Origin of the sequence: Kribbella sp. DT2, assembly GCF_049844575.1 — a bacterium.
Taxonomy (GTDB): Bacteria; Actinomycetota; Actinomycetes; order Propionibacteriales; family Kribbellaceae; genus Kribbella.
Window position 1 is genome coordinate 898,201 of the sequence record NZ_JBNCLH010000002.1, and the last position, 56,739, is coordinate 954,939.

Genomic DNA, 56,739 nt, shown 5'->3' on the forward strand with positions numbered 1-56,739 from the left:
TTGCGGCGGTGGCGCGCGGCTCGCGACGGGCGCGGTCGACTCGACGAGCTGCACCGGCAGCTTCCTCACCGCTGGTGCTGATCGCGATTGCCGGGCGCGCCGGCGGTCTGTCGACGAGCTGCTTGCGGCGACACGGGCCCCGGGGCGTCAGTCGCGGAGGTACTCGGCTCGCCAGCGGTACGACGTGGGGTCGCTCGGGCTGGGGGCTCGGTCGAGCTGGATCAGGCGGAGGTCGTCCTTGGCGAAGGCGTCGATGGAGGCCCGGGTCAGCGGCCAGGGCGGGCCTTCGACCTCGTCGTCGGGGACGTCGTCCTCGCGGGCGGCGGCGATGACGATCAGCGTGCCGCCGGCGCGGACCTGTTCGCTGACCTGGCGGGTGGCGGTCGGCTGGATCGGGATCGGGAGGGCCTGCACGGTGAAGATCTCGATGACCAGATCGAACGCCCGGTGCCAGTCTGTCGGCGGGTTGAGCAGATCGGCGACCTGGTACTGGGCCTTGGAATCGGGATGGGCCTGCTGCGCGGCCTCGACGGCGGTCGGCGAGATGTCGAAGGCGATCGTGTCGTAGCCCAGGTCGGCGATCAGCTCGGCGTCCCAGCCGGTGCCCGCGCCGACGACGAGCGCGCGCTTGCCGGCACCCTCGGGCTGAGCGGTCGAGACCCAGTCGGCGAGCAGCGGGTGCGCCATCCCGCGGTCCCACGGTACGACGGCGCGGCCATCTGCGGCTGCGGAGTACAGCTCCTCGAACCACCCGGTCGGGTCGTCCGCCTCCAAGGACTTGTGAGCCAGATGACGGGTGGCGGCGTCCGGATCCTGAGCCCCGGCGTCGGACGACTCGCGCCCCGCAGGGTCCGGCTCCTGGTTCCCCGCGCTGGTGCTGGGCGAGCCAACCCCCGCCGCAGCGTCAGGCAAACCGTTCCCGGCGCCGGTGTCGGGCGAGTCCTGCGCGGCGTACTGGTCTGTCATGAAGCCTCGTCTGGTTGGTGGATGGCTTGCAGGGTCTGCACAGTGTCGGCCTCGGCGGGGGTCTTGTCGTCGCGGTACCGCAGGACGCGGGCGAAGCGCAGCGCCATGCCGGCCGGGTACCGCGGTGACGTCTGGACGCCGTCGAAGGCGATCTCCACCACGATCTCGGGGCGCAGATACACCGTGTAGCTGTCGCGACTGGTCTCGATCTCCTGGAAGCGCTCGGTCTGCCAGCGCAGCAGCTCGTCGGTCAGGCCCTTGAACGTCTTGCCCATCATCACGAACTCGCCGGTCGTCTCGTCCCGCGCGCCGAGGTGCAGGTTCGACAACCACCCCGTACGCCGGCCGTGCCCCCACTCGGCGGCCAGGACGACCAGGTCGAGCGTGTGGGTCTGCTTCACCTTCACCCAGCCCGAACCACGCCGGCCGGCCTCGTACGGGACCGAGAGCGACTTCACCATCACGCCCTCGTGCCCGCGCTTCACCGCGTCGGCGAAGAACGCCTGCCCCGCCTCGGCGTCGTCGGTCACCAGCCGGGGGATCCGCCGGTGCTCGGGGACGAGCTTGCTCAGCCACTCGTGCCGCTCGGCGCCGCCGAGGCCGAGCAGGTCCTGGCCGTCGAGGTGCAGGATGTCGAAGAAGTACGGCGTCAGCGGCACGGTGTCGGGACCGGTCGCCGCGCGCGTCGCCGTACGGGATCCGGTCACCTGGAAGGCTTCCGGGCGGCCGTCCGGTCGGAGGGCGATCAGCTCGCCGTCGAGCACGACCTGGTCGGCCTTGAGCTCCAGGGTGGCGGTGACGACCTCGGGGACGCGGCTGGTGATGTCGTCGAGCGTGCGGGTGTAGACGATGACGTCCGGGCCGTCGCGGTGGACCTGGATGCGGATGCCGTCGAGCTTCCACTCGAGCGCTGCCGGTGAGCCGGTCTTGGCCATCGCCTCGGCGACGCTGGTCGCGGACTGCGCGAGCATCGGCTGCACGCCACGACCGACCTCGAGCCCGAACTGCGCGAGACCGGCCTCGCCTTCGGTCAGTACGGCGACCGCCACCGGCGCCGCCGCGCCTCGGAGCATCGTCGCTGCCCGGATCTTGTCGAGAGGGATCCCGGTCGCCTTCGCCACCGCGTCGGCCATCACACCGTCGAGGGCACCCTGCCGCAGCTCGCCTGCGACCAGCAGCCGGAGGAACTGCTGCTCGGCCTCGGTCGCGCGCCCGAACAGCACGTCCACCGCCGCACGCTTCCGCGCCTGCGAGCCGGCGCCGGCGATCTCGGACAGATCGGCAAAGGCTCGGTCGACCTCCTCCACCGTCAGCGTCGGCTCGGGCGCGGGGTCGGGGACCTCGGCGAGCGTCCGCCAGCCCACGCCCGTACGCCGCTGCCGCAGCTCGCCGGACAGGTAGGTGACGACAACCTCGGTCTCCACCGGGTCGGTCACAGCCGAGAGCAGCTCCGCGATGAACCCAGCCTTCGCCAGACGCGACCGCGTCCCGCTCAGAGCGGCAGAGGTAGCAACGACATCGGCGAGCAACATGGTCCCAGTCTCACTCATACCACCGACAGATTTCGGGAGCTCCAACCGCAGGCACGCGGAGATGCGGCCGGGCAGGTCGCTTGTGGCTGGAGCGGTTGCGGCCGGGAAGAGATTAGAGCCTGACCGGCGCGGGGCTGGTGGCCCGCGCCACGCGGGCGCGATGCCGCCGCGGGCGCCGTGCCGATGGACGTGCGTGCGCCGTGTCGATGGGTGTGCGGGCGCCGTGCTGGTGTGCGCGCCGTGCCGGGTGGGGGTTAGGGAAGTTTGGGGAGGTCGTCCAAAAAAGCTGCTGCGGGGGTGAAGAAGAGGGTTCCTGTGACGGCGGTGGAGAAGTCGAGGATCTGGTCGTGGTTGCCGGGTGGGTTGCCGAGGAACATGTTGCGGAGCATGAGTTCGGTGACGGCGGGGTCTTTGGCGTAGCCGATGAAGTACGTGCCGAACTGTTCTTCGCCGATCGAGCCGAAGGGCATGTTGTCGCGGAGGATCTTGAGCTCGTTGCCGTCTTCGTCCTCGATGACGGTGAGGGCGATGTGGGAGTTGGTGGGTTTGGTGTCGTCGTCGAGCTCGATGTCCTCCAGCTTGGTGCGGCCGATCACCAGTTGCTGCTGCTCGACGGTGAGGGCGTTCCAGGCCTTCAGGTCGTGGAGGTACTTCTGGACGATCACGTAGCTGCCGCCGGCGAAGTCCGGGTCCTCGGGGCCGACGACGACGGCGTCCTCGGCGTCGCGGCCGGCTGGGTTCTCGGTGCCGTCGACGAAGCCGAGCAGGTCGCGCATCTCGAAGTACTTGAAGCCGTGCACCTCGTCGACGACGGTGGCGGCGCCGTCCAGGACCTTCATGATCTGCTGGGCCAGCTCGAAGCACTGGTCCAGCTGGGCGGCGCGGATGTGGAAGAGCAGGTCGCCCGGGGTCGACACGGCCTTGTGCTTGCCGCCGTCGAGCTCGACGAACGGGTGCAGCGCGCGCGGCCGCGGTCCGCTGAAGAGGCGGTCCCACGCGTCGGAGCCGATGCTGGTGACGCAGGACAGGTTGCCCGCCGGTACGCGGAAGCCGACCGAGCGGATCAGGCCGCTCACCCGCTCCAGCAGGTCGCGCGCCGTCTCCTCGCCGCCGGGCTCGATGCGGACCACGAGAAAGATCGCCGAACCGGTCAACGGCATCAGCACCGACTGCGGCAGCGCGCGCGTCGACGCGGTCGGACCAGGCGTCGGATCGGTCACCATCAGAGGCTCCTCCAGTTCGTACGACGTACAGCCGCCAGCATGCAGGAAAGGTCGGCCGGACCGGCGCATCGGGTCGGCGAGAAGTTGTCAGGCCGGGCGCATCAGCCGGTCCAGGAACGCGATGAGCAGGGCTTCACGCAGCGGTGGGGGAGCGACGTCGAGGAGGGCGTTCACCGGTCCCATCCGTTCCGGGAGGCTGCCGCCCGCCGCGTCACCGAGGCCGGCGATGCTCAGGAGCCCGTCGAAAGCGGCGTCGTCCAAGGTGGACGGGTCGATCGCCGAGGCCGCGGCGGCGAGCTCGGGGGCTATCTGCACCGGGCCGGACTTCTGGGCGGCCTGAGTCGCTGTGGTGAGGGCGTCGACGAGCTCGTCCAGGCGGGTGGCGGTGGCCGCACTGACGGTGAGGTGCAGGGACGGCGGCTGGCCGCGGTAGCTCAGCTGTGGTTGGACGAACCAGCCGACGGCGGCCATCTCGTCGGCGATGGTGAAGATGTCGGTCCGGGCGTCGGAGCGCAGGGCGACCAGGGTCGTCGCCGGGGCGGCGACCACGCTGAGGCCGTCGATCTCGGCTGCTCTACGAGCCAGTTCCAGGGTTGCCGTATGGGCGGCGCGGGCGAGTTGGCGGTAGCCGGAGTCGCCGATGTGCTGGACGACGGCCCACGCGGCCGCGATCGGGGCGCCGGATTTCGTGGACTGCATGGTCGAGTTGAGCATCGTGTAGCCGGGCCAGTCGGCGCTGGCGAAGAACTGCGCCTTCCGCAGGGAGGCGTCCCGGTGCAGCAGGATCGACGCGCCCTTGGGCGTGTAGGCGTACTTGTGGAGGTCCACCGAGATGCTCGTGACGCCCGGTACGGCGAAGTCGAAGTCCGGTACGGCGATGCCGTCGAGGCGCAGGTAGGGAAGGATCCAGCCGCCGATGCAGGCGTCGACGTGGCAGCGGACACCGCGGTCGGCGGCGACGGCCGCGATCTCGCGGACGGGGTCGACGACGCCGTGCGCGTACGACGGAGCGCTGGCGACGACCAGGACCGTGCTGTCGTCGATGGCCGCGGCCATAGCTGCGGGGTCGGGCGTGAAGGTCACCGGATCGACGTCGACGACGATCGCGCGGACACCGAAGTAGTGGGCGGCCTTGTGGAACGCGGCGTGCGCCGTCGCGGGGATGACCATGGTGGGGGAGGACACAGGCCGAGGCGAAGACGTCGGCGAGGCCGCGCGGCCCGCGTCGCGGGCTGCCTGGACTGCCAGCAGCACCGACTCGGTCCCGCCCGACGTGACCGTACCGACCGCGGACGACCCGTTCAGCAGCCGCGCCGCCCAGCCGACCAGGTCGTTCTCCAGCGTCCGCAGGCTCGGGAACACCGTCGGATCGAGCCCGTTCGTCGCGCCGTACTGGGCGAGCGCCGCGCGCCCGATCTCGTCGGCCTCGGCCAGACCGGAGTCGTACACGTACGCCAGCGTGCTCCCGCCGTGCGTCGGCAGGTCGCCCTCCTGCAGTTCGCGCAACCGGGCCAGGACGTCGTTCATCGTGCCTCCAGGACTTCATCGGCCGTCAGCTTGTAGCGGGTCAACGAGAAGAAGCTCAGTGCGATCAGTACGGCGGGCACCAGCGACAGTCCGATGACGATCGCGGTCACCGCGGACTCAGGCTGTACGGCGGACCGATCGGTCGACGACACGTACCCACCGAGCGCGAGCACCACCGCGTACAGCCCAGGACCAAGCGCCAGCCCGAGAGTCTCGCCGGCCGTCCACACCCCGGTGAAGACGCCGGCCCTGCGGACTCCGCTCCGCGCGGAATCGACCGCGGCGACATCGGGCAGCATCGCGAGCGGGAACACCTGCGCACCCGTGAACCCGATCCCGACGATCCCGGTCGCGACGTACACGCACCAGGTCGGCACGTGCTGAGCCGACGACAACGCGAGAGCGCCCACCCCGAGCACGCCCGACGCGGCCAGGAACCCGGTCCGCTTGCCGAAGCGCTGACCGAAGGCCAACCACAACGGACTGACCAGCAGCGCCGGCCCGACCACGCAGACGAACCCGATCGTCGCGGCGGCAGGATCGTCCAGCACGTAACGCGCGAGGTAGTCGATCCCCGCGAGCATCGACCCGATCGCGAGGGCCTGGAGCATGAGCGTGATGAGAAGCCAGCGGAAGTCCCCGACGGCAGCGACGAGCCGGAGCTGGTCGCGCAGCGTTCCGGTGGTCTCCTGCGGGCGGCCGATCGGCGCGCGCCGCGTCCCGACGTACGCGCCGATCGTGCCGAGGGCGAGCAGGACGGCGATGGTCAGGCCCATCACGCGGTACCCGTCGCGGCCGCCGATCGCGTCGCGGATCGCGGGGGAGGCGCCGCCGCTGACCAGGATCGCCAGCGTCAGGAACGCGACCCGCCACGACATCAGGCGGGTACGTTCAGCGTAGTCGTCGGTGATCTCGGCGGGCATCGCGACGTACGGGACCTGGAAGAACGCGTACGACGTCGCGCACGCGAGGAAGGCGAGCAGCACCCAGGTCGCGTTCAGCGTCCTCGAGCCGAGGTCGGGAGCGGCGAAGAGCAGGGCGAAGCAGATCGCCAGCCCGAGGCCGCCGCGCAGCAGGAACGGGCGCCGCGGGCCGAGCGGCGACTGGTGGTGGTCGCTGATCCGGCCGGCCACCGGGTTGAGCAGGACGTCGAGCGCCTTCGGCAGCAGCACGATCGCGCCGGCCGCTCCGGCGGCGATGCCGAGGGTGTCGGTGAGGTAGGGGAGCAGCAGCAGACCGGGAACCGTGCCGAAGGAGCCGGTCGCGACCGAGCCCAGGGCGTAGCCGATCCGCACCCGGCGCTGCTGGTCGACTGACATGGCGGAAGCATGCCAAAAGATCGCCCAGGTGTGTCGAGCTTCATCCACAGGGCCGGGACTTGAGCCGATCTCATAGAGTCACGGCATGGCGTCGCAGGGAGGACCACCCCAGAACCAACCGCCGCACGATCCTGCCCAGGATCAGCCGCGGCAGCCCGGCTACGGCACGCCGCCGATGCCGTCGGGGCAGCAGCTTCCGGGCGACGGTCCGGGCTTCTGGTCTCCCCAGCAACCGCCGCCGTGGACGGGCCAACCGCAGCAACAGCCGTACGTCCAGCAACAGCCGCCCTACCCGCCGCAGCAACCGCCGCACGGCCAACCCCCGTACGGCGGCCAACAGCCCTACGGCTCCATGCCCTACAACCTGCGCCCGCCCGAGCAGCGCCAGATCCCCGCCCCACCCGGCACCCCGTTCCACCAGCTCGCCCGCAACGCCCGCCACAGGTGGTGGCGCCCCATCATCGGTACCGTGACGCTCGCCGTGGGCGCGTTCATCCTGACCGCGGCCGTCGTGGTCGCCTGGTCGGTCGTGCACCGCATGATCACCGGTGACCTGCCGGCGGCGTCGGGCGACGAGATCTTCGCCAACGACCTCGAGAACCTCGCCAGCACGCTCGTGATGCTCGCGATCCTCACCCCGACCGTCGCGTTCACCGTCTGGGCCGTGCAGCGCCGCCCACCGTGGAGCGTCGCGTCGGTGCTCAACAAGATCCGCTGGAAGTGGCTGTTCCTCGCCTGCCTGCCCGCCCTCGGGTACCTGGTGCTCTCGTACGCGTTCGGCCTGCTGGCCGCGGCGATCTTCCCCGACGCCGACCCGGTCCCGGCCGACGACGGCGCGTGGGTCGGCTTCGCCGCGTTCATCGGTCCGGCGTTGTTGCTGCTCTGCCTGGTCCCGTTCCAGTCGGCGGCCGAGGAGTTCGTGTTCCGTGGCTGGCTGATCCAGGCGGTCGGCGCCTACGCCCCGCGCAGCGAAGCGCGCAACGCCGTCACCCGCGCGATCTGGCGAGCACTCCGTACGCCGTGGCCGGCGCTCGTCGTCAGCAGCGCGGTCTTCGTCTCCGCGCACGGGTACACCGGCTGGGCGATGGCCGACATCTTCCTGTTCGCGATGACGGTCGGCTGGCTGACGGTCCGCACCGGCGGCATCGAGGCGGCGATCGCGTTGCACGTACTGAACAACCTGCTCGCCTTTCTGTTGCCTGCGGCAACTGGTCAGCTGGACGGCTGGGCCGACCAGGGCGGCGCGCCGTGGACGCTGCTGCTGACCGACATCCCGTCGCTGGCCTTCTTCGCCGTGAGCGTCACCTGGCTGGCCAGGCGCCGGAAGGTCGCGACCGTCAGCCAGTAGGAAACTGTCGGCGCGGTCTGGCAACCTGTCCGCGTGACGAAAAGCGCAGAACCGATCGAGGCCGTCCTGTTCGACTGGGGCGGCACCCTGGCCACCTGGCACGACGTCGACCTGTACGCCGTCTGGCGGTCGGTCGCCGCCTTGGTCGACGACGCCCGCGCCGACGAGCTGGCGGCCAAGCTCGTCGCCGCCGAGAACGCGGCCTGGCTGCGATCGCGCGACGAACAGGTCAGTACGACGCTCGAGGCGGTCTGTCTGGCCGCCGAGGTCGAGCTGACGCCGGCCGCGCTCGCGGAGTACGAGCGCCTGTGGCACCCGCACACCGAGCTCGACCCCGACGCGATCGGCCTGCTGCAAGAGCTCCGCGCCAGCGGTTACCGGATCGGCGTCCTGTCGAACACGATCTGGTCCCGGCAGCGGCACGAGGAGATCTTCGCGCGCGACGCCGTGCTGGAGCTGATCGACGGCGCCGTCTACACCAGCGAGGTGCCGTGGACGAAGCCGCACCCGGAGACGTTCCTGGCCGCGATGCGGGCAGCGGGCGCGAACGACCCGAAAAGCTGCGTGTTCGTCGGCGACCGGCTGTTCGACGACGTCTGGGGCGCCCAGAACGTCGGCATGCGGGCCGTGCACGTCCCGCACAGCAACATCCCGACCCACCAGCTCGGTCACACCGAGGGAGCGCCCGACGCGACCATCCAGCGCCTGTCGGAGCTCCCCGGCGTACTGGACAGCTGGAGATGACAGAACCCCCGGCCTCGGAAGGCCGGGGGTCCTGGGTGGGGGTTTGGTTGGCTACGGCTGCCTGGGCGGCTCAGACCTAGGCGGCCAGCGTCGGGTCGGCCATCAGGCGCAGGCGGCTCAGCGCCTCACGCTCGATCTGCCGGACCCGCTCCGCCGAGATGCCGTGCACCGCGCCGATGTCGGCCAGCTTGGCCTGGCGGCCGTCGTGCAGGCCGTAGCGGCGCCGGATCACGTCGGCCGACCGCGGGTCGAGCTGGTCGACCAGGCTGAACAGGCCGGACCGGTCGGAGGCGTCCGCGACCAGCTGGTCGGGGCCCGGCGCGGTCTCGGCCGCGATCAGGTCGCCCAGCGAGGTCTCGCCCTCGTCGTCGATCGGGTTGTCCAGGCTGATGTGGTCCCGGCCGATCCGGATCAGCTCCGTGACCCGTTCCGGGTCCAGGTCGAGCTCACCGGCGATCTCGTCGATCTCCGGCTCACGCCCGAGCTTGCGCTCCAGCGTCCGCCGGGCCGAGCCGATCTGGTTCAGCTGCTCGACCACGTGCACCGGCAGCCGGACCACACGGGCCTGCTGCGCGATCCCGCGGGTGATCGCCTGGCGAACCCACCAGGTCGCGTACGTCGAGAACTTGAAGCCCTTGCGGTAGTCGAACTTCTCCACCGCGCGGATCAGCCCCGTGTTGCCCTCCTGGACCAGGTCCAGCAGCGGCATCTGGGACCGTCCGTACCGGCGGGCGATCGAGACCACGAGCCGCAGGTTGGCGGTGACGAACCGCTGCTGGGCCTTCTGGCCTTCCGCGGCCAGCCACTCCAGCTCATCCTGCGTCGCGTACTTCGGCGCGCCGCCCTTCTTGCGTCCAACCCGCCCCTCGGCCAGCAGCTGCTCCGCCAGGAGTCCTGCCTCGACCGTCTCAGCGAGCTCGACTTCCTCTTCCGCCGTCAGCAGCGGAGTGCGCGCGATCTCTTCCAGGTAGAGACCGACGCTGTCCTTGCCGTCGATACCTTCGTCCATTGACCGGACACGAGCCATGCGAGCCACCGAAACTCCCTTCGTCGTTACATGGAGAGCAACGCTCGAGTGAGGTTCAAGATTCCACGACGAGTGTGTAAACAGCCTGAACGTTCCCTGAGAGTTCCCGGCACTCACGCCTTCAGGAACCGCCGAACAGCGGGGAACTGCTGAAAGTGATTACTGAATGTGTCACACCACACATCGTCCTTCGTTGCCACCCGTAGCAACGCGCCCGGTACCCGCCGGATTCCCGTGAAAACGGGACAACCGGGGGCCGGGCGCGAGCGTCTTAAGGGGTTAGGCCAAACCGAGGGTGTCGAGCTCCCAGGCCAACGTGAAGGCGACTTCGCGCCACGCGTCGTACCGGCCGCTGCGGCCGCCGTGGCCGGCGTCCATCTCGGTCTTCAGCAGGACGTCGACGTCGCCGGCGGCCGTGGCGCGCAGCTTGGCGACCCACTTGGCCGGCTCGACGAAGAAGACCCGGGTGTCGTTGAGGCTCGTGATCGCGAGAATGCGCGGGTACTGCTGCGCCGTCACGTTCTCGTACGGCGAGTAGGACTTCATGTACTTGTAGACCTCGGGATCCTCGAGCGGGTTGCCCCACTCCTCCCACTCGATCACGGTCAACGGCAGCGACGGGTCGAGAATCGTCGTCAGCGCGTCGACGAACGGCACCTCCGCGACGATTCCGCCGAACGCCTGCGGCGCCAGGTTCGCGACCGCGCCCATCAGCAGTCCGCCGGCGCTGCCGCCCTGCGCGACGATCCGCTCCGGCCGGCTCCAGCCGTCCTTGGCCAGGTGCTCGGCGACGGCGACGAAGTCGGTGAACGTGTTCCGCTTGGTCAGCGTCTTGCCGTTGTCGTACCAGTGCCGCCCGAGCTCGCCGCCACCGCGCACGTGCGCGATCGCGAACACGACGCCGCGGTCCAGCAGCGACAGTCGCGGGATCGAGAACCAGGGGTCCATCGACGACTCGTACGAGCCGTAGCCGTAGAGCACGACGGGGGCGTTGCCGTCCTTGGCGACGTCCTTGCGGGCGACGATCGAGATCGGTACCTGGGTGCCGTCGGCGGCGGTCGCCCACTCCCGGTACTGCGTGTACGCGCTCAGGTCGACATCGCCGAGCACGGGCTGCTGCTTGAGCAGCCGCCGCTCGCCGGTCGCCACGTCCACGTCGTACGTCGAACCGGGCGTCACCAGGGACGTGTAGCCGAACCGGTACCGGGTGTCGTCCCACTCGTCGTTGCGTCCCGGGCCGACGGTGTAGATCGGCTCGTCGAAGGTGAGCACGTCCGGAGCGCCGAAGACGGAACCGTCGCGGCGCATGACGGCCAGCTCGGTCAGCGCGTCCCGGCGCCGGTACAGGATCACGTGCTGCGCGAACGCGTCGACACCGAGCAGGCGGCTGGACTCGTCGCCCTCGAGCAGCGTCGTCCAGTCGCCCGGGGTGTCCAGGGGAGCGGTAGCCAGCGAGAAGTTCTCGGCGTCGGCGTTGTGCGTGATCAGCAGCTGGTCGCCGGCGTGCTCGACGTCGTACTCGACGCCCTCGACGCGCGGCCGGACGACGACCGGCTCACCGGTCGGGTCGTTCGCGTCGAGCAACCAGACCTCGCTGGTCAGCTTGCTGCCGAGCGCGATCTGGATGGCCTGCTCGTTGCGGGTCAGGTCGACGCCGATCCAGTACCGCTCGTCGGCTTCCTCCTTGACCAGTACGTCGTCACCGGTGGCGCCGAGCGCGTGCCGCCAGACCTGGAACGGGCGCCAGGCGTCGTCGACCTTCGTGTAGAAGATCGTCGAGCCGTCGGCGGACCAGGCCGAGCCGTAGTGCACCTCGGGCAGTTCGTCGGGCAGCAGCTCGTCGGTGCGCAGGTCCTTGATCCGCAGCGTGAAGCGCTCGTCGCCCTTGAGGTCGATCGAGTACGCCAGCAGGTTGCCGTCGGGAGAGACGTCGACCGTGCCGAGCGAGAAGAACTCCGAGTCGCCGGCCAGCACGTTGCCGTCGAGCAGGACCTCCTCGCCGGGGATCTCGCCGTCGGTGGCCGGCGGCTGGTCGCCGTCGGCGAGCACCCGGCAGCTGATCGCGTACTGCTGGCCCTCGACGGTGCGGGTGTAGTACCAGTAGCCGCCCTGCCGCGCGGGCACGCTCAGGTCGGTCTGCAGGGTGCGCGCGGAGATCTCGCCGAAGATTGCCTCACGCAACGATTCCAGGTGCGCGGTGCGGCCTTCGGTGTACGCGTTCTCGGCGCGCAGGTGGTCCAGCACCTCGTCGTTCGACTTGTCCCGCAACCACTCGTAGTCGTCGACGAACACGTCGCCGTGGTGGGTACGTTCGATCGGCTTCTTCGCGGCGACAGGGGGAGTCAAGTCAGGCATGTGGGGAGACTACCCGCCGCCGTGGACGCTTCCTCAGAGGGCGTACGTCGCCACGACGGGCGCGTGGTCGCTCCAGCGTTCGGCGTACGTCGGAGCGCGGTGGATCGCGCAACCGGTGGCCGCGTCGGCCAGGCCGGGCGAGGCGATCTGGTAGTCGATCCGCCAGCCGGCGTCGTTGTCGAAGGCCTTTCCGCGCCAGGACCACCACGAGTACGGACCGGGTCCGTCGCCGCCGAAGCGCCGGCCGAGATCGACCCAGCCGGCCTCGAACAAACGATCCATCCAGGCGCGTTCCTCGGGCAGGAACCCGCTCTTCTTGCGGTTCGCCTTCCAGGCCTTCAGGTCAACCTCCCGGTGGGCGATGTTCAGGTCGCCACACATCAGCACGTGCCGCCCGTCCGCGCGCAGCTCGCTCAGCCGGGCGGTGATCGCGTCGAGGAAGGCGTACTTCTCCTCCTGCCGCGGCGGCGTCTCGAACTCGCCGGTGAACACGTAGGTGCTGACCGCCGTCAGCGTCGACCCGTCGTCGAGCACGACGTCGGCCTCGACCCACCGGCCGCAGCCCTCGAACCGCTCCGGCCCGATGTCGGTCCGCTCCAGCTTGATCGGCCGGCGGCTCGCGATCGCGACCCCGGCGCGTCCCTTGCTGCCGGCGATCACCGGCTCCGCGTGCGCGAGGTGCCAGTCGCCGCCGAGGTGGTCGCGCAGGACCTCGTCGGTCGCGCGAACTTCCTGCAGCAGCAGGAGATCCGGATCGGTCTGCTCCAGCCACGGAGCCATGCCCCGCCGGTACGCCGCCCGAACCCCGTTCACATTCACCGTGGCAACCTTCAGCACGCCCGCAACCCTAGCCGCCGGCGGCCGGTACGCCGTACCGGCTCTCCGTCAGAGCGTGGTGAGAACGGCGGACAGCGATCCCTCGCAGAGATCCTCGAGCTCGTCCTCGGTGATCGTCGGGTCATCGATCCAGGTCAGCAGGATCTGCTCCATGTAGCCCTGCCAGCCCAGGCAGACCAGCTCGACCTTCGGGGTGGTCTCGACGCCTTGCTTGGCCAGGGCGTCGATCACCCAGCGGCTGAAGACCTGACGCAGCTCGGAGTGCAGAGCCCGTACGGCGGGGTCGCCGGCCGCGGACATCAGCAGGGTCACCCGGTACAGCTGGGGCGCTTCGAGGACTGCACGGACGAACGCGCGGATCCCGGAGCTGAGCTGCTTGTCCGGTGGCAGCGACAGGTCGGGCGCGGTCCGCAGCATCAGCTCCGAGGCGGCCTCCTCGATCACCGCGAACTGGAACTTCTTCTTCGAGCCGAAGTAGTGGAAGAGCAGCGCGGGGGAGACCTGCGCCTCGGCGGCGACCAGCTCGACGCTCAGGTCGCGGTGCGGATCGGCCTCGAGCACCCGGCGGGCGGCGTCGAGGATCTGCGCCCGCCGTTCGTCGGGCCGCAACCGCGAGGCGCGGTGCTCTGAGGCTTGGGTCATACGGACAGTCTATTGAGTATCAGGTCAATAAGCACTTACTGTTGAGTATCGACTCAACAGACGGAGGTCCGCGATGGCCGGCAAGGTCGTACTCATCACAGGCGCGTCCCGGGGGATCGGTGCGGCGGTCGCCCGCCGGCTGGCGAGTGAGGGCGACACGCTGGCCCTGGTCGGACTCGAGCCCGACGAGCTGAAGAAGGTCGCCGAGGACTGCGGTCCCGACGCCGGGTGGTGGGAGGCCGACGTCACCGACCTGGAGTCGCTGCGGGCCGCCGTCGAGGGCGTCCACGAGCGGTACGGGCGGATCGACGTCGTCGTCGCGAACGCCGGGATCGCGGCGCCGGGCTTCACCCGCAGCATGGACCCGGCCGTCTGGGAGCGCGTGCTCGACGTCGACCTGTACGGCGTCTGGCGGACCGTGCACCTGACCCTGCCGCACCTGATCGAGAGCAAGGGCTACCTGCTGCTGGTCTCGTCGCTCGCGGCCGTCGTCCACATCCCCGGGCTCGCGGCCTACAACACGGCCAAGGCCGGGGTCGAAGCGATGGGCAACAGCCTGCGCGCCGAGCTGCGGCACCTCGGCGTCCGGGTCGGCGTCGCGCACATGACCTTCGTGGACACCGACATGGTGCGTGGGGTCGACGACCACCCGGTCTTCGGCAAGGTCCGGACCGGGATCCCGCTCGCGAGCCGCGTCTACCCGCTGGAGCTGGCGGTCGAGAAGTTCACCGCCGGGATCAGGAAGCGCTCGCGCGTCGTGCACGTGCCCGGCTGGATCGGGCCGATGAAGATCTTCCGCGCGCTGATCCCGCACATCGTCGAGCTCGGCAGCCGGGGCTCGGTCGCCAAGGCCGACCGCGCCGCGCTGGCCGACATCGAGGCCCGCGGCGCCGACGTGTCGAGTCGCGCGTCCGGTGCCGGCGGTCTCGCCGACACGGCCAAGGCCAAAGGTGCCCGCGGATGAGTGAACGACCGTACGACGTGGTCCTGTTCGGCGCGACCGGCTTCACCGGAGCGCTGACGGCGGCGTACCTGGTGAAGCATGCGCCGCCCGGCCTGAAGCTCGCGCTCGCCGGGCGGAACAAGGCGAAGCTGGAGCGGCTTCGGTCCGACCTGAACGCTCCCGAGCTCGATCTCCTGCACGCCGACGTCGGCGATCCGGAGACGTTGAGAGCGGTGGCCGAGTCGTCCCGGATCGTCGTGACCACCGTCGGCCCGTACATCCGGTACGGCGAACCGCTCGTCGCCGCGTGCGCCGAGGCCGGGACCGACTACCTCGACCTGACCGGCGAGCAGGAGTTCGTCGACAAGATGTACGTCGCCCACCACGCGAAGGCGGTCGAGACCGGCGCCCGGCTGATCCACTGCTGCGGCTTCGACTCGATCCCGTACGACCTGGGCGTGCAGTTCACCGTCGAGCAGTTGCCGCAGCGGGTGCCGATCAAGGTCGAGGGCATGATCCGCGCCGGGGGCAAGCCGTCGGGCGGCACGTGGGAGACCGCGATCACGGCCTTCTCCCGCGGCAAGCAGAACCTCGACGCCCATCGTGCCCGCCGTCGCGCCGAGCCCCGCCTGACCGACCGTTCGGTGAAGCTGTCCGCCGGGCGGATCCACCGGTCCCAAGGCTTCTGGGCCGTCCCGCTGCCGACCGTCGACCCGCAGATCGTCCGTCAGTCGGCGCTACTGCTCGACGCGTACGGGCCCGCCTTCAGCTACTCCCACTACGCCGCCGTGAAGCGTCTCCCGGTAGTTGCCGGAGGCATCGTCGGGATGGGCCTGCTGGTCGCGGCCGCGCAGGTGCCGCCGGCCCGCAAGGCGCTGCTCGGCCGGATCAAGGCCGGCGACGGGCCGTCGCCGGAGCAGCGGGCGAAGTCGTGGTTCAAGGCCCGGTTCGTGGGCCAGGGCGGTGGCAAGCGGGTCGTCACGGAGGTCGCCGGTGGCGATCCGGGCTACGACGAGACCTCGAAGATGCTGAGCGAGTGCGCGCTCTCCCTGGCGCTCGACGAGCTTCCGAAGACGTCCGGCCAGGTCACGACGGCGTCCGCGATGGGCCCGGCGCTGCGCGACCGATTGGTTGCCGCGGGCATCAGCTTCCGGGTGATCTCGACCGAGGACCACTGAGTCGTGGAGAGCGCCCCGCAGCACCTCCCCACGCGACGCGTGAGATCGGCGGACGGGACCGAGCTCGCGCTCTACGAGTACGGCGATCCGTCCGCTCCGGTGCTCGTCTGCGTCCATGGGTACCCGGACAACGCCCGGCTCTGGGAGCCGGTCGCGCAACGCTTGGCCGAGCACTTCCACGTCATCACGTACGACGTCCGCGGCGCGGGCAACTCCGACCACCCGCGCGGGCGTTCGGCGTACGAGCTGGATCGGTTGGAGCAGGACTTCACCGCCGTCCTGGACGCGGTCTCGCCGGACGCGCCGGTGCAGCTGCTCGCGCACGACTGGGGTTCGATCCAGTCGTGGCACTTCGTGACCAGTGAGCGGCTGCGCGGGCGGGTCGCGTCGTTCGTGTCGATCTCGGGGCCGTCGCTGGATCACGCGGGCTACTTCTTCCGTGGTCGCCGGCCGCGGCGGGAGAAGCTGTCGCAGCTCGCGCACTCCTGGTACATCTTCTACTTCCAGCTGCCGTGGCTGCCCGAGCTCGGGTGGCGCACAGGGTGGGGGCAGCGCGCCACCGACAGGATGGAGTTGAGTGCCGGAGGCCGTGCGGCGCCGGAGGGAGAACGCTCTCTCCCGGACTACGTGAACGGGCTGCGGCTCTACCGCGCGAACGTGATCCCACGGCTGCTCCGGCCGCGCGTACGGCGTACCGACGTCCCGGTGCTCGCGGTGTCGCCCCACGGCGACGCGTTCGTCACGACACCGCTGCAGACCGACGTCGCGCGCTGGGCCCCGAACCTCAGCGTCCAGGTGGTCAGGGGAGGGCACTGGTTGCCCCGGAACGATCCCGGACTTGTCGCCCGGCTGACCCTCGAGCACACCCGGCGGGTGGCAGGCTGGCAGGTATGAGAACGCTACTGAACCTGATCTGGCTGGTGCTGGCCGGTTTCTGGCTGGCGGTCGGCTACGCGATCGCCGGGCTGATCTGCTGCATCCTGATCGTCACCATCCCGTTCGGCATCGCGTCGTTCCGGATCGCCGGGTTCGCGCTGTGGCCGTTCGGCCGGACCATCGTCGACCGCCGCGGCGCGGGCGCCGGGTCGGTGCTCGGCAACATCATCTGGGTCGTGCTGGCCGGCTGGTGGCTGGCGCTGGGTCACCTGGTGACCGGCATCGCGCTCTGCGTCAGCATCATCGGCATCCCGCTCGGCCTGGCCAACTTCAAGCTGATCCCGATCTCGCTGCTGCCGCTGGGCAAGGACATCGTCTCGACCGACGACGCGTTCGGCGCCCGGTGAGGACGCTGACGGTGCTCGGGTCGTGCGGCGCCTGGCCCGAGGCGGGCCGGGCGTGCGCCGGCTTCCTGCTCGAGTACGACGGGTTCAAGGTCGTGCTCGATCTCGGGTACGCGACGCTGCCGCGGTTGCTCGAGCACTGCCCGGACGGCGAGGTCGACGCGGTCGTGGTGACGCACGAGCACCCGGATCACTGCGTGGACGTGAGTGCGCTCGCGCGGGTCCGGCACTACCAGGCGCCCTCGGCCGCACCGGTGCCGCTGTACTGCACGCCCGGTGTCCTTCCGGTACTGCGGGCGCTGGAACCGTCGCCGGATCCGGCGACGGTGTTCGACGTACGGGATCTCGCGGAGGCGCGGGAGATCGGGCCGTTCCGGCTGGAGAGCGTTCTGCTGCCGCACTACAAGACCAACCTCGGCGTACGGCTCAGTGCGCCTGGGCTGACGGTGTCGTACACGGGGGACAGCGGTCCGTCGCCGGAGTTGGCTGTGCTGGCCGAGGATGCGGATCTGTTCATCTGCGACGCGACGCATCAGGAGCCGCCGGCTGAGGGGCCGCGGTTCCTGATGACGGCGCGGGAGGCCGGGACCGCGGCGGCGGGTGCTCGGAGGTTGTTGCTGACGCACTTCTGGCCGGGCTCGGATCGCGCTCTCTCGGTTGCTCAGGCGCGGGAGAACTTCGCCGGTGAGGTGATCGCCGCCGAGGAAGGGCTCGTGCTCGATCTCGCGTAGGGCGTGTCTCCTAGTCGCTCAGCCGGGCGTGCCGGAACTGGGAGCGGTGCAGGAGCACGGCCTGCAGGACCATGCCGGCGACGCCGATCCAGAGCGCCTCGCGGCGGCCGAGGTGCTCGGCGAGCAGGCCGCCGAGCACGAGGCCGACGGTGAGGGACGTGCGGTTCACCGAGCGCAGCGTGGCGTGCATCCGGCCGAGCAGGTGGGACGGCGTGACGGACTGGCGGTAACCCATCTCGATCGGGCTGTCGATGCCGATCGACAGCCCGAAGGCGAACTGGCTCACGCACAGCATCGCGAAGCCGAGCGTGTTGTCACCGGCCAGCGGGATCAGCAGGTAGCCGAACGGCGTGATCCAGCGGCAGAAGATGATCGCCGGGCCGACGCCCATCCGTCGTCCGACCCAGCCGGACGCCGTCGCGCCGATCACCGAGCCGACGCCACCGATCGCCAGCGTCACACCGACCGCGCCGACGCTCAGCCCGAGGGTCCGGTACGCGAAGACCGTGTACGCCGTGCTGATGATGCCTTGGAAGACGAACCACAGGTGGCCGGTCACCGCCAGCGGTCCGGTGGTCCGGTCGCGGTAGACCCAGGCGAGGCCGTCGCGGATCTCCGCGCGCAGGTTCCGCGGAATGTCCTTGCCTGGGGCAACGTCCGGCACGAGCGGCCGGACGGTGAGCAGGACCAGTCCGGAGATCAGGTAGGAGAGCGCGTCCAGCAGGATCGCGATCGGTGCGCTGATCAGCTGGACCAGGAAGCCGGCCAGCGCGGGGCCGCCGGTCGAGGCGACGGCGCTGGACTGTTCGAGGCGTGCCCACGCTGGGGTGAGTAGTGCGGTCGGGACGAGTACGGGCGGGAAGGACTGGTGCGCGGCGTCGTACCCGAGGGAGAGTGCGCCGAAGACGAGCACGACCGCGATCAGCAGGGGGAGCGAGAGGACGTCGAGCGCGGCGAAGAGCGGGATCAGCGCGAGGACGGCGCCGCGGGCCAGGTCGGCGGTCACGAGGATGGGCTTGCGGCGGTGCCGGTCGACGAAGACGCCGGCGAGCAGACCGAGCAGCATGTACGGGAGCCAGCGCGCGGCGTTGATCAGCCCGACCTCGCTGTCGGACGCGCCGAGGGTGAAGATCGCGATCGCCGGCAACGCGACCGTCGTGATCGAGGTGCCGGCCATCGAGACGGCGTCGGCGGCCCAGAACCGGACGAACGCCGGGTACCCGAGCAACGGCCACCGGCGATTCATGCCCGGACCCTATCCAGTGCGCGGTGTGGCGATGGTTGCCGGGGCAACCATCAGCTGGACAGGCGACCGTCCCCGTGACCTGGGGCACGGGTCAGTCGCGCTCACGCCGAGTCTGGCGACTGACCCGCGCTCTCGGTCGCGGGGACGGTGCCGTGGGTCAGGACTTCTTCTGTTCCTTCTTCTTCGCGGCCGCGACGAGCTTGCGGACGTTCTCGATCGAGCCGGCCCCGGAGTCGATCAGCCGGGCCCGCTCGGCGGAGAACTTCTCACCGAGGTCGTCGCGCACCTGCTGCGACACGTCGGTCCGCGCCGGGTTGAGCACGTCGCGCTCCTCCTCGTCGAGGTGGTGCGACAGGGCCTCGGACAGCTCGTGCGTCTTGTCGCCGAACTCCTCCGACGCGGTGTCCTCGACCTCCATCAGCTCGAGCAGCGCTTCGTTGCCCTCGTCGTGCTCGTGCTCGGAGTGCTCGACCTCCTCGGCGTCGATCGCGTCCTTCTTCCGCAGCTGGGGGTAGACCTTGGACTCCTCGGCCTCCGCGTGCGCGATCAGGACCGTCGCGAGGTCGGCCAGGACGGCGGCCCGGTCGCTCTCGACGTCCCGCAGCTCGCGCAGCGCCTCCTCGAACCAGCGGTGGTCGGCGAGGATGACCTCGACCACGTCACCACCGGTGTGCTGCAGAATCTTCGGCATCGAATCCTCCAGATCAGGCGCCCGGCAACCACACCGGGATCGACCTGCCGGTACCCGCCGGGCGGCGCCGCATGCATACAACCGCAGGTAACAGGTGCGTTCCGCACTGCTGGTCACGCTCTCCCACGATGCATTCCGCACCGCCGGTTACGCTCCGGCCATGACCACCCGCGCGCTCGTCCGCCGTCCCAGCCCGCGTCTCGCCGACGGGCTGCTCACCCATCTCGAGCGGGTCCCGGTGGACGCCGACCTCGCCGTACGGCAGTGGCAGCAGTACGTCGACGCGCTGACCGCCGCCGGCTGGTCGACCGTCGAGGTCCCGCCGGTCGACGGCTGCCCGGACGGGGTGTTCGTCGAGGACACGATGGTCGTGTACGGCGACCTCGCGGTGATCGCCCGCGCCGGCGCCACCGAGCGCCGCCCGGAAGCCGCGGCCGCCGCCGAAGCGGTCGAGGCGCAGGGCTACCGCCTGGCCCACATCGATGCCCCTGGCACCTTCGACGGCGGCGACATCCTCAAGGTCGGCACCACGATCTACGTCGGCCAGGGCGGCCGCACCAACGCCTCCGGCATCGCCCAGCTCGGGGCCCACCTCGAACCCCTCGGCGCCCAGGTCGTCGCCGTACCGGTCCGCAAGGTCCTCCACCTCAAGTCCGCCGTCACAGCCCTTCCCGACGGAACGGTCATCGGCTACGAGCCGCTCGTCGACGACCCCGCAGCCTTCCCCAGCTTCCGCGCGGTCCCCGAGGAGGCCGGGGCCCACGTCGTACTGCTCGACGACACCCACCTGCTGATGGCCGCCTCGGCACCCCGCACCGCCGCCCTCTTCACCACCCTCGGCTACACCCCGGTCCCGGTCGACATCACCGAGTTCGAAAAACTCGAAGGCTGCGTCACCTGCCTGTCGGTGCGCCTCCGCGGCTGATCAACAGACGGTTCGCGATCGGTCACGGAGTGAGCTCGCCGTGCATTAACATCACTGCCTCACAACGCACACAGGTGAGGGGCAGTCGTGAGCGACTCTGGGGGCTCCGGGCAGCGCAACGGCAGGTGGTCGCATCCGTCGGTGCAACACCTGATCCTGCCGGTGGCAGTCGGGCTGATCCTGCTGGTGGCCGGCGTCGTGGTGGGAAAGGTCACCACCGACGACAACGGCGACAAGGCTGTCCCCGCGCCGAGCACCAGCGCCGGGCCGAGCACAACGCCGCAGGAACCGACCCCGGAGCCGTCGCAGCCGTCGACTCCGCCGCCGTCCACCACGAGCACAGCGGTCGTGCCGGAGTACGGCCAGCCGAAGCGGTTCCAGACTGTCAAGATCTCCGCTCCGCGGATCTCGTGCGGCCGGACGTACGTCGACCTGGACAAGCTCGGTCAGGCGGGCGCCGTCCGGGTCAACGGCACCAGCAAGAGCACCGACGAGCTGAGCTACGGGAACTGCTCGCCCGAGGGACTGAACGTCGAGAACGGCGCGCAGATGGGCACGGCGAGCAACACCTATCCCGTGACGGTTGGGCGGTGCGCGACGGACGCGTCCACGCAGGCGACCGCGGGAACGATCCCGCCGGCCGATCTCGGGTCCGGGCAGGCGTTCTGCCTCGTCACCGACGAGTCGGCCGTGGTGTGGATGCACTTGGGGAAGCGTGAGACGGTGACGGGCAACCCGCTGCTGAACCTGATCTTCAGGGCAACGCTCTGGCCCCGCGCCGCTTAGTCGGTCGGTTCCTCCGCGTCGTCCGCGGTGGAGTGCTTGATCTTGGTGAGCTCCGGGTCCTCGAGGGCGAACGTGCGGATCGGCCCTCGCGAGTCGGTGGTTTCGAAGCGGACAGTGACCCGGCCTCGGCCGGCGCCCCACACCCAGCCGTTGCCGTACGTCGGGTGGGTGACGTCCTGGCCCGGCTGGTAGCCCGTGTCACGTTCACGCGGCCGGACAGGCACTTCCGGTACGTCGACCGCGGACTCGGCGGCTTCGTCGGCTTCGGACTCCGTGAACAGGTCGTCCTGGATCCAGTCGGCCAGGGACGAGACGCCAACACCCAGCAGGCGGATGCCGCCGGAGATGTCGCTGTCGTCGAGCAGGCGGCGGGCGACGCGCGCGACCACCCGCGGGTCGTCGGTCGGGCCTGCCAGGGTGGACGAGCGGGTGTGGGTGGTGAAGTCGTGCATGCGCGTCTTCACCGTGACGGTGCGGCCGGAGAGCTGGGCCTTGCGGAGGCGTTCGGCGACGCGGTGCGCCATCCGTTCGCTGATCGCGGTGAGCAGGGAGCGGTCGATGATGTCGGTCTCGAAGGTGTCCTCGACGCTGACCGACTTGGTCTCGCGGTCGCTCACCACCGGCCGGTCGTCGGCGGCGACGGCGAGCCGGTGCAGGCTCGTCCCGTGCGCCGAGCCGACCTGACGGATCAGCTCGTCCTCGTCGAGCAGCTGCAGGTCGGCGACAGTCCGTACGCCGGCCATGCTGAGCCGCTGCGCGGTCGCCGGACCGACGCCCGGGATGACCGTCACCTGCATCGGCGCGAGGAACTCCGCCTCGGTCCCCGCCGGCACGATCACCACTCCGTCGGGCTTGTCGAGGTCGCTGGCGATCTTCGCGATCAGCTTCGACGTACCGGCGCCGACCGACGCGGTCAGCCCGCCGCTCGCCTCCTTGATCGCGGCCTTGAGGTCGTCGGCGATCGCCTGGACGTCGTCGACCGTCAGGTCGTGCAGCCCGGCGGCCTTCAGGTCGACGAACGCCTCGTCCAGCGACAACGGCTCGACCAGCGGGGACAGCGCGCGCATCTGCGCCATCACCGCCTGGCTGGTCGCCCGGTACACCTCGAACCGCGGCCACAGGTACGCCGCGTGCGGGCACCGCGACCGTGCCTCGGCCGTCGACATCGCCGACCGGACGCCGTACTTGCGCGCCTCGTACGACGCCGTCGACACGACCCCACGCAGGCCGATCCCGCCCACGACGACGGGTTTGCCGCGCAGGGAGGGCTTGTCCCGCTGCTCGACCGCCGCGAAGAACGCGTCCAGGTCGACATGCAGGATCGACGGATCGGCACGCACCCCCACAGTCTCCCCGTCCCCACCGACAGTTCCGGCAGCGACCTTCACTCCGTGTATACCTACGTCCCATGAAACGCGACTCCATGCCGCCGTTGGCCGGGTTGGTTCTCGGGATGACGGGTCTGGCCCTCGCCGATCTGTTCAGTCCGCCGATGGCGTCGTACGCGCCGATCCTGATCGCCGTCGCGGTCGGGGCGGTGGCGGGCTACGTGATCTCGTACGGGACGAACAGGCTCCCCGGGGCGGACCCGAAGGCGACCGCCACGGTGTCGTCGTCCGTGCTGGTCGTGGTCATGCTCGCCGACGCGCTGGTCCTGTGGTCCGAGCTCGACAGCCTGGTGCAGACGATGGTGATGGCGGTGGCGCCGTTCGCCGGGTTCCGGCTCGTGGTCGCGGTGGTCGACCGGTTCACGACCTCGTTCACCGTCTCGCTGATCGCCGGGCTGGCCGGTGTCGTGGTCTTCGGGGCCGCGGTCCCGCTGCTCGCGTTCGGTCTGCCGGGGTTGTCGTCGTGGGCCTGCATCGGTGCCGGGGCGGTCGTCGGCCTCGTGGACGGCGTCCTGGTCGGAGCGGTGCTGGGGCCGATGTTCGTGGAGGCGCGCGGATGACGAGCTTCCCGCAGCACTGGGACGACGGTACGACGACCGACGGTCCCGATCATCAGGTGCACTGGTACGACGACCGCACGGCGATCGTCCGCCAGTCGCTGCGGACCAACTTCGAAGGCCCGTTCCTCTACCTGCTGCTGGGCACGGAACGCGCTCTCCTGCTCGACACCGGGACCAGGCACGCGAATCTCCGCGCGGTCGCCGACGAGCTGCTCGCCGGCCGCGACCTCGACCTCGTGGTCGCCCACACGCACGGGCACGGCGATCACATCGGCGGTGACGACCAGTTCGCCGGACGCGAGCGCACGCAGGTCGTCGGCCTCACCGTCGACGACGTCTCGGCGTACTTCGGGATCGGTAGCTGGCCCGACGAGAACGGCCGGCTGGACCTCGGGGAGCGCGTTCTCGACGTGATCCCGATCCCGGGGCACCAGGGGAGCGACGTCGCGCTCTACGACCGGCGGACGCGGCTGCTGCTGACCGGGGACTCGTTGTACCCGGGCCGCTTGTACGTCGCCGACTGGCCGGCGTACCGGGCAAGTGTCGCGCGGCTGGCCGGGTTCGTTGCCGCGGGCAATCCGGTGACGTGGGTGCTCGGCGCGCACATCGAGATGACCGCCCGGCCCGGCGTCGACTTCCCGATGGGCGCGGACCGGCACCCGGGTGAGCACGAGCTCGAGCTGGCGCCCGGCGTACTGACCGAACTGGCCGAGGTGATGGCCGCGGCGGGGGAGTCGCCGGAGCGGATCGTCCGGGAGCATTTCGTCGTCCAGCCGGTCTGAGCGGTACCAGCAGGTGACCGGCAACGCGATCCAGGTCACATCAACGGCCGGGTTCAGGCAGACTGTCGCCAGGTACTGGGAAGTACGCCGTACCCACGGCAGTACCGGGACAGGGGAGGCCACATGGGCGAGGAAGTCGACCGGGTCGAGTTCACCCGGGCGGACCGCACGGCGTTCCGCAACCAGGTCCATCGCAACCTGGACGCGTTCGCACGGATGCTGCGGGAGGCACGGTTCGACGCCGAGCGGCCGATGACCGGGATCGAGATCGAGCTGAACCTGGTCGACGACAAGTGCGACCCGGCGTTCAAGAACGCCGAGGTGCTGAGCGCGATCGAGGACGACGCGTTCCAGACCGAGCTCGGCCAGTTCAACATCGAGATCAACGTGCCGCCCGGCCAGATCGACGGCGACGGGCTGGACACCATGGAGGCCTCGATCCGGGCCAGCCTGAACGCGGCCGAGGAGAAGGCGCAGCGGACCGGTTCGTCGATGGTCGTGGTCGGGATCCTGCCCACGCTGCTGACCGAGCACATCCACCGCGAGGCGCTCAGCACCAACCCGCGCTACGCGTTGCTGAACGACCAGATCTTCCAGGCCCGCGGCGAGGACGTGCAGATCTCCATCGACGGCGTCGAACGGCTGGCCGTCACCGCGGACAGCATCGTGCCCGAGGCCGCCTGCACGTCGACGCAGTTCCACCTGCAGGTGACGCCCGAGGCGTTCCCGAAGTACTGGAACGCGGCCCAGGCGATCTCCGGCGTGCAGCTCGCGATCGGGGCGAACTCGCCGTTCCTGTTCGGCAAGGAGCTGATGCGCGAGACGCGGATCGCCCTGTTCGAGCAGGCCGCCGACACCCGCACCCACGAGCTGAAGACCCAGGGCGTCCGGCCGCGGGTCTGGTTCGGTGAACGATGGATCACCTCGATCTTCGACCTGTTCGAGGAGAACTCGCGCTACTACCCGGCGCTGCTGCCGGTCACCACCGACGAGGACCCGATCGCGGTGCTCGACCGCGGCGACGCCCCAGCTCTTTCGGAGCTTCGCCTGCACAACGGGACGATCTACCGCTGGAACCGTCCCGTGTACGACGTTGTCCGGGACAAGCCGCACCTGCGGGTCGAGAACCGGGTGCTGCCGGCCGGCCCGACCGTCGTCGACACGATGGCCAACGGCGCCTTCTACTTCGGGCTGGTCCGGGCGCTGGCCGACGACGAACGGCCGATCTGGTCGCAGATGTCGTTCAGCGCGGCGGAGGAGAACTTCCACGAGGCGGCCCGGCAGGGCATCGACGCCGAGGTGTTCTGGCCGGGGATCGGGACGGTCCGGGCGACCGAGCTGGTGCTGCGGCGGCTGTTGCCGTTGGCATCGCAGGGCCTTGACGCGTGGGGCGTCGCGCCCGCCGTACGGGACCGGCTGCTGGGGATCATCGAGCAGCGCTGCCTCACCAACCGCAACGGAGCGTCGTGGCAGGCCGACGAGTTCCACCGCCTGTACACCAAGGGCTCCCACGATCGTCGTGACGCTCTGCGAGGAATGTTGCGCCGCTACCGCGACCACATGCACGACAACACCCCCGTGCACGAGTGGCCGATCGACTGAACCGGTTAGTCCACGCCGTGAACGAACGGCCCGGGCCGCAGACAACGTAGGACACCGGGGCGCAGCCGCTTGCCGAGGGCAACGGCATCGGACTGGCGCGACGGCCCCCGACCCTGCAAGGGTGTCCGCCAGGCCGGCGGCCGGGAGGGTTAGAAGCGGCGGCGGCGGGTAAGCAGGTCCCAACCGAACTGCCTGCCCGGGACGGACACGGTCTCGTTGCGGACACAACTGCCTAACGGTCACGGTCGCGACACAGATGGTGCTTTTCCACAGATGCCGGTAGCGGTTCAGGGCAGTATCGTTCGGAACGGGTCGACAGACACCCGGAGGTGAGGCAAGTCGATGACGACCATCGTCGTGGGTTATGTGCCGAAGGCCGAAGGGCGTGCAGCTCTTCGAAGGGCGGCGGAGGAGGCGACGCTCCGCGACGCCAAGCTGGTGGTGGTGAACTCCCACCGTGGCGGACGCAGCTTCGACAGCGACGAGGCGGCGGCCAGTGAGGCCGCGTTGACGGAGGTACGGGAGCAGCTCGACTCGACCGGAGTGCCGTACGAGGTGCGGCAACTGGTGCGTGGACTCGACCCGGCGGAGGACCTGGTGGCCGTCGCCGAGCAAGTCCACGCGGAGTTCATCGTGATCGGCCTGAGGCGCCGGTCACCGGTCGGCAAGCTCATCCTCGGCAGCAACGCCCAGCGGGTGCTGCTCGACGCTCCGTGTCCGGTGCTGGCCGTGAAGGCCGAAGATGGGGAGGACTGAGGTGACTTCGACACGCAGCAAGAAGCTGTGCCTGGCGCAGCAGCCCGACGCCGACGAGATGCTGAGCAGGGACCCTTTCGCGCTGATGGTCGGCATGCTGCTCGACCAGCAGATCCCGATGGAACGGGCCTTCGCCGGCCCGGTCCTGATCGCCAAGCGGATGGAAGGCTCGTTCGACCCGTGCACGGTCGCCGCCTACGACCCGGACGGTTTCGTCGAGGTGGTGACCGGCCCGCCCGCGGTGCACCGGTTCCCGACCGCGATGGCCGCCCGGATCCAGACGCTGGCCAAGCACCTGGACGAGGAGTACGGCGGCAACGCCTCCGGGGTGTGGGCCGACGTGAAGTCCGGTGACGACCTGCTCGCCAGGTTGTCGGCCCTGCCGGGCTTCGGCGCGCAGAAGGCGAAGATCTTCGTCGCGCTGCTCGGCAAGCAGCTCAAGGTCCGCCCGCGCGGCTGGCGCGAGGCCTCCGAGCCGTACGGCGAGGACGGCGCGTACAAGTCCGTCGCGGACGTGATCGACGTGGCCTCCCTGGTGAAGGTCCGGCAGTTCAAGGCCGCCCAGCAGGTCGCCCAGCAACGGGTGGTCGCCCGCCCGTTGCGGCAGACCAGAAACAGCTGACCCGAACAGTTGAGGACTCGAGGGACACCGTCGGTGCCGGCCCGCGGGGGCGTGCGGGCACCGGGTGTGCCACGCCCGGACGGGGGTCGCGGGTGGGTTCGGGTTGTTCCGCAGATTACAATGTAGTGTTGCTGCCGCCCGATGGGCACCCCGGTGATTACGCTGACCAGCGAACACGATCGCAGACGAGCACACAAGCCGGTGCGCAGCGCGGAATTCGTGTAGTACCCAGTTCCATCAGCACCGCCGCACCGCCGTACAGAAATCCCTGCGTCAGACGAGAGGTAATTCGTGTCGTCCAGCTCGTCCGAGAACCTTCCCGCCGAGTCAGCCCGGGCTGTGGCCGCCACCGCTCGGAGCACGGCCCCGAGGACCAGCGCCAGAGTGCCTGACCCTGCTGCCAAGAAGGCCACCGTGAAGAAGGCCGCCCCCGCGGCCAAGAAGGCTGCTGCATCCAAGGAGGACGGTATCCCCGCGAAGAAGGCCGCCGCGAAGAAGGCGCCGGCGAAGAAGGCCGTGTCCGAGGCGGGTCTGGCGATCGACCCGAAGACCGGTAAGCCGCGTGCGCTCGACGAGGTCGACGAGGCCGACTTCGACGCCGAGGCCGTCAAGCCGCTGGCCAAGGAGCTCACCGAGGACCAGGGCTTCATCGTCTCCGAGGCCGACGAGACCGACGAGCCCCAGCAGCAGGTGATGGTCGCCGGTGCCACCGCCGACCCGGTCAAGGACTACCTGAAGCAGATCGGCAAGGTCCCCCTGCTGAACGCCGAGCAGGAGGTCGAGCTCGCCAAGCGGATCGAGGCCGGCCTGTTCGCCGAGGAGCAGATCGGCGACGCCGAGACCAAGCTCAAGGAGAAGGTCAAGGACGAGTACGAGTGGATCTCGGAGGACGGCCGGCGCGCCAAGAACCACCTCCTCGAGGCCAACCTGCGACTCGTCGTCTCGCTGGCCAAGCGCTACACCGGCCGCGGCATGCTGTTCCTGGACCTGATCCAGGAGGGCAACCTCGGTCTGATCCGCGCGGTCGAGAAGTTCGACTACACCAAGGGCTACAAGTTCTCGACGTACGCGACCTGGTGGATCCGGCAGGCGATCACCCGCGCGATGGCCGACCAGGCCCGCACCATCCGGATCCCGGTGCACATGGTCGAGGTCATCAACAAGCTGGCCCGCGTCCAGCGGCAGATGCTGCAGGACCTCGGGCGCGAACCCACTCCGGAAGAGCTCGCCAAGGAGCTCGACATGACCCCGGAGAAGGTCATCGAGGTGCAGAAGTACGGCCGTGAGCCGATCTCGCTGCACACCCCGCTCGGTGAGGACGGCGACTCCGAGTTCGGCGACCTGATCGAGGACTCCGAGGCCATCGTCCCGGCCGAGGCGGTCTCGTTCACGCTGCTGCAGGAGCAGTTGCACGCGGTGCTCGACACGCTGTCCGAGCGCGAGGCCGGCGTGGTCTCGATGCGCTTCGGCCTGACCGACGGCCAGCCGAAGACGCTGGACGAGATCGGCAAGGTCTACGGCGTGACCCGTGAGCGGATCCGTCAGATCGAGTCCAAGACGATGTCGAAGCTGCGGCACCCGTCGCGGTCCCAGGTCCTGCGCGACTACCTCGACTGATGCACCAGGTGATCGCCGGCGCGCTGTCGCTGGTGATCCCTGCCCTCGATGCGGCAACTCTGGCCGCCGCCGTGCTCACGGCGGCGGCCTTGCTGTTCACGCTGCTGCTGGCCGATCGCACCTCACGCCGTACGCCGGTCGTGACGCCGCTGGTCGCGCTGACGCTGCGCGAGCAGTCGGCGCGGACGTCGTACGTTCCGCTGCGTGATCCGGACACGGCCGGCAGGCCACGTCCCCGAGCTCCCGGGCTGTAGTCGCACTTCTTCGCGACCGGTCCGAATCCCTTTGTTCTTGTGGAGCTCAGTCATGCCCTCATTTCTCGATGCGCCGATCAGCGGCGCGTACCACCTCGTCTCCTGGATCGCCGACCTGCTCGAACCCGTCGGTGGTCCGTACGCCGCGGCCCTGGCGATCGTTGCCTGCACGCTGCTCGTCCGGATGTTGCTGCTGCCGCTGAGTCTGCGGGCGGTCCGCGGTGAGAAGTCCCGCGCGGTGCTGATGCCGCGGATCCAGGAGATCAGTAAGAAGCACGCCAAGAATCCTGAGCGGGCGCAGCGCGAGATCGCCAAGCTGCAGGCCGATTCGGGGACGACACTGCTCGCCGGGTGCCTGCCGATGTTCGCGCAGTTGCCGTTCTTCTGGGTGCTCTACAGCCTGTTCTCGCGGGCGGTCGTCGGCGGCGAGCCGAACGAGCTGCTCGCCGGGACGTTGTTCGGCGCCCCGATCGGCGTGCACTGGCCGGTCTTCGCGACCACCCCCGCGTACGTCGGACTGGCGCTGCTGCTCGCCGTCGTCGCGTTCTTCTCCGCAAGGCGTCAGCTGGCGCGCCTGGACACGACCGCGACGCCGCTCAGCCGGAACCTCGCCAGGCTGCTGCCGTACGGCACGCTGGTCACCGCCGCGTTCATCCCGCTCGCCGCGGGCCTCTACCTGCTGACCACCACGACCTGGACGGTCGTCGAGCGGTCAATCCTGCTGCGCTGACTGACTGAGGAACCGCCGGGCCGCTGTCGAAGCAAGCCCGGCGGTCAGCGCTTCGGGCCGCGATTGGCTGGGCCCGAGCGGTCGCTCTGCTGGCCGGGCGGCCGTCCTTGGCCCGGTCGGCGGCGGTGCTCGGGCGCGGCTCCCTGCGTGGAAGGCCCCGACGCTTTCCAGATCTCTTCGGCGGTGTGGGCGTCGTTGGTCGCCTGGGCCTTCGCGATGGCCTTCTCGACCTGCTTGAAGGCTTCCCCGATCGGTGGCCCAGCGGCGGCCTTGCCTGACGCTGCCGCTCCGGCGCCCGCGCCGCCACCGGCGGCCGTGGCCCCACCCGCAGCCCCACCACCCGCGTCGGCTCCACCGGCGTCGGCTCCGTCCGCGGCGGCGGCCTGGAGCTTGCGCTGGTCGTCGAGGTTGCGGATGCCGTCGAAACCCCGCTCGCCGGTCTGGCCGTCGTCGGCGATGCGCCCGTGTCCGGGTGCGGTGGTTCCCCGGGCCGGTGGCAGGCCGGCCTCCATCGCGCGTCGGGTGTCCGCGACGCGCGCGGCGTCGTCCTGCTCCGGGGTGCGGTCGCCAGGTTCTGCCACGGCGCGACGATAGCCCGGGGTCAGGTCAGACGGCTGAGCCGGAGCCCGGCGGCAATGCGGCCGAGGACGCGTCTTGTGGCTGAGGCCGCGGCGGCCGGGAAGAACTTGAGTGTGCTGAGCTTGCCGGGGGACGTGCTGGCTGGGGGAGCTCGCCGGGCAGCCCCGGCGCCAGGTCAGGCGGCTGAGCCGGAGCGCCAGGTCAGGTTGCTGAGCCGGAGCTCCAGGCCAGGTCGGGCGGCTGAGCCGGAGCCGCAGGTCAGGTCAGACGGCTGAGCCGGAGCTCCAGGCCGTCGAGGACTCGGTCCAGGCCGTAGGTGAAGGTGTCGTCGTCGGCCGTGTTCAGGTCGTAGTCGGCGTAGGCGGCGTACAGGGCGCGCATCCGTGGGTGGTTCTGGGCGGCGCGCTCGGCGGCGGGCATCGCCTTGGCGACCCACTGCTCGACGGTCTCACCGGTACGGGCCAGCTTGGTGAGGGTGGCGGCCTCGTTGCCGGCGATGCCGAGCACGAATCCGATGACCGTCTTGGACGCCTGGTCGGCCTCGATCGTCGAGAACCCTGCGGTCTCGTACAGGGCCAGGATCCGGTCGGAGACGGCCATCAGGTTCGGCCCGATGAAGGTGACGCCGACGTCGGCCAGGGTCGCCGCCAGCCAGGGGTGGCGCTGGATGATCCCGCGCAGACTGATCGCGCTCGCGATCGCGCCGTCGCGCCACGCGGACGCGTCGGTGATCGTGGGCACCTCGAGCTCGCCGTACACGTGGTCGACGACCAGCTCGAGCAGCTCGTCCTTGTTCGCGACGTGCCAGTAGACGGCGGTGGCGACCGCGCCGAGCTCGGCGCCGAGCTTGCGCATGCTGAGGGCGTCCAGTCCGTCGGCGTCCAGCAGCTTGATCGCCGCGGCGACGATCTGCTCCTGGCTGAGCGCGGGCTGCTCGCGCCGCCGTCCGCGCTTCGGCCGCGTCCAGACCGAGTCCGGCTCCTCTGCCACCGTCCACCTCCGTTGTCGGGACGCCGTCATCCTATCTCATCCATTGAACACCGTGCAGGACTTGACCACTGTGCAATTCTAACTGCACACTGTTCAAGTAAGCTGAACACCGTTCAATTCAACTCTTCCGAGGGGATTCCCGATGACCGCCGAGCGTCACCCGCGCCGCTGGCTCATTCTGATCGTGCTGTGCCTCAGCACCTTCGTTCTCGTCCTGGACAACGGCGTGCTGAACGTCGCGATCCCGGCGCTCACGCAGGATCTCGGCGCCACCGCGCAGGACATCCAGTGGATCGTGGCCAGCTACATCCTGGTCTTCGCCGGCCTGCTGCTGACCGCCGGCAGCCTGTCCGACCGGTACGGCCGCCGCCGCGTGATGATCGCCGGTCTGGCGATCTTCGGCCTCGCCTCGCTGGTCGCCACGTTCGCCACCAGCCCGGAGCTGCTGATCGCCGGCCGGGTGCTGATGGGCATCGGGGGAGCGGTGGTGATGCCGAGCACGCTCTCGATCATGATCACGGTCTTCGACGACACCGAGCGCCGCAAGGCGATGTCGATCTGGAGCTCGGTGCTGATGGTCGGCCTGATCGGCGGCCCGGTGCTGGGTGGTGCGCTGATCGCGCACTTCTGGTGGGGCTCGGTGTTCCTGATCAACGTCCCGGTCGTCGTGCTGGCCATCGCCGCCGCGGTGATCTGGATGCCGGAGTCGAAGGGCCCGGCGCGCAAGGCCGACCCGCTCGGCGCCGTCCTGTCGACCGCCGGGCTGGTCGCGCTGGTCTGGTTCATCATCGAGCTGCCCGAGCACGGCGTCTCGTGGCCGGCGCTCGCCGTCGCCGTCGTCGGTCTGACCGCGTTCGTCGTCTGGGAGCTTCGTACGCCGGAGCCGATGGTCCCGCTGCACCTGTTCCGCGACCGCAACTTCAGCGGGGGATCGCTGTCCCTGGTGCTCGTCCAGGTCGGGAACGGCGGGCTGATCCTCGCGCTGATGCAGTACCTGCAGTTCGTGCTCGGCTACTCGGCGACCGAAGCAGGCTTCGCGCTGGTCCCGATGGCGATCGCGGTGATCGTGGTCAACGGCCTCGGCGCCACGCTCGGCCAGAAGATCGGCAACCGGCCGATGACGGTGGTGGGCCTGGTCCTGCTGTCCGGAGGCTTCGGACTGATGGCACTGCTCGACGCGAACGACGGCTTCGCCAAGGTGACGGTGGCGATGCTCGTGTTCGGTGCCGGTGGCGGGTTCGCCCAGCCGGCCGCGACGGCGGCGCTGATGGGCGCCGTACCGCACGAGCACGCCGGTGTCGGCTCCGCGCTGAACGACACGATGCAGCAGGCCGGTGCCGCGCTCGGCATCGCGATCCTCGGCAGCGCGATGGCCGAGCGTTTCACCTCGACCATGCCGGCCGGTACGCCGGAAGCGGCGCGCGGCTCGATCGGTGAGGCCCTCGCGGTCGCGTCGGCCACCGGGGACAACGGTCTCGCCGAGGTCGCCAGGTCCACCTTCGCCACCGCGATGTCGAGCACCTTCGTCGGCGGTGCTGCCGCCGTACTGGGTTCCGCGGTCATCGCCTTCTTCGTGCTGCGGGACAAGGCGCCCGTCGCCGAGACCTCGCACGCCGATCTCACTCCCGCCGCTCACTGAAAGGTTCGCCACTATGAAGCTCGACCTCCAGGCCGCCGAAGCCCTGCTCCGCACCAACCGCCCGCGGTTGATCGACGCCGGCAAGATCACCCCGCTGTGGACCGATGACGGGTTCGCCTACCAGGTCACCCGCGACGGCGAGGACAAGCTGTACGCCGTCGACCCGATCGCCCGCACCCGCACTCGGACCGAGTCTCTTCCCGCCCAGCCCGGCACCGGCGACTTCCTCGCGGTGGTCTCGCCCGACGGCAAGCACGAGGTGATCCGCCGCGGCCCGGACCTGTGGCTGCGGACCGTGGCCGACGGCACCGAACGCCCGCTGACGACCGACGGCGAGACCGACAACGACTACGGCACGAACTCGTTCTCCGTCGACGTCCTGCTCGGCAAGATCGGCATCCCGCACCTGCCGCCGGCAGTCGTGTGGTCCCCGGACTCGACCCGCGTCCTGACCCACCAGCTCGATCGCCGCAAGGTCCGCGAGACCCACCTGATCGACGTCCTGCCCGAGGGTGACGGCGCGCCGCAGTTGCTGACCCAGCGCTACGCCTTTCCCGACGACGAGCACCTGCCCGAGCAGCGGTACGTCGTACTCGACATCACTTCCGGTACGGCGGTTCGCGCCGAGGGTGAGCCGCAGTTGGTCGGCGTACTGTCGCCGATCACGATCGAGTGGGCATGGTGGTCCGAGGACGCCGTCTACTTCATGGAGCAGCCCAGGGATCAGCGCAGCCTGACGCTGAAGCGGCTGGATCCGCGGACCGGCGCTGTCCAGGAGGTGCTGACCGAGACCGGCGACACCCGTATCGAGCCCAACCAGTACGGGCAGGAGGCCGCGGTCACTCAGACGGCCGGCGACGAACTCCTTTGGTACTCGCAGCGCGACGGTTGGCCGCACCTCTACCGGTACGACGTCCGCGCCGGCGAGCTGCTCAACCAGGTGACGTCGGGGGAGTGGGGAGTCCGCCGGATCCTGCACGTCGACGAGACCGAGCGCGTCGTCTACTTCCTCGCCGTCGGATTGGTTGCTGACAGCCCCTATCGCCAGAGCGTCTGCCGGGTGAACCTGGACGGGACCGGCTTCGCCCGGGTCCTCGACGACGACCTGCACCACGACGTCTCCGCCGCGCCGAACGGCCGGTACTTCGTCGACACGGCCTCGACCGTCGCGCAGGCGCCGGTCAGCACGGTCCGTTCCTGGACCGGTGAGCTGCTGGTCGAGCTGGAGCAGGCCGACGTCACGCGCCTGCTGGCGACCGGCTGGCAGCCGCCGGAGGAGTTCCGCGCGCTCGCGGCCGACGGCGTGACCGAGATCTTCGGGCTGATCCACAAGCCGCACGACTTCGACCCGACGGCGAGCTACCCGGTCCTCAACAGTCCCTACCCCGGTCCGCACATCAACCGGACGGCGCCGGGCTACGACCCCGGGCACTTCGGACCGGACGCCGAGGCATTCGCCGCCCTCGGGTTCGTCGTGGTCGCGGTCGAAGGGCGCGGTACGCCGGGCCGGAGCAAGCAGTTCCACGACGCGTCGTACCGGCAACTGGAGACGGCCGGCATCGTCGACCACGTCGCGGCGATCAAGGAGCTGGCCGAGACCCGTTCGTGGATGGATCTCGACCGGGTCGGCGTGTACGGGATGTCGGGCGGTGCGTTCGCGACGGTCCGCGCGATGGGGGAGTTCCCGGAGTTCTTCAAGGCGGGTGTCGCCGAGTCGGGGAACCTCGACAACCGGGTCTACCTGCAGCAGTGGGGCGAGACGTACGCCGGTCCGGCCGGCGAGCAGGACTACGCGGAGGTCTCGGAGCTCGACCTGGCCGAGCGGATCGAGGGCCGGCTGTTGCTGGTGCACGGCGGGCTGGACGACAACGTTCAGCCGCACCACACGCTGCGGTTCGTCGAGCGGTTGATCGCCGCCGACAAGGACTTCGACCTGCTGATCGTGCCGCGCGGCGAGCACGTGCTGCTGGGCTACGAGCACCACGTCGTACGGCGGCGCTGGAACCATCTGCTGCAGCACGTGGCCGGCATCACGCCGCCCGGCTACCGGCTGAAGGCGACGCCGATCGACCTGGAAGTGATCGCCAAGATGATGGGCTGACCGCCCGAAGTCGCGGGCCACGGGCCGTTCCGGTCCGTGGCACGCATGTCGTGACAAATCCGGTCGAGTGGGTACCGTGCCGACGTTCCGCCATCGATCGGAGGCAGAAAGTGACCACCGCCCCAGTGCCGAAGGCCCCGCCCGGAGCCAGCCGCACCCGGTACCTGATCCTCGCGCTCGCGTTCGTAGGGCTGTCCCTGAACTACCTCGACCGGGCGAACCTCAGCGTCGCGCTGCCGTTCATCGAGGACGACCTGCACCTGGACCTGAGCAACGCCGAGAAGGGCCTGATCCTCGGCGCCTTCTTCTGGGCGTACGACGGGATGATGCTCGCCGCGGGCTGGTTCGCGGACAAGGTCGGCTCCCGCAAGGCGTTCACGTTCGCCGCGGTCTGGTGGTCGGTGATCACCGCGCTCACCCCGCTGGCCCGCGGGTTCTGGTCGCTGTTCCTGTTCCGGTTCGCGCTCGGCGCGGGCGAGGCGCCGGCGTACCCGAGTGCGACCAAGGCGTCGTCGCGCTGGTTCCCGAAGCACGAGAGAGCGTTCTCCACGGCGGTCATCGACTCCGGGTCGCGGGTCGGCACGGTGCTCGCGCTGCCGGTGGTGACGGCGCTGATCGCGTGGGTGAGCTGGCACTTCTCGTTCGTCGTACTGGGGGTGGTCGGGCTGATCTGGGCGGGCGCCTGGTACTGGTACTACCGCGACCCGATGGAGCACAAGCACGCGAACGCCGAGGAGCGCGAGTACATCGCGGCGCACGGCGCCCGGTTGGAGGAGAACGACGACAAGGACGCCGTCGAGGTGCGCTGGCGGGACCTGTTCCGCTACCGGACCGTGCGCGGCATGATGCTCGGCTTCTTCTGCCTGAACTTCGTCATCTACTTCTTCCTGACCTGGTTCCCGTCGTACCTGAAGGACGCTCGCGGTCTCGACCTCGCGGAGCTGGGCACGCTCGGGACGCTGCCCGGGATCACCGCGATCGCCGGCGCGTGGATCGCCGGCCTGGTCGCGGACCGCTTCATCCGGCGCGGCGCCGACGTCACCCGGGTCCGCAAGACGGTGATGGTCGGCGGGCTGCTCGGTGGCGCGGCGATCGTGTTCGCGGCGCCGGCGTCCTCGGTGTACGTCGCGCTGCTGTTCCTGGCGATCTCGTACGCGAGCCTGGCGATCGCGGCCACGGGGATCTGGTCGTTGCCCGGCGACGTCGCGCCGAGCTCGCGGCACGTCGCGTCGATCGGCGGCATCCAGAACTTCGCCTCGAACATCGCCGGCATCATCAGCCCGTTCCTGTTCGGCCTGCTGCTCGACCTCAACGACGGCTCGTACGGCCCGTCCTTCGCGGTCGCGGCCGGCGTCGCCGTGGTCGGCGCCCTCACCTACGCCTTCGTCGTCGGCAAGGCCGAACCGCTCCCGCCCCTCGTCCCGCGCCGGCCGCAGGACGCCTGAGCCGCCGCGCCGCCGGGCCCCCGATCCCGGCGGCGCGGCCTTTTGCCGATCTGGCAAGGATGTTTGCCCGTACGGCGAAGCCCGGAGACGATCGGTTCCATGACGACAGAACAGCTTCCCGACGCGTGGTGGAACACCTTCTACTCCGAGCACGACCAGATCTGGAGCGGCAAACCGAACATCGTACTGACCGAGCAGGTGGCCGGCCTGACCCCGGGCCGCGCGCTCGACCTCGGCTGCGGCGAGGGCGCCGACGCGATCTGGCTGACCGAGCAGGGCTGGACGGTGACCGCGGTCGACATCTCCTCGGTCGCGCTGGGGCGGGCGGCCGAGCATGCGAAGGACGCCGGGGTCGGCGACCGGATCGAGTGGCAGCAGCACGAGCTCGGCAAGTCGTTCCCCGACGGCGAGTTCGATCTGGTGTCGGCGCAGTTCCTGCACTCCAAGACCGAGCTGGACCGCGACGCGATCCTGCGCAGCGCCGCCGGCGCGGTCGCGCGTGGAGGAGTGCTGCTGATCGAGGGCCACATGGGTTTCCCGCCCGGCGAGCACAACCCGCACCCCGACATCCACTTCCCGACGCCGGCCGAGGTGATCGAGAGCTTGGCGCTGGCCGACGGTGAGTGGGACGTCGAGGTCAGCGAGGTGCACGACCGGGCGCAGGTGATGCGCGACGGCGTACTGATCACCCGGCGCGACAGCACGGTCAAGGTCCGCCGCCGCTGAGACTGTTCACGGTGACATGCCCTGGGTTCATCGCTCGCGGTGAACCCAGGCGAACCGCAGCTTTTCGGCGCTCTAGTCCATCCGTGGAAGAGAGACGGTGAAGGTCGCGCCGCCGCCGGGGGTGTCGGTGACCTTCACCTCGCCGCGGTGCGCGGCGACCAGGGCGGCGACGATCGAGAGTCCGAGGCCGGAGCCGCCGGTGACTCTGGTGCGGGCGGAGTCCGCGCGGTAGAAGCGCTCGAACACGCGCGCCTTCTGCTCCTCGCTCAGCCCGGATCCGGTGTCGGCGACCTCGAGCACGGCTCGGCCGTCGCGGGTGCCGACGGAGACTGTGATCGGGGCCTCGATCGGTGTGTGGTGCAGGGCGTTGCTCACGAGATTGCCCAGGACCTGCCGCAGGCGCGCTTCGTCACCCTCGACGACCGGCGCACCGGAGTTGGGAAGGATGCGCAGGCTGATCTCGCGCTCCGGCTGCACGGCTTCCACGTCGTGTACGGCGTCGCCCGCGAGCGTGAGCAGGTCGACCGGCTGGTACTGCAACGGGCGCTGCTGGTCGAGCCGCGCCAGCAGCAGCAGGTCGTCGACGAGCAGGCCCATTCGCTTCGCCTCGTCCTCGATGCGTTTCATCGTCGCCGGCTCCATCGCCCCACCGCGCTGACGCGTCAGCTCGGCGAACCCGCGGATCGAGGTCAACGGCGTGCGCAGTTCGTGGCTCGCGTCCGCGACGAACCGCCGCATCCGGTCCTCCGACTGGCGCGCGTGCTCCTCGGACCGCCGGGCGTCCTCCTCCGACTGGCGAGCGATCTCCTCGGACTGCCGGGCGATCTCCTCGGACTGGCGGGCGAGCTCGGCGTTGCGGCGGGCCGACTCCTCCGAGCGCCGCGCGGCGGACTCGCTGGCCGTCCGCTGCGCGAACGCGGTCTCGATCTGGCCGAGCATCTGGTTCAGCGCGAGCGACAACCGCCCGACCTCCGTCCGTGGATCCCGCTGCGGGATCCGCCGGCCGAGATCGCCGCCCGCGATCGCGACCGCGGTGTGCTCGACGTCCTCGAGCCCGCGCAGACTTCGCCGTACGACGTACGTGGCAACACCCGCGAGCAGCACGAGCAGGATCACCCCGGCCGCGATCTGCACCCCGACCAGCTGCTGAAGCGTGTGGTCCAGATCGGACAGACTCTGTCCGATCACCAGGTAGCTGCTCCGGTTCGGGAGCGGAACAGCGATCAACCGCCAGTGGTCGTCGCCCGACGTCGCGGGTGCGGTGAACGCCTTGCCGCCCTTCGACACGACCTGCGCGAGCGTCAGCGTCGGGACCTGCGGCGGGGCTTCGCCTGCCCGCAGGGGCTCGCGGTACGGCCCGCTGTCGTCGGGGGTGCCGTCGGAGTGGAAGACCTGGACCAGGAACGCGCTCGGCAGCCGGGGCGGACCGCCCCGGTCCGGCTTGAACGCGGGCCCCTGGCCGTCCGCCGTCGGCAGCCGGTCGGTGATCGGCTTCGCCGCGTCGGCGAGCTGGCTGTCGACGCGGTCGGTCAGGTAGCCGCGCATGATCGTCGTCGCGACCAGACCGGACGCCAGCAGGGCGGCGGTGACCAGCGTCAGCAGGACGAGCACGATCGTGACGCGCAGCGGGTAGCGCTCGGTGAAACGGCGGTGGCCGCGTCCGGTCCTCGGCCCACCGGTGTGGCCGCTCGCGGGTCCGAGCGAGGGCATCAGTTGGGGCCTCTCGGCGTCCGGAGGACGTAGCCGACACCGCGGACCGTGTGCAGGAGCTTCTGGTCGCCGGTGTCGACCTTGCGGCGCAGGTACGACATGTACGACTCGACCACGCCGGCGTCACCGGCGAAGTCGTAGTTCCAGACCGCGGACAGGATCTGCCCCTTCGACATCACCCGCTCGGAGTTCTCCAGCAGGCAGCGCAGCAGCTTGAACTCGGTCAGCGACAGCTGGACCGCCTCGCCGGCCTTGAACACCTCGTAGCTGTCCTCGTTGAGCTCGAGGTCGGCGTACTTGAGGACGGCCGGCTCGGTCGCGGCCTGCTCGCGGTGCCCGGAGCGCCGCAGGAGGGCGCGGACCCGCGCGACCAGCTCGTCCAGGCTGAACGGCTTGGTCACGTAGTCGTCGCCGCCGGTGTGCAGGCCGAGCACCTTGTCCTCGACGGCGTCCCGGGCGGTCAGGAAGAGGACCGGGACGTGCCGATCCTCTCCCCGCAGCCGCCGGACCACCTCGAAACCGTCGAGCCCGGGCATCATCACGTCGAGCACGACGAGGTCGGGCTCGACCTCACGGGCCTTCTTCAGCGCCTCGGCGCCGTGCGTCGCCGTCGTCACGTCGTACCCGGCGAACCGGAGACTCGCCGACAGCAGTTCGACGATGTTCGGCTCGTCGTCGACGACCAGGAGGTGCGGGCTCATGCCCACCAGTCTGCACCGGCGATCCGTGCGAACCCTGGCACCTTCCTGGCAGTTGGCTGTGAGTCCTGTCAGCGCGGGCCGCGCTTGAACCCCCACTTGTCCTGGGCCGCGCCGCGCACGGTCCCGTCGTTCACGGTGGTGGCGGTGGCGACGTTGTTCGCGACGACGGCCGAGACGGTGACCTGGTTGCCGGTCTTCACGTCGTCGATGCCGTCGCGGGCCGCGTTCACCAAGGTGTCCTCGGTCAGCGTGTACTCACGGCTGTAGCCGTCGGTGCTCTTCACGGTGAGCTTGTCCTTGCTGACCGCGGTGACCTCGCCGCGCTGGGTGGACACGGTCTGGTAGCCGCCGCCCTCCTTCTCGACCACGAACTCGCCGTGCAGCGCGCCCATGCCGAGCCCGAGCTCGCCGTGCCTGCCTGGTCCGCCAGGTCCGCCGGGGCCGGGCTTGGCCGGATCGGCCGGCGTGGCGGGTGCGGAAGGTGATGCCGAGGGCGCAGGCGACGGGTCCGCACTGGTGGTCGCCCAGGCGACCCCGCCGGCCGCCGTGGTCACGACCACCGCCGCGACGGTGCCAGCCACCCGCCACGGCTTGTCGGTGAGTTTCTCGAACGACGCCATCTGCAACTGCCTCCCGGTACGACGTACCAAGGCCTTTCACCTGGTACTGGTCGTCCCACCCTCCGCCGCGGACCTGAGACGAGCCTCCCGCGCGGCTGGCAAAACCCTGGCAGTCAGACCAGGAACAGGACGGCGCCGAGCCAGACGGCCGCCGCCAGCGCCGTACCGACGAACTCGATCAGGATCGACAACCCGGTCGCGCGGAGCGCGTGCTTGGTCGACGTCCAGGCGTCCGGGTGGGTGCCGAGGCGCTGCCGTTCCGAGAGGTACACGCCGAGCGGGAAGCCGACGAACATGCCGACGACCGGGATCACGAAGAACCCGACGATCCCGAGCAGCACGCCGATGAACATCGAGCGTCTGGGCACGCCGGACTCGCGGAGCCGGCGCTCCGGGACGATGTACTTGACCACCTGGCTCGCACCGATCAGCACCACGGCCGCGGCCAGCACGACCCAGCCGGTCGGGCTCTGCTCCTCCAGCGCCCAGACCAGGATCGCGGCGAGGCTGAGCAGCGCCCCGGGCAGCACCGGGACCACGATGCCGATGATGCCGACGAAGATCGCCACCCCGACCAGGAACGTCGCAACGCTGTTCACGCCTCCACTCTGCCGTAAAACGCTCGGCTTAGTGTGGACGCATGGCTGCCCGAACTTCGAAAGCACTGCATGAATTGGTCACCACGCTCGCCGCCCCCTGGGTGGTGCTGTCCCCACGCTCGGGCCAACTCTCCGGGAGCGGAGCCGAGGGGGTGTTCGCCCGGGACCGCCGGATCCTGTCGCGGCTGGTGGTGACGGTCGACGGTCGGGAACCGCTCCCGGTGCACGTCGACGAACCAGGTCAAGGAGTGACCGTCTTCGGTGCGGTGATCGAAGGCTTGGGAGACGGTGGACACGATCCGACCGTGCGGTTGCGGCGGACCCGCACGGTGGGTGGTGACGGTCTGACCGAGCGGATCACGGTGGTGAACAACTCCCACCAGACCGTCGACTGCCTGCTGACCGTTGCTCTCGGCACCGATCTTGCCGGGACGGCGGAGGTCCGCAGCGAGGCTGCGGCGGACCTGCCGACGGTGAGTGCTGCGGTCGACGGGGATGCCTTGCGCTGGGAGAAGGCGGGGACGCGGGTGAGCGTCGCGGCCGCCGAGTCGGTGCTCACGCCTGACGGAGTGCAGTGGGACCTGCAGCTCAAACCGGGCGACGAGTCCACGGTCACGCTCCAGGTCACCGCGGAGTTCCCCGCGGCGACTGGCTTCGAGATCAAGCCGCCTGAGCAGCGTCCGGCGTACGACGAGGTCGTGCTCTCCTGCTCGGACTCCCGCGTCGAGCGGTGGGTGCGGAGATCCCTCGACGACCTCGCGGCGCTGCAACTGGGGACCGGGGGAGAGCGCTATCTCGGCGCCGGGCCGCCCTGGTACCTCACGCTCTTCGGGCGCGACTCCCTCATCTCGGCGGGCATGCTGATCCCCGTCGACCCGGAGCTTGCCGCAGGCACCTTGCGCGCGCTGGCAGCGTGGCAGGGCAGCAAGGTCGACGCCGACGCGGCCGAGCAGCCGGGCAAGATCCCGCACGAGCTGCGCGCCGAGGTCGCCGACCACGGCAACGGGCTCGTGCTGCCTGTGGCGTACTACGGAACGCACGACGCGACCCAGCTCTGGATCACGACCCTGCACAAGGCGTGGCGCTGGGGCATGCCCGCCGACGAGATCCGCGCGCTGCTGCCGAACCTGCAGCGCGCGCTCCGTTGGATGCGCGACTACGCCGATCCCGACGGCGACGGCTTCCTCGAGTACGTCGACGAGTCCGGCCACGGCCTGGCCAACCAGGGCTGGAAGGACTCCAGCGACTCCGTCCAGTGGCCCGACGGCACGATCGCCACCGCGCCGATCGCTCTGTGCGAGGTGCAGGGTTACGCGTACGCCGCCGCGCTCGCGGGTGCGGAACTGCTGGACGCGTTCGCCGGCGACCTCGGCGATGCGCGCGAGCGCGATGGTGCCGGCGCTTCCGGCGGGGCCGACGAGTGGCGGGTCTGGGCGGCCGAGCTCAAGACGAGGTTCCGGGAGAAGTTCTGGGTCGACGGGTACCCGGCGATCGCGCTCGACGGCGCCAAGCGGCCGGTCGCGGGACCGGCGTCCAACATGGGCCATCTGCTCGGCACCGGACTGCTCGACGCCGACGAGGAAGCGACCGTCGCCGATCTGCTCGGCGACCAGCAGCTCGACTCCGGCTTCGGGCTGCGCACGCTGACGACGGAGATGCCCGGGTTCAACCCGCTCGGCTATCACACCGGCAGCGTCTGGCCGCACGACACCGCGATGACTGTGCAAGGCCTGTACGCCGCTGGGCGATCCAGTGTTGCGACGACGTACACACGCGGTCTGCTGGAAGCCGCGGAGTCGTTCGGCTATCGGCTACCCGAGTTGTACGGGGGAGCGGGAACGGCAGAAGAAGGCAGCCCCACGCCGTACCCGCTGTCCTGCCGCCCTCAGGCCTGGGCAGCCGCTTCAGCAGTTGCGGTGATTGTGGCGGCGCTGGGCATCGAACCCGATGTCCCGGCCGGCACCCTCGACATCACGCCCGCGAGCGACTTCCCCTGGAGATCACTGCGCGTTGACGGTGTGCGTGTCGGTGAGCGAACGCTGACTGTCGAGTACACAGATGGAAGTCTTACCTTGAGCTAGAGGTTCACTGCCGTGAAGGCCGCGACGACCGACACGGCCAGGTAGCTTCCGCCTGCCAGGTAGCGCTGGATCTGCGTGCTGCGCGGCGAGCGGAAGCGCCTGCCGATCGCGTCCGCACCGACCGCGTAACAGAGATCGAGCGCCAGCCCGATCACCAGGACGGCCAGACCGAGCAGCAGCATCTCGGTCCGGACCTGGCCCGCGTCCGCGTCGCGCGTCGTGAACTGCGGGAGGAAGGCGAGGAAGAACAACGCGGCCTTCGGGTTCAGCAGGTTCACCAGCACGCCGGCGCGGAACACGCGCCCGAGCGGCTCGGTCCGCAGCGAACCGAGCCCGGAGGAGGTGCCCTTCGAGCGCAGCGTCTTCACGCCGAGGTACGCCAGGTACGCCGCACCCGCGAGCGAGATCACCGTGAACACCCTTGGCGAAGCCTCCAGGACGGCGACCAGCCCGAGCGCCGTGACCAGGATGTACACCACCGACCCGGTCTCGATCGCGAACGCCGACACGACGCCCGCTCGCCGGCCCTGGGTCAGGCTGCGCAGCGAGATGTAGATGTTGTTCGGCCCCGGCATCCCGACCAGGACCACCGTCGCCCCGACGAACCCGAGCAGCTGCCCGATTCCCACGATCACCCTCACACTCTTCAACTGGACTGCTTCCGCGACTAGCCTGGCCGCTCGCCATCCAGTCCACCCGAGCCAATCCGAGGAGAAGTGGACCGTTCCGGAGATCCCGCCGTCCTGGCCGACCTGATCGGCCGGCGCCTGACCGGTCGCAGCGGCGGCCTGTACCGCCGCCTGGCCGACGCGCTCACCGCGCTGATGGGCTCGACCGAGCTCCCGGTCGGCGCGAAGCTCCCGGCCGAACGCCGGCTCGCCGAGGCGCTCGCGGTCAGCCGCAGCACGGTCGTCGCGGCGTACGACGAACTGCGCGCCCGCGGACTCGTCGAGAGCCGTCGCGGCAGCGGTACGACGGTCGCGCGGTCCGCGAGCCGTGGCCGGTCGACCGCCGACAAGCGGATGCCGATCGGGTACGGCGAGTCGCTGTTCCACCGGATCACCGTCGGCCCGGGCGACGTGATCTCGATGACGTACGCCGTCGATCCCGGCATCCCCGACCTCGCCGCCGAGGTCGAGGACCTGGCCCGGACGGACCTGCCCACGCTGCTCCAGGACGTCGGCTACCACCCGCGCGGCATCGAGCCGTTGCGGCAGCGGATCGCCGAGCACTTCGAGCAGAGCGGCCTGCCGACCAGCCCCGACGAGATCGTCGTCACCAGCGGCGCTCATCAGGCGATCGCGCTGGTCACGCAGATGTACCTGCGGACCGGCGCCGCTGTCGTGATCGAGCAGCCGAGCTGGCCGGGCTGCTTCGACCTCTTCGGTGCGGCCGGTGGGCGCGTGGTCGGCGTACCGCTTGACGATGCAGGCATCCGTCCCGACCTGCTGACGGCCGCGCTCGAGGAGCACCAGCCGGCGATGCTGTTCGTGATGCCGACCTTCCACAATCCGACCGGCCGGCTGATGTCACCGGCGCGGCGCCGCCAGGTCGCCGAAATCGCCGGCCGGTACGGCGTGGTGGTGGTCGAGGACAACGCCTATTCCGCCGGCGATCCGGCCGGGCCGGAAATTCCGCCGCCGCTGGCCGCCTACGCGCCGGGTAATGCGGAGGTGCTGTCGATCGGGTCGGTGTCGAAAGCGGTCTGGGGCGGATTGCGGATCGGCTGGATCCGCGCGCCGCGACCATTGGCCGACCGGCTCACGCGACACAAAGCGCTCGCCGATCTCGGCAGTCCGGTGATCGACCAGGCGCTCACCGCGCGGTTGCTGCCGCGACTGGCCGAGGTGACCGCCGAACGGGCCCGGCTGGCCACCGGACGACGTGCGCACATCGGGGAGCTGCTGCGCGACCGGCTGCCCGAGTGGGAGTGGGAGGAGCCGGCCGGGGGATCGGCGTTGTGGGTGCGGCTGCCGGACACGGACGCGCGGGTGTTCGCGCAGATCGCGCTGCGGCACGGCGTCGAGATCGTTGCCGGGCACGCCATGGATCCGACCGGTGACCATGACAACTACCTGCGGTTGCCGTTCGCCTACGCGCCGGAGGTGCTTGTCGACGCAGTGAACCGGCTGGCCGGTGCGTGGCAGGAGTTCCGCCGGCACGGACCGGAGCCCGGCGTACCGGTGGTGTGACGTACCCGACACCGGAGTTGTCCGGTACCGGCCACGTTCTGGCGCCGTACAGGACTGATGGCGGCCACCCTGTCCGGGTGACCGCCATCACTAAGTGTGTGTGGTCTGCGCCGCCGTTGGCGCCTACGAGGCCTGGGGTTACCGCTCCTCGTCCGCGGCCGGGACCGGGCTGACGGCTTCGAGCCGACCGGTCTCGTCGTGGATGGTGATAGCGATGTCGCGCAGCTTCTCCGAGTGCTCCCGGCCGTGGTGGGCGCAGAACAGAAGCTCCCCACCGCTGGTCAGGGTCACACGGACGTAGGCCTGCGCACCGCAGCGGTCACAACGGTCCGCAGCCGACAGGGTCGAACTCGGGGCGAGTGCTGTAGTCACTTGAGGCCTCATCTCATCTAGTTCCGTACTCACCAGATAGCAACATCCTGACATGCGGATCGCTTCCCGGTAGGTGCAGCGTGTCCGAATGTGAGACGAACCACCTGTTCCCTTATGACGCATATTGACGGGGAATCGTTTCGGATTCGGTCGATCTGTTGTTTCCGGCGGGTGTCGGGCGTGTCCTCTTTCACTGTGCGCCACCGAATGCTCACTGTGTGCTCACATCCGGAGTGTCGGAATTTCCTGTGATCGAGTCCAGATCGATATCTGCCGAAACACCTATCTCTGGCGGATCCCTGTCGATGCTGTTGTTGCTTGCGGTGGTGCTCAATCGGTACCCCACCATGATGCCGAGCAACCCCAAACGAGCCACATCGACCTCCTGCCAGGTTTTGGGGGTGGGGCCTCGTAGGCTGTCACTCGTACGGCGGCCAAGTCGTCGTACGGTTGTCTGCTTGTGAACCAGTGAAGGAGCCCTGTGGCCGCCCCGACGCCTCGCAGTACCGAGCTCGACCCGACGTACAACGCCCGCAACCTGCTCGTGCTCGAAGGGCTGGAGGCCGTCCGCAAGCGCCCGGGCATGTACATCGGCTCGACCGACAGCCGCGGCCTGATGCACTGCCTGTGGGAGATCATCGACAACGCCGTCGACGAGGCCCTGGCCGGCCATGGCGACCGGATCGACGTCGTGCTGCACAAGGACGGCTCGGTCGAGGTGCGCGACAAGGCCCGCGGCATCCCGGTCGACATCGAGCCGAAGACCAAGCTGAGCGGCGTCGAGGTGGTCTTCACCAAGCTGCACGCCGGCGGCAAGTTCGGCGGCGGCTCGTACAACGCCTCCGGCGGTCTGCACGGTGTCGGCGCGTCGGTCGTGAACGCGCTGTCCGCGCGCCTCGACGTCGAGGTCGACCGCGGTGGCGTGGTCTGGACCACGTCGTTCCGGCGCGGTGTGGCCGGCGAGTTCGACAGCGAGGGCGCCGCGGCGTCCTTCACCGCTGCTGTCGGTCTGCGCAAGGCCGGTCGTGCCAAGAAGGGTGTCACCGGGACCCGGATCCGGTACTGGGCGGACCGTCAGGTCTTCACCAAGGACGCCGCGTTCAACTACGACGAGCTGGTCACCCGCGCGCGGCAGACCTCGTTCCTGGTCCCCGGCCTGGAGCTGGTGATCCGCGACGAGCGCGGCGACGAGGCGACCGAGGAGTCGTTCAAGCACGAGGGCGGGATCTCGGAGTTCTGCGAGTTCCTGGCCACCGACCAGCCGGTCACCGAGGTCGTCCGGCTGACCGGGACCGGGCACTTCACCGAGACCGTGCCGATGCTCGACGACGCCGGGCACATGACCCCGACCGACGTCGAGCGCGACCTGGAGGTCGACATCGCCGTCCGCTGGGGCGACGGGTACGAGACCGAGGTCCGCTCCTTCGTGAACATCGTGTCGACGCCCAAGGGCGGCACGCACGTGGCCGGCTTCGAGCGGGCGCTGTCGAAGGCGTTCACCGGCGTGCTGACCGGGACGCGGCTGCTGAAGAGCGGCGAGGAGATCATCAAGGACGACGTGCTCGAGGGACTCACCTCCGTCGTCACCGTCCGGCTGGCCGAGCCGCAGTTCGACGGCCAGACCAAGGAGGTGCTCGGCACGCCGGCCGCGTCGCGGATCGTCGCGAAGGTCGTCCAGACCGAGCTGGAGACGTTCCTCACCTCGACCAAGGGGGCGGCGAAGGCGCAGGCGCGCGCCGTACTGGAGAAGGTCGTTGCCGCGTCACGCACGCGCGTCGCGGCCCGTCAGCACCGGGAGCTGCAGCGGCGCAAGACCGCGCTGGAGTCGTCGGCCCTGCCGGCGAAGCTGGCCGACTGCCGCAGCAACGACGTGGACCGCTCCGAGCTGTTCATCGTCGAGGGTGATTCGGCGCTCGGTACGGCGAAGCTCGCGCGCAGCTCGGAGTTCCAGGCGCTGCTGCCGATCCGGGGCAAGATCCTGAACGTGCAGAAGGCGTCGGTCGGCGACATGCTGAAGAACGCCGAGTGCGCCTCGATCATCCAGGTCGTCGGCGCCGGCTCCGGCCGCACGTTCGACCTGGAGCAGGCCCGCTACGGCAAGATCATCTTCATGGCCGACGCCGACTCCGACGGCGCCCACATCCGCTGCCTGCTCGCCACGCTTTTCTTCCGCTACATGCGGCCGCTGGTGGACGCGGGTCGCGTCTACACCGCCGTACCGCCGCTGCACCGCTTCGAGCTGACGAACCCGAAGAAGGGGCAGGACAAGTACCTGTACACCTACAGCGACGCGGAGTACCAGCGAAAGTCCGCCGAGCTGATGAAGAAGGGCGTCCGCTGGAAAGAGCCTCCCCAGCGCTACAAGGGTCTGGGCGAGATGGACGCCGACCAGCTGGCCGAAACCACCATGGACCCCCGCCACCGCACGCTGCGCCGGATCACCGTCGACGACGGCGAAGCCGCCGCCAACGTCTTCGACCTGCTGATGGGCAATGACGTGGCACCGCGCAAGGAGTTCATCGTCCAGGGCGCTTACGAGCTGGACGAGACCCGCATCGACGCCTGAGCAACTGGCAGTCGACACCCCCGCAGCCGAGCCGGCCGCGGGGATGTTGCTGTCCCCGGGTCGCATCCACCTTCGCTGCGCACTCTGAGCACCGGCCAGCCACCGCAAGGGACGAAACACGGCTGAGTCGTGCACAAAGTCGCATGGGATCGGGGACAGCCGGGTCGATCCCGTACGGCCCGGCTTGCTCTGACGTGGCGCGCTGGAGAGATCTCGCCGGTCGGCGTGCGGACCTCGTCGCTGTGTCCGAGCGCACGTCGCGCATCCCCGCGCATCTCGCACCCCACGTCACGCGCACCACGCACACCGCACCTCGCGTACCCCGGGCACCCTGCGTCGCGCGCACCGTCGCGCAACCCGCACAACGCGTATCCCGCACCCCGAGCACCCCGCACTCCACGTCGCGCACCCCGCACAGCCCCGCACAGCCCCGCACAGCCCCGCACAGCCCCGCACCCCCGCGTCGCGCGCACCCCGGCGCATTCCGCGCATCCCGAGGACTCCGCACCTCGCGTCGCGCGCACCCCCGCGCACGCTGCGTGCTGCGGTGTGACTGGCAGGTTGTTGGACGAACGACGCGATACACCGCGCTAGTCGTCAAACAACGCGCCAGTCGACCGATGCAGACCGACGAGGGCGCACTTTGTGCACCGGCCAGGCACCGCGGAGGAGTGAATCTGGCTGAGCGGTGCACAAGGTGGTGTGCAGGCAGTGGGGTGTGGGCCGTCGGCCCGGCGGGGCTTCGGGGTCGCCTGGGGGGTGTACGAGGTGGTGTGTAGGCAGATGGTTGTGGGGTTGGTGGCCCGGCGGGTGCGCGAGACGACTGTGGCGCTGTACAGGGCTCGAGGAAGGTGGATGGGGCTGGGCTGGGCTCGGTGGCGTGTCGTGGATGTTCGGGGGGATGACGGTGAGAAATGGGCTGAGGCTGGTGTGGATGGGGTGCGAGGATCGGGGGATGGAGCAACCGAGCTTGCGGACGGGGCGGCTGGAGTTGGTGCCGTTGGGGGACGAGCACCTGGACCTGGAGGTGCTGCTCGACTCCGACCCCGAGGTGATGCGGTACCTGGGTGGGCGGGCTCGGCCCCGGGGGGAGGTCGAGGCGGCGCACCGGCGGCGGATGGAGGATGCTCGGCGGAATCCGGGGCTGGGGTTCTGGGTGGGGTTCGACGACGACGGGTTCGTGGGGTGGTGGATCTTGCGGCCGCCGTACGGGCCGGATCAGCCGAAGGTGGAGGGGGAGGCTGAGCTGGGGTACCGGTTGTTGCGGGATCGGTGGGGGCGGGGGTACGCGAGTGAGGGGTCGCGGGAGTTGTTGCGGTACGGGTTTGGTGAGGTGGGGCTGGAGCGGATCTTCGCGCAGACGTTGACGCTGAACGTCGGGTCGCGGGCGACGATGGTGTCGCTGGGGATGTCGTTCGCCAAGGCGTTTGTTTCTTCGCACGACGAGCCGGGGACCGAGTACGGCGAGGTGGAGTACGGCATCGGCCGGGCGGAGTGGACGGAGCGGCAGTCGCTCGTGGAATCGGCGGATGCTCGGCGGCCGCGCCTGGTGGCGTTCGACCTCGACAACACGTTGATCGATCGGGACGGCGCGTTTCGGGCGTGGGCCGCGTGGTGGGTGGAGAAGGAAGGGCTGGGCGCCGACGCGCTGCGCTGGTTGCTTGCCGAGGACAAGGGTGGGTTCAAGCCGCGCGAGGAACTCTTCGCCGGTCTGAAGGCCTTCGGGGTCGAGCGGACGGTCGAGGAGCTGGTCCACGAGTACGACCGGGAGCACCCGCAATTCACCTGGGTCGAGCCCGAGGTGCTGGACGGCATAGCCCGGCTCCGCGAGGCCGGCTGGCGCGTCGCGGTCATCACCAACGGCACCGTCACGCAGCAGCAGCTCAAGCTCGACCACACCGGCATCGGCGCGGCCGTCGACTACACCTGCATCTCGGAAGCCGCCGGCGTCCGCAAGCCCGACCGCCAGATCTTCGCGCTCGCCGCCGACCACACCGGCGCCCGCCTCGAAGGCGGGTGGATGGTCGGCGACCACCCGGCGTACGACATCCTCGGCGGCATCAACGCCGGCCTGCGCACGATCCAGGTCGGCCACTACCACGAAGGCCCGAAGGCCGACCACCACGTGGATGCGGTGACGGCGGCCTTCGAGCTGATCCTCAGCTGAGGGCTTGGCGGAGTACGGCGTGGGCGCCGTGGACGATGGCGTCGCGGTTGGCCTCGTACGTCGGGTCCGTGATCTCGCTGGTGTTGGCGAGGTCGAACTGGAGGACCGGGACGTGGAGGTGGCCGGCGGGCATCAGCGGGTCGAGGAGGTCGCGTTGGAGGGTGTTGCGGTAGGCGACCTCGTTGGAGAGGTAGCCGCCGCCGGCGCCCTCTGAGGCGATCGAGCCGGGAGTGGGGCCTAGGGGCTGGCGGACCGGGAGGGTCTGGCCGGCGGGGATCTCCAGGACCGACGTGTTGACCCGGGTGCGGAAGGGGGCGACGTCGGCTTGGGCCATGCGGGCGGTGGGGAGGCTGGTCGTCAGGAACTCGGGGCCGGCGGGCATGCTCGGTGAGACGACGGGGGCGTTGATCGTGCCGCCGCTCTGGAGGTTGTTGTTGTCGCCGATCGAGCTCACCGAGCGGCGGCGGCCGTTGAAGACCTCGAGGTCGAAGATGCCGACCCGGCCCTGGCTCGCGGTCATCACCAGGTCCGCGTGCTGCGGGCCGCGGCGGTAGTGCGGGGCGAGCGCGTCCTCGACCATGTTCTCGTCGAAGTCGGTGTACCGGACCGGGAAGACGACGGTCTGGATCTCGTACGTCGTACCGCCGACGCGCCAGCGCTGACCGTCCAGGGAGAGCGCGTTCGCGCCGGACGGGTTGCCGATCCGGATGTCCGCGTCGAGCGTGAACGGGTCGAAGCCGGTGACCAGGATCTTCTTGACCCCGGGAGAGAAGCGCGTGCCGGTGATCCCGCGGGACGAGTACTCCAGGCTGCGGATCAGGTCCGCGCGGTCCGTCGTACTGAGTCCGAAGGACGGCTTCCACTGGCGGAGCGCGAGGGCCATCGAGAGGCGGGCCCAGTACAGGCCGCGGTCGTCGGTGGCGGGGAGGGCGGGAGCGGCCTGCGCGTGCTGGGCGCGGTAGGTCGCCGTGCGCCAGAGTGCTTCCGCCTGGGCGCGGACCACGAGTCGGGCGGCCAGCTTGTTCGGTGCGGCGCAGAGCAGGTGGTTGAAGAGCTTCACCTGCTTGTCGAAGCCGGAGCGGGCCAGGATCTGGGCCGGGACCGACGGGCCGTTGGCGACGCCGTTGTCGAGGCGTTGCTCCTCGACGGTGCCGGTGATCGCCGCGTCGAAGCAGGCGCGGTGCTGGTCGAGCGGCTGGCTCGGGCGGTCGACGGCGATCGCGGCGGGGGCCGGCGTCGCGGTCAGGACGGTGCCGAGGGCCAGGGCGCCGACCAGGAGGGACCGGGAAAGAGAGCTTGGGCGGAGTCTCATAAGGAGTTCCTATCAGGTTCTGGCGGGTCCGGTGGGAGTTCGTGGGTTGTCGCGGGTATTGCAGACAGTATGCAATGCGCTACTTTCGGAAGGCGGTGCTCGCCCAGCTCCGCAGCCCCCGTGAGGAGAAACCCCTGTGAGTACTCCGTGTCCGCCGTCCCGTCGTCGATTCCTGACCAATGCTTTAGGTGCCACCGTTGGTGCGAGTTTGGGAGCGGTGGTGCTGAGCTCGTGCCAGGACACCGGTACGCCGTCGGCGTCCGGTGCGACCGGTCCTGCCACGCAGCCGAACGCGGGGCCGGGCGTTGAACCGCCTGTCACCACTGGTGATGCCGCGTTGCAGCGGCTGCTGGAGGGCAACGCGCGATTTGTTGCCAACCGCAACGAAGCGATCGACGAGGGGGTGGAGCGGAGAGTTGCCGTGAGCAAGGGTCAGCAGCCGTTCGCGACGGTGATCGGGTGCGTGGACTCGCGGGTGCCGATCGAGCTGGTCTTCGATCGCGGGCTCGGGGATCTGGTCGTCGTACGGAGTGCTGGTGAGGCGCTGGACCAGTCGGTGACGGGGAGCCTGGAGTTCGGGGTCGCGGAGCTGCACACGCCGTTGCTGATGGTGCTCGGGCACCAGCGGTGCGGTGCGATCGACGCGACGATCAAGGCGATGGACAGCCACCGGACCGGCGCGCACGCGGGACAGATCGGCTACCTGGTCGACACGCTGTCCCCGGCCGTCCGGCAGGTCGCCGGAAAACCGGGGGACAGGTTGGACAACGCCGTCCAGGCCAACGTCGGGCACGTCCTCGCCGAGCTCCGGAAGTCCCCGGTCCTGGGCCCGATGGAAAAGTCCGGCAAGGTGAAGCTGGTCGGCGCGTACTACGAGCTGGACACCGGCAAGGTGGTCGTCATCTAGACGATCTGGGTCAGGCGGCCGTTGTCTACGTCGTACATGAAGCCGCCGACCAGGACGTCTTCGCCGATCAGGGGGTGTTCCCGGACGGCGGCTACGTCGTGGCGGAGGGCTTCGAGTTGGTCGGGGATGACGTTGAGGGTCAGGTAGGCCGCGGGAAGGCCGGAGGCCTTTTCGACCTTCTCGCGCATCTGGTCCTCGGTCATCGACGCCATCGCGCAGCGGGTGTGCGGGATGACCATGATGCGGCGGACGCCGAGCAGGTGGACACCCAGAACGAGGCCGGTCATCGTGAGCTCGGTGACGCGGCCGCCGGCGCTGCGGAGGACCTTGGCGTCGCCGGGCTTGAGGCCGAGCAGCTCCAGGGGCGGGATGCGGGAGTCCATGCAGGTGACGACGCCGACACCCGCATGGGCGATACCGTCGAAGCCGCCGTACGAGAAGTTCTTGGAGTAGTCGGCGTTGGCCGCCAACAGGTCCTCGAAGCCGGGGACCGGGCCCTCGGCGGCGCTCATCGGGTACCACCCGGAACTACGGTGCCGGCACGCAGGATCGACATGGCGAAAGGCTCCTTTCCACAGGATTCCGGGCGGGGAGGGTCGGCGGGTTCGCTGGTGACCTGGACCTGCCAGGTCCGGCCGTCGGTGTGGGCGACGGTGACGGTATCCAGTTCCTCCGCGACGACGCCGAGCGCGTCCAGGACAACCTCGCCAGTGAGGGTGCGGACGGCGATCTCGGCGACTTGGCCGCGCTTGGTCCAGGCGGACCGTCCACGCAGCGTTTCCACAACAGTTTCGCCGCGATCAGCGGCATCCAGTACGGCGGCCGCCGACTCCACGGTCAGCCGGCCGTGCAACGTCCCCGCCGGCAGCACCGCCGCCGTCGGAGAGAACCTGTGTCCACTCAGGTGCGACGACTCCCACACCCGGCCCGGCGCGCGGTCGGCGAGCCCGGCCACCAGGGGCCGGCCGAGGATCGCGCAGCACTCGTCGCGCTTCCCGTTGGTGCAGACCAGCAGCACCGGCTGAGCGACCGGCGACAGCTCCGGCAGCGAGGCCCGTACAGCGTCGGCGTCGCCGCGGGCGACAGCGTCCAGATCGAGCGCGTCGAGCCTGACCGGATCGTCGACGCAACCACCGAGCAGCCAGCAACGACCCGGCGCGGAGCTCGCGACGTACACCTGGTGCGAGCGCGGTACGGCGTCAGCGTGCTTGCCAGGACTCCGGATCGTCCCGAACCGCAGGTCCACCTTCTTGCACTCGGCATCGATCCGCGCACCGAGCTCGGGATCGAGATGACTCTGCGTGGCGACCTTGGCACCCCACGGACCGGGCTGCTCGACGACGACCCACCCGGCGGCCACGACGGCCGTGCCGGGCATCGGCTCGTTCAGGTCCCGGCAGAACGTCGAGCAGAGCCCGGGCCTGTCGAGTAAGGGTGCACTCACAACCCTCAACGTTACGCGAGCCGGGCCGGGTTCCCCATGACGGTGGTCACCCGTGGACAACGTGGCGCCGTCCGAGCAGGACGACAGCCAGTACGGCGGCCGCGAACGCGCAGACCGCGGCCCCGGCGAAGATGGTGTGCCCCTGGGCGATCGCCGCGTCGCGCAGGGCGTCGACGAACGGCCGGCAGGTGCCGGGACTGGACGGGCACAGCTCGTTGGGCGAGGGGATGTCCTCGGCGAGCGCGTAGTACCGGCGCAGCCCGATCGCGGTCAGGGCCGAGACGCCGACGAGCATGCCGACCATCCGGGCGACGACGACCAGCGCGCTGACGAGTCCGTGGCTGTCCGGCGGGGTGGCGCCGAGCATCGCGGTGTTGACCGGTGACAGTGCGAGCCCGAAGCCGAACCCGCAGCCGAGCAGGACGAGCGTCGCCGGTACGCCGTCGAGCGCGTCGCGGTCCCAGAACGCCATCAGCACGAACATCAGCCCGGCGAGCGCGAGCCCGGCGCCGGTGATCAGGCCGAGGCCGTACCGGCGGGTCAGCCAGCCGCCGGCGACCGCGCCGAGCGGCAGGGCGATCAGGAAGCGCACGAGCACGAGCGCGGCGGCGAGCTGGCCGCCGCCTTGCGTCGTACGGGCGAAGACGGGGATGTCGACGAGCGCCGCGATCAGGGCGGCGCCGACGAGGAAGCTGACCACCAGTGAGCCCCAGGCGGCCGGGTGCTGGAGGAGTCCGGCCGGAATGATCGCAACCCGCCGCCGCGGCGGCGTGGGCCGGTCGCCGGCGGCCGCGACGTCGCGACCGGGCTCGGCACTCGCCGGGAGGGCGGTCGGCCCGGCCTCGGCACTCGCGGGGAGGGCGCTCGGCCCGGGCTCGGCACTCGCTGAGGCGGGGCCGGGCTCGGGGCCGAACGCGGCAGCTGCCGGATCGGGCATCCCCAAGTGGCGTTGCCAGGCAGCGAAAGCGATCGCGAAGACGGCGGCCGCGACGAGGAGCCAGGGGCCGGCGGGGGACAGGACCTCGCGCTCGGGGTCGGCGGTGGCGAACGCGAGGACCACGCCGGCCAGCGCGAGAGCCAGGAGGAGCGCGCCGACGAGGTCGATCTGGGCGAGCGCGCGGAGGTCGGCCTTGCGGAGGAGCAGCGCGAGCCAGGCGATCAGGAGGACCGCGGTGACGAGGCCGATCGGGGTAAGGAGCCGGGAGTCGCCGGTGAAGGGGACGAAAGGCAGTCCGAGGGTGACGCCGGTGGCCAGGTGCTCTGGGGCGGTGAGGGTCAGGCCCAGGGCGATGCAGGCGAGCAGGCCGACGGCGGCGGAGACGGGTGGGCGTTGGCGGCCGCGGAGGAGAACGGCGAGCACGACCGCGACGACCAGGTTGAGCCAGAAGATGTAGCGCCAGTCGGCGACGGCCAGTACGGCGGCGCCGAGCAGCGGGCCGAGGACCGAGCCGAGCTCCTGGACCGCGCCGACCACGCCGAGCGGGAGCCCGCGTTTCGAGGGCGGCCACAGGTCGGCGACGAGCGCGAGGGTCGCCGGGACCAGGCCGCCTCCGCCGACGCCTTGCAGGAAACGGCCGATGACGACCAAGGACAGGTCGTACGCCGAGGCGGTGATCAGCGAGCCGACGGCGAACAGCAGGAGCGCACCGACCAGGACCGGCGTCCGGCCGACGACGTCGGTGATCCGGCCGATCAGCGGCAGGACCGCGATGTAGCCGAGCAGGAAGCCGGAGATGATCGGCGCCGCGCGCTGGAGCTGGTCGGCGGACAGGCCGACGCCGGACATCATGTCCGGAAGTGCGAGAACGACTACATAGGTGTCAGCGGCGGCGAAGGCAACGGCAACAGAGGCAAGAGTCAGTTGAGTCCGAGCCTGTGTCACGGCTTGGTGATCTCCACCTGTTCGCCGTACCGGTCGAGGGTCAGGTCGTAGCTGCTGGTGGCGCCGTCGTAGAACGGGCCGGTGATCGTTGCCGACACCAACTGCTTGCTGTCCTTGTCGATCTTGAAGCTGCTCGGGAAGTCCTGGTCGGCCGGCGCCTTCGGGAAGATGCCCTGCAGCGCCTTGCCCTGGACCGCGCCGGTGACCTCGGTCAGCACCTTCGCGCCGTCCCGCGTCTCGCCCTTGATCACCGGATCCTTGAGCGTCGGCAGTACGGCGGTGACGCCCTTGGCCGGGTCGAGCAGGATCGCGGGGTCGGGCGCGCCGAGCCCGGCCAGCTGCGACGGCGGCAGCTCGATGAACTTCGGCGTGAACGGCAGCTTGGCGTAGACCTTGCCGCCGACCGCGACCACCTCGGCGTCGATCGGTGACCCGGCCGCGCGCACGGTGAGCTTGCCCTTGAACGCCGGCGCGTGCGTCGCGACGCCGTCCCCGCTGGCCAGCGTCTGCGCGGTGTCCGGCAGGTCCCGTCCGGTCAGCACGACGTGCACGCTGGTCGCGTCGTCGATCGTCTTCTTGACGTCCGTCAGCAGCGCCACCGGGTCGTCGCCGGACTTGCCGCCGCCACCACCGTCCTTGTTGTCACTGCAGCCGGTCAGCGCGAGCACGAGCACCGCGCCGACCGCGACCAGTCTCTTCATAGGGTCAGCCTGCCAGGTCCGGGGCGCAGGCAGCGATCGGCTGGGCCACCGGTACGCCGGAACCGTCGCGCCGCGGGTCGATCGGCGGCAGGTCCACCGGTGCTCCGCTGGTCGCGCTGGCCTTGACCGGCACCGTACCGATGAAGCCGAACAGCAGCCCGTCCTCACCCTTGAGCAGCCGCTGGCACCGGACGCCGCCGGTCGCGCGGCCCTTGGCCGGGTACTCGCTGAAGGGCGTCACCTTCACCGCGCCGACCTCCGTGCCGGGCAGTGCCGAGGAAGAGCCGGCGATCGTGACGACGTGGGCCTCGCGGGCGGTGTCGACCGCGCCGAAGTAGACGACCTTGGCGCCGGCCGACAGGCGGATGCCCGCCATGCCTCCCGCCGTACGGCC

Annotated in this window: 52 protein-coding genes (1 of these 52 only partly in view); 26 read left to right on the forward strand and 26 right to left on the reverse strand. The window is 70.1% G+C overall.

The genetic code is table 11. The features are described from left to right. Window positions 1-147 precede the first annotated feature (147 nt). The 5 genes from ACLQ2O_RS12990 to ACLQ2O_RS13010 form a co-directional block, all read right to left on the reverse strand. Window positions 148-966 carry a class I SAM-dependent methyltransferase gene (locus ACLQ2O_RS12990; RefSeq protein ID WP_425830736.1) on the reverse strand — a complete coding sequence of 273 codons (819 nt, stop codon included), beginning with the start codon at window positions 964-966 and terminating at the stop codon, window positions 148-150. After that, complete coding sequence (locus tag ACLQ2O_RS12995; RefSeq protein WP_425830738.1) at window positions 963-2,498, reverse strand: ATP-dependent DNA ligase; 1,536 nt, start codon at window positions 2,496-2,498, stop codon at window positions 963-965. Before ACLQ2O_RS12995 ends, ACLQ2O_RS12990 begins: the two co-directional genes overlap by 4 nt. Before the next feature lie 254 nt (window positions 2,499-2,752). Then, complete coding sequence (locus tag ACLQ2O_RS13000; protein WP_425830739.1) at window positions 2,753-3,721, reverse strand: Dyp-type peroxidase; 969 nt, start codon at window positions 3,719-3,721, stop codon at window positions 2,753-2,755. Between the two features lie 87 nt (window positions 3,722-3,808). After that, window positions 3,809-5,248 carry a pyridoxal phosphate-dependent decarboxylase family protein gene (locus ACLQ2O_RS13005; RefSeq protein ID WP_425830741.1) on the reverse strand — a complete coding sequence of 480 codons (1,440 nt, stop codon included), beginning with the start codon at window positions 5,246-5,248 and terminating at the stop codon, window positions 3,809-3,811. Continuing rightward, on the reverse strand, window positions 5,245-6,567 hold the full coding sequence (locus ACLQ2O_RS13010) for an MFS transporter (protein WP_425830743.1): 1,323 nt from the start codon (window positions 6,565-6,567) through the stop codon (window positions 5,245-5,247). Before ACLQ2O_RS13010 ends, ACLQ2O_RS13005 begins: the two co-directional genes overlap by 4 nt. Before the next feature lie 85 nt (window positions 6,568-6,652). Here ACLQ2O_RS13010 and ACLQ2O_RS13015 point away from each other — a divergent pair, with 85 nt between their 5' ends. Together ACLQ2O_RS13015 and ACLQ2O_RS13020 are read left to right on the forward strand one after the other, a co-directional pair. After that, window positions 6,653-7,915 (forward strand): CPBP family glutamic-type intramembrane protease, encoded by a 1,263-nt coding sequence (locus tag ACLQ2O_RS13015; RefSeq protein WP_425830745.1) that lies wholly within the window; start codon window positions 6,653-6,655, stop codon window positions 7,913-7,915. 33 nt (window positions 7,916-7,948) lie between these two features. Continuing rightward, window positions 7,949-8,659 (forward strand): HAD family hydrolase, encoded by a 711-nt coding sequence (locus ACLQ2O_RS13020; protein WP_425830747.1) that lies wholly within the window; start codon window positions 7,949-7,951, stop codon window positions 8,657-8,659. A 76-nt stretch (window positions 8,660-8,735) separates the two neighbouring features. Here ACLQ2O_RS13020 and ACLQ2O_RS13025 read toward each other — a convergent pair whose 3' ends face one another. The 4 genes from ACLQ2O_RS13025 to ACLQ2O_RS13040 form a co-directional block, all read right to left on the reverse strand. Continuing rightward, the gene (locus ACLQ2O_RS13025) at window positions 8,736-9,695 is read right to left on the reverse strand and encodes a sigma-70 family RNA polymerase sigma factor (RefSeq protein ID WP_425830749.1); all 960 of its coding nucleotides are present in this window, start codon (window positions 9,693-9,695) and stop codon (window positions 8,736-8,738) included. 270 nt (window positions 9,696-9,965) lie between these two features. After that, complete coding sequence (locus tag ACLQ2O_RS13030; protein WP_425830751.1) at window positions 9,966-12,041, reverse strand: S9 family peptidase; 2,076 nt, start codon at window positions 12,039-12,041, stop codon at window positions 9,966-9,968. 33 nt (window positions 12,042-12,074) lie between these two features. Beyond that, window positions 12,075-12,878 (reverse strand): exodeoxyribonuclease III, encoded by an 804-nt coding sequence (xth, locus tag ACLQ2O_RS13035; protein WP_425830753.1) that lies wholly within the window; start codon window positions 12,876-12,878, stop codon window positions 12,075-12,077. A gap of 48 nt (window positions 12,879-12,926) precedes the next feature. After that, entirely contained in the window at window positions 12,927-13,520 is a 594-nt protein-coding gene (locus ACLQ2O_RS13040; protein WP_425830754.1) for a TetR/AcrR family transcriptional regulator, read from the reverse strand. A 73-nt stretch (window positions 13,521-13,593) separates the two neighbouring features. Between ACLQ2O_RS13040 and ACLQ2O_RS13045 the strand changes: the two genes are divergently transcribed. The 5 genes from ACLQ2O_RS13045 to ACLQ2O_RS13065 are packed head-to-tail and all read left to right on the forward strand — an operon-like array spanning window position 13,594 to window position 17,652. Beyond that, window positions 13,594-14,484 (forward strand): SDR family oxidoreductase, encoded by an 891-nt coding sequence (locus ACLQ2O_RS13045; protein ID WP_425830756.1) that lies wholly within the window; start codon window positions 13,594-13,596, stop codon window positions 14,482-14,484. Continuing rightward, window positions 14,481-15,641: a saccharopine dehydrogenase family protein gene (locus tag ACLQ2O_RS13050; protein ID WP_425830758.1), complete on the forward strand. Its 1,161-nt coding sequence runs from the start codon at window positions 14,481-14,483 to the stop codon at window positions 15,639-15,641. Before ACLQ2O_RS13045 ends, ACLQ2O_RS13050 begins: the two co-directional genes overlap by 4 nt. 39 nt (window positions 15,642-15,680) lie before the next feature. After that, window positions 15,681-16,535, forward strand: coding sequence for an alpha/beta fold hydrolase (locus ACLQ2O_RS13055; protein WP_425830760.1), 855 nt, complete (start codon window positions 15,681-15,683; stop codon window positions 16,533-16,535). Continuing rightward, the gene (locus ACLQ2O_RS13060) at window positions 16,532-16,924 is read left to right on the forward strand and encodes a YccF domain-containing protein (protein WP_425830762.1); all 393 of its coding nucleotides are present in this window, start codon (window positions 16,532-16,534) and stop codon (window positions 16,922-16,924) included. The genes ACLQ2O_RS13055 and ACLQ2O_RS13060 overlap by 4 nt, the downstream gene beginning before the upstream one ends. Further along, window positions 16,921-17,652 (forward strand): MBL fold metallo-hydrolase, encoded by a 732-nt coding sequence (locus tag ACLQ2O_RS13065; RefSeq protein ID WP_425830764.1) that lies wholly within the window; start codon window positions 16,921-16,923, stop codon window positions 17,650-17,652. Before ACLQ2O_RS13060 ends, ACLQ2O_RS13065 begins: the two co-directional genes overlap by 4 nt. 10 nt (window positions 17,653-17,662) lie before the next feature. Here the strand turns inward: ACLQ2O_RS13065 and ACLQ2O_RS13070 are convergent, their stop codons facing one another. Together ACLQ2O_RS13070 and ACLQ2O_RS13075 are read right to left on the reverse strand one after the other, a co-directional pair. Beyond that, window positions 17,663-18,898: an MFS transporter gene (locus ACLQ2O_RS13070; RefSeq protein ID WP_425830766.1), complete on the reverse strand. Its 1,236-nt coding sequence runs from the start codon at window positions 18,896-18,898 to the stop codon at window positions 17,663-17,665. Window positions 18,899-19,055: 157 nt separating this feature from the next. After that, window positions 19,056-19,589 (reverse strand): hemerythrin domain-containing protein, encoded by a 534-nt coding sequence (locus ACLQ2O_RS13075; protein WP_425830768.1) that lies wholly within the window; start codon window positions 19,587-19,589, stop codon window positions 19,056-19,058. A 160-nt stretch (window positions 19,590-19,749) separates the two neighbouring features. Here ACLQ2O_RS13075 and ddaH point away from each other — a divergent pair, with 160 nt between their 5' ends. Both ddaH and ACLQ2O_RS13085 read left to right on the forward strand, forming a co-directional pair. After that, window positions 19,750-20,514 (forward strand): dimethylargininase, encoded by a 765-nt coding sequence (gene ddaH, locus ACLQ2O_RS13080; RefSeq protein ID WP_425830770.1) that lies wholly within the window; start codon window positions 19,750-19,752, stop codon window positions 20,512-20,514. 87 nt (window positions 20,515-20,601) lie between these two features. Further along, a complete protein-coding gene (locus tag ACLQ2O_RS13085) occupies window positions 20,602-21,300 on the forward strand; it encodes a hypothetical protein (protein WP_425830772.1) in 699 nt (232 codons plus the stop codon). Here ACLQ2O_RS13085 and ACLQ2O_RS13090 read toward each other — a convergent pair. After that, a complete protein-coding gene (locus tag ACLQ2O_RS13090; RefSeq protein ID WP_425830773.1) occupies window positions 21,297-22,640 on the reverse strand; it encodes a DNA polymerase IV in 1,344 nt (447 codons plus the stop codon). The two genes, ACLQ2O_RS13085 and ACLQ2O_RS13090, sit on opposite strands and share 4 nt — an antisense overlap. 68 nt (window positions 22,641-22,708) lie before the next feature. Here ACLQ2O_RS13090 and ACLQ2O_RS13095 point away from each other — a divergent pair, with 68 nt between their 5' ends. The 8 genes from ACLQ2O_RS13095 (at window position 22,709) to ACLQ2O_RS13130 (ending at window position 29,611) form a co-directional block, all read left to right on the forward strand. Next, a complete protein-coding gene (locus ACLQ2O_RS13095; RefSeq protein WP_425830775.1) occupies window positions 22,709-23,248 on the forward strand; it encodes a hypothetical protein in 540 nt (179 codons plus the stop codon). Next, entirely contained in the window at window positions 23,245-24,030 is a 786-nt protein-coding gene (locus ACLQ2O_RS13100; protein WP_425830777.1) for an MBL fold metallo-hydrolase, read from the forward strand. Before ACLQ2O_RS13095 ends, ACLQ2O_RS13100 begins: the two co-directional genes overlap by 4 nt. Window positions 24,031-24,153: 123 nt before the next feature. Next, on the forward strand, window positions 24,154-25,632 hold the full coding sequence (locus ACLQ2O_RS13105; protein WP_425830779.1) for a glutamate--cysteine ligase: 1,479 nt from the start codon (window positions 24,154-24,156) through the stop codon (window positions 25,630-25,632). Between the two features lie 342 nt (window positions 25,633-25,974). Beyond that, on the forward strand, window positions 25,975-26,388 hold the full coding sequence (locus ACLQ2O_RS13110) for a universal stress protein (protein WP_425830781.1): 414 nt from the start codon (window positions 25,975-25,977) through the stop codon (window positions 26,386-26,388). Window position 26,389: 1 nt separating this feature from the next. Further along, on the forward strand, window positions 26,390-27,010 hold the full coding sequence (locus ACLQ2O_RS13115) for an HhH-GPD-type base excision DNA repair protein (RefSeq protein WP_184794993.1): 621 nt from the start codon (window positions 26,390-26,392) through the stop codon (window positions 27,008-27,010). Between the two features lie 291 nt (window positions 27,011-27,301). Next, window positions 27,302-28,627 carry an RNA polymerase sigma factor gene (locus tag ACLQ2O_RS13120; protein ID WP_425830783.1) on the forward strand — a complete coding sequence of 442 codons (1,326 nt, stop codon included), beginning with the start codon at window positions 27,302-27,304 and terminating at the stop codon, window positions 28,625-28,627. Then, a complete protein-coding gene (locus tag ACLQ2O_RS13125) occupies window positions 28,627-28,881 on the forward strand; it encodes a DUF6412 domain-containing protein (RefSeq protein WP_425830785.1) in 255 nt (84 codons plus the stop codon). The genes ACLQ2O_RS13120 and ACLQ2O_RS13125 overlap by 1 nt, the downstream gene beginning before the upstream one ends. Before the next feature lie 52 nt (window positions 28,882-28,933). Next, window positions 28,934-29,611 (forward strand): YidC/Oxa1 family membrane protein insertase, encoded by a 678-nt coding sequence (locus ACLQ2O_RS13130; RefSeq protein WP_425830787.1) that lies wholly within the window; start codon window positions 28,934-28,936, stop codon window positions 29,609-29,611. A 44-nt stretch (window positions 29,612-29,655) separates the two neighbouring features. Here the strand turns inward: ACLQ2O_RS13130 and ACLQ2O_RS13135 are convergent, their stop codons facing one another. After that, window positions 29,656-30,192 (reverse strand): hypothetical protein, encoded by a 537-nt coding sequence (locus ACLQ2O_RS13135; RefSeq protein WP_425830789.1) that lies wholly within the window; start codon window positions 30,190-30,192, stop codon window positions 29,656-29,658. A gap of 256 nt (window positions 30,193-30,448) precedes the next feature. Continuing rightward, complete coding sequence (locus ACLQ2O_RS13140) at window positions 30,449-31,180, reverse strand: TetR/AcrR family transcriptional regulator (RefSeq protein ID WP_425830791.1); 732 nt, start codon at window positions 31,178-31,180, stop codon at window positions 30,449-30,451. Window positions 31,181-31,322: 142 nt separating this feature from the next. Between ACLQ2O_RS13140 and ACLQ2O_RS13145 the strand changes: the two genes are divergently transcribed. From ACLQ2O_RS13145 to ACLQ2O_RS13160, 4 genes are all read left to right on the forward strand, one after another. After that, entirely contained in the window at window positions 31,323-32,819 is a 1,497-nt protein-coding gene (locus ACLQ2O_RS13145; RefSeq protein WP_425830793.1) for an MFS transporter, read from the forward strand. A gap of 13 nt (window positions 32,820-32,832) precedes the next feature. Beyond that, the gene (locus tag ACLQ2O_RS13150; protein WP_425830795.1) at window positions 32,833-34,920 is read left to right on the forward strand and encodes a DPP IV N-terminal domain-containing protein; all 2,088 of its coding nucleotides are present in this window, start codon (window positions 32,833-32,835) and stop codon (window positions 34,918-34,920) included. A 110-nt stretch (window positions 34,921-35,030) separates the two neighbouring features. After that, complete coding sequence (locus ACLQ2O_RS13155; protein ID WP_425830797.1) at window positions 35,031-36,365, forward strand: MFS transporter; 1,335 nt, start codon at window positions 35,031-35,033, stop codon at window positions 36,363-36,365. Between the two features lie 99 nt (window positions 36,366-36,464). Next, complete coding sequence (locus tag ACLQ2O_RS13160) at window positions 36,465-37,091, forward strand: SAM-dependent methyltransferase (RefSeq protein ID WP_425830799.1); 627 nt, start codon at window positions 36,465-36,467, stop codon at window positions 37,089-37,091. A gap of 72 nt (window positions 37,092-37,163) precedes the next feature. Here the strand turns inward: ACLQ2O_RS13160 and ACLQ2O_RS13165 are convergent, their stop codons facing one another. The 4 genes from ACLQ2O_RS13165 to ACLQ2O_RS13180 form a co-directional block, all read right to left on the reverse strand. After that, a complete protein-coding gene (locus tag ACLQ2O_RS13165) occupies window positions 37,164-38,801 on the reverse strand; it encodes a sensor histidine kinase (RefSeq protein ID WP_425830801.1) in 1,638 nt (545 codons plus the stop codon). Next, window positions 38,801-39,502 carry a response regulator transcription factor gene (locus ACLQ2O_RS13170; RefSeq protein ID WP_425830803.1) on the reverse strand — a complete coding sequence of 234 codons (702 nt, stop codon included), beginning with the start codon at window positions 39,500-39,502 and terminating at the stop codon, window positions 38,801-38,803. The genes ACLQ2O_RS13165 and ACLQ2O_RS13170 overlap by 1 nt, the downstream gene beginning before the upstream one ends. 68 nt (window positions 39,503-39,570) lie before the next feature. Next, entirely contained in the window at window positions 39,571-40,122 is a 552-nt protein-coding gene (locus ACLQ2O_RS13175) for a hypothetical protein (RefSeq protein WP_425830805.1), read from the reverse strand. 113 nt (window positions 40,123-40,235) lie between these two features. Next, complete coding sequence (locus tag ACLQ2O_RS13180) at window positions 40,236-40,721, reverse strand: DUF456 domain-containing protein (protein ID WP_425830807.1); 486 nt, start codon at window positions 40,719-40,721, stop codon at window positions 40,236-40,238. 41 nt (window positions 40,722-40,762) lie between these two features. Here ACLQ2O_RS13180 and ACLQ2O_RS13185 point away from each other — a divergent pair, with 41 nt between their 5' ends. Then, entirely contained in the window at window positions 40,763-42,802 is a 2,040-nt protein-coding gene (locus ACLQ2O_RS13185; RefSeq protein ID WP_425830809.1) for a glycogen debranching N-terminal domain-containing protein, read from the forward strand. Here the strand turns inward: ACLQ2O_RS13185 and ACLQ2O_RS13190 are convergent. Beyond that, on the reverse strand, window positions 42,799-43,437 hold the full coding sequence (locus ACLQ2O_RS13190; protein ID WP_425830811.1) for a LysE family translocator: 639 nt from the start codon (window positions 43,435-43,437) through the stop codon (window positions 42,799-42,801). The two genes, ACLQ2O_RS13185 and ACLQ2O_RS13190, sit on opposite strands and share 4 nt — an antisense overlap. A gap of 81 nt (window positions 43,438-43,518) precedes the next feature. On the opposite strand from ACLQ2O_RS13190, the gene ACLQ2O_RS13195 reads away from it, so the two are divergent. After that, window positions 43,519-44,994, forward strand: coding sequence for a PLP-dependent aminotransferase family protein (locus ACLQ2O_RS13195; RefSeq protein ID WP_425830813.1), 1,476 nt, complete (start codon window positions 43,519-43,521; stop codon window positions 44,992-44,994). Between the two features lie 138 nt (window positions 44,995-45,132). On the opposite strand, the gene ACLQ2O_RS13200 is transcribed toward ACLQ2O_RS13195, so the two are convergent. Further along, a complete protein-coding gene (locus ACLQ2O_RS13200) occupies window positions 45,133-45,378 on the reverse strand; it encodes a DUF7455 domain-containing protein (RefSeq protein WP_425830815.1) in 246 nt (81 codons plus the stop codon). A gap of 469 nt (window positions 45,379-45,847) precedes the next feature. Between ACLQ2O_RS13200 and ACLQ2O_RS13205 the strand changes: the two genes are divergently transcribed. Further along, window positions 45,848-47,932, forward strand: coding sequence for a DNA gyrase/topoisomerase IV subunit B (locus ACLQ2O_RS13205; protein ID WP_425830817.1), 2,085 nt, complete (start codon window positions 45,848-45,850; stop codon window positions 47,930-47,932). 955 nt (window positions 47,933-48,887) lie between these two features. Beyond that, window positions 48,888-50,099: a GNAT family N-acetyltransferase gene (locus ACLQ2O_RS13210; RefSeq protein WP_425830819.1), complete on the forward strand. Its 1,212-nt coding sequence runs from the start codon at window positions 48,888-48,890 to the stop codon at window positions 50,097-50,099. Here the strand turns inward: ACLQ2O_RS13210 and ACLQ2O_RS13215 are convergent. Beyond that, entirely contained in the window at window positions 50,092-51,411 is a 1,320-nt protein-coding gene (locus ACLQ2O_RS13215; RefSeq protein WP_425830821.1) for a hypothetical protein, read from the reverse strand. The genes ACLQ2O_RS13210 and ACLQ2O_RS13215 overlap by 8 nt on opposite strands. 220 nt (window positions 51,412-51,631) lie before the next feature. Here ACLQ2O_RS13215 and ACLQ2O_RS13220 point away from each other — a divergent pair, with 220 nt between their 5' ends. Further along, window positions 51,632-52,318, forward strand: coding sequence for a carbonic anhydrase (locus tag ACLQ2O_RS13220; RefSeq protein ID WP_425830823.1), 687 nt, complete (start codon window positions 51,632-51,634; stop codon window positions 52,316-52,318). On the opposite strand, the gene ACLQ2O_RS13225 is transcribed toward ACLQ2O_RS13220, so the two are convergent. The 5 genes in view from ACLQ2O_RS13225 to ACLQ2O_RS13245 are tightly spaced (at most 46 nt apart) and all read right to left on the reverse strand, a layout consistent with a single transcriptional unit that may run on beyond the window. Then, window positions 52,315-52,830: a beta-class carbonic anhydrase gene (locus ACLQ2O_RS13225; RefSeq protein ID WP_425830825.1), complete on the reverse strand. Its 516-nt coding sequence runs from the start codon at window positions 52,828-52,830 to the stop codon at window positions 52,315-52,317. The genes ACLQ2O_RS13220 and ACLQ2O_RS13225 overlap by 4 nt on opposite strands. Then, the gene (locus ACLQ2O_RS13230) at window positions 52,827-53,762 is read right to left on the reverse strand and encodes a sucrase ferredoxin (protein ID WP_425830827.1); all 936 of its coding nucleotides are present in this window, start codon (window positions 53,760-53,762) and stop codon (window positions 52,827-52,829) included. The genes ACLQ2O_RS13225 and ACLQ2O_RS13230 overlap by 4 nt, the downstream gene beginning before the upstream one ends. 46 nt (window positions 53,763-53,808) lie before the next feature. Continuing rightward, window positions 53,809-55,644, reverse strand: coding sequence for an MFS transporter (locus ACLQ2O_RS13235; RefSeq protein WP_425830829.1), 1,836 nt, complete (start codon window positions 55,642-55,644; stop codon window positions 53,809-53,811). Next, a complete protein-coding gene (locus ACLQ2O_RS13240; RefSeq protein WP_425830831.1) occupies window positions 55,641-56,345 on the reverse strand; it encodes an LppX_LprAFG lipoprotein in 705 nt (234 codons plus the stop codon). The genes ACLQ2O_RS13235 and ACLQ2O_RS13240 overlap by 4 nt, the downstream gene beginning before the upstream one ends. Window positions 56,346-56,349: 4 nt before the next feature. Then, on the reverse strand, window positions 56,350-56,739 hold the 3' portion of the coding sequence (locus ACLQ2O_RS13245; RefSeq protein WP_425830833.1) for a DNA gyrase/topoisomerase IV subunit A. Its footprint extends 2,061 nt past the window's final position; 390 of the gene's 2,451 nt are visible here — the last part of the coding sequence; its start codon lies off the right edge, out of view; it ends in the stop codon at window positions 56,350-56,352.

Coding starts and splice junctions, on each gene's coding strand:
- ACLQ2O_RS12990 (WP_425830736.1), bottom strand. CDS start 966: ATGACAGACCAGTACGCCGCGCAGGACTCGCCCGACACCGGCGCCGGG.
- ACLQ2O_RS12995 (WP_425830738.1), bottom strand. CDS start 2,498: ATGTTGCTCGCCGATGTCGTTGCTACCTCTGCCGCTCTGAGCGGGACG.
- ACLQ2O_RS13000 (WP_425830739.1), bottom strand. CDS start 3,721: ATGGTGACCGATCCGACGCCTGGTCCGACCGCGTCGACGCGCGCGCTG.
- ACLQ2O_RS13005 (WP_425830741.1), bottom strand. CDS start 5,248: ATGAACGACGTCCTGGCCCGGTTGCGCGAACTGCAGGAGGGCGACCTG.
- ACLQ2O_RS13010 (WP_425830743.1), bottom strand. CDS start 6,567: ATGTCAGTCGACCAGCAGCGCCGGGTGCGGATCGGCTACGCCCTGGGC.
- ACLQ2O_RS13015 (WP_425830745.1), top strand. CDS start 6,653: ATGGCGTCGCAGGGAGGACCACCCCAGAACCAACCGCCGCACGATCCT.
- ACLQ2O_RS13030 (WP_425830751.1), bottom strand. CDS start 12,041: ATGCCTGACTTGACTCCCCCTGTCGCCGCGAAGAAGCCGATCGAACGT.
- ACLQ2O_RS13040 (WP_425830754.1), bottom strand. CDS start 13,520: ATGACCCAAGCCTCAGAGCACCGCGCCTCGCGGTTGCGGCCCGACGAA.
- ACLQ2O_RS13045 (WP_425830756.1), top strand. CDS start 13,594: ATGGCCGGCAAGGTCGTACTCATCACAGGCGCGTCCCGGGGGATCGGT.
- ACLQ2O_RS13050 (WP_425830758.1), top strand. CDS start 14,481: ATGAGTGAACGACCGTACGACGTGGTCCTGTTCGGCGCGACCGGCTTC.
- ACLQ2O_RS13060 (WP_425830762.1), top strand. CDS start 16,532: ATGAGAACGCTACTGAACCTGATCTGGCTGGTGCTGGCCGGTTTCTGG.
- ACLQ2O_RS13070 (WP_425830766.1), bottom strand. CDS start 18,898: ATGAATCGCCGGTGGCCGTTGCTCGGGTACCCGGCGTTCGTCCGGTTC.
- ACLQ2O_RS13075 (WP_425830768.1), bottom strand. CDS start 19,589: ATGCCGAAGATTCTGCAGCACACCGGTGGTGACGTGGTCGAGGTCATC.
- ddaH (WP_425830770.1), top strand. CDS start 19,750: ATGACCACCCGCGCGCTCGTCCGCCGTCCCAGCCCGCGTCTCGCCGAC.
- ACLQ2O_RS13095 (WP_425830775.1), top strand. CDS start 22,709: ATGAAACGCGACTCCATGCCGCCGTTGGCCGGGTTGGTTCTCGGGATG.
- ACLQ2O_RS13100 (WP_425830777.1), top strand. CDS start 23,245: ATGACGAGCTTCCCGCAGCACTGGGACGACGGTACGACGACCGACGGT.
- ACLQ2O_RS13105 (WP_425830779.1), top strand. CDS start 24,154: ATGGGCGAGGAAGTCGACCGGGTCGAGTTCACCCGGGCGGACCGCACG.
- ACLQ2O_RS13110 (WP_425830781.1), top strand. CDS start 25,975: ATGACGACCATCGTCGTGGGTTATGTGCCGAAGGCCGAAGGGCGTGCA.
- ACLQ2O_RS13125 (WP_425830785.1), top strand. CDS start 28,627: ATGCACCAGGTGATCGCCGGCGCGCTGTCGCTGGTGATCCCTGCCCTC.
- ACLQ2O_RS13130 (WP_425830787.1), top strand. CDS start 28,934: ATGCCCTCATTTCTCGATGCGCCGATCAGCGGCGCGTACCACCTCGTC.
- ACLQ2O_RS13145 (WP_425830793.1), top strand. CDS start 31,323: ATGACCGCCGAGCGTCACCCGCGCCGCTGGCTCATTCTGATCGTGCTG.
- ACLQ2O_RS13150 (WP_425830795.1), top strand. CDS start 32,833: ATGAAGCTCGACCTCCAGGCCGCCGAAGCCCTGCTCCGCACCAACCGC.
- ACLQ2O_RS13160 (WP_425830799.1), top strand. CDS start 36,465: ATGACGACAGAACAGCTTCCCGACGCGTGGTGGAACACCTTCTACTCC.
- ACLQ2O_RS13165 (WP_425830801.1), bottom strand. CDS start 38,801: ATGCCCTCGCTCGGACCCGCGAGCGGCCACACCGGTGGGCCGAGGACC.
- ACLQ2O_RS13170 (WP_425830803.1), bottom strand. CDS start 39,502: ATGAGCCCGCACCTCCTGGTCGTCGACGACGAGCCGAACATCGTCGAA.
- ACLQ2O_RS13175 (WP_425830805.1), bottom strand. CDS start 40,122: ATGGCGTCGTTCGAGAAACTCACCGACAAGCCGTGGCGGGTGGCTGGC.
- ACLQ2O_RS13185 (WP_425830809.1), top strand. CDS start 40,763: ATGGCTGCCCGAACTTCGAAAGCACTGCATGAATTGGTCACCACGCTC.
- ACLQ2O_RS13200 (WP_425830815.1), bottom strand. CDS start 45,378: ATGAGGCCTCAAGTGACTACAGCACTCGCCCCGAGTTCGACCCTGTCG.
- ACLQ2O_RS13210 (WP_425830819.1), top strand. CDS start 48,888: ATGGAGCAACCGAGCTTGCGGACGGGGCGGCTGGAGTTGGTGCCGTTG.
- ACLQ2O_RS13215 (WP_425830821.1), bottom strand. CDS start 51,411: ATGAGACTCCGCCCAAGCTCTCTTTCCCGGTCCCTCCTGGTCGGCGCC.
- ACLQ2O_RS13225 (WP_425830825.1), bottom strand. CDS start 52,830: ATGAGCGCCGCCGAGGGCCCGGTCCCCGGCTTCGAGGACCTGTTGGCG.
- ACLQ2O_RS13240 (WP_425830831.1), bottom strand. CDS start 56,345: ATGAAGAGACTGGTCGCGGTCGGCGCGGTGCTCGTGCTCGCGCTGACC.